51 protein-coding genes and 2 pseudogenes (2 of these 53 only partly in view) are annotated in these 55,061 nt (G+C 73.9%); 22 read left to right on the top strand and 31 right to left on the bottom strand.

The window, feature by feature from the left end; genetic code table 11:
- From NOO62_RS38730 to NOO62_RS38720, 3 genes are all read right to left on the bottom strand, one after another.
- Positions 1–45: the start of an ABC transporter permease gene (locus NOO62_RS38730; RefSeq protein ID WP_268768860.1), read on the bottom strand. The gene continues 732 nt to the left of window position 1, outside the view; the window shows 45 of its 777 coding nt (coding positions 1–45); it begins with the start codon at positions 43–45; its stop codon lies off the left edge, out of view.
- Complete coding sequence (locus NOO62_RS38725) at positions 42–1,001, bottom strand: ATP-binding cassette domain-containing protein (RefSeq protein WP_268768861.1); 960 nt, start codon at positions 999–1,001, stop codon at positions 42–44. Before NOO62_RS38725 ends, NOO62_RS38730 begins: the two co-directional genes overlap by 4 nt.
- Positions 1,002–1,075: 74 nt before the next feature.
- On the bottom strand, positions 1,076–1,744 hold the full coding sequence (locus NOO62_RS38720; protein ID WP_268768862.1) for a DUF4097 family beta strand repeat-containing protein: 669 nt from the start codon (positions 1,742–1,744) through the stop codon (positions 1,076–1,078).
- A 276-nt stretch (positions 1,745–2,020) separates the two neighbouring features.
- Here NOO62_RS38720 and NOO62_RS39385 point away from each other — a divergent pair, with 276 nt between their 5' ends.
- Together NOO62_RS39385 and NOO62_RS38705 are read left to right on the top strand one after the other, a co-directional pair.
- Complete coding sequence (locus NOO62_RS39385) at positions 2,021–2,764, top strand: helix-turn-helix domain-containing protein (protein WP_414930746.1); 744 nt, start codon at positions 2,021–2,023, stop codon at positions 2,762–2,764.
- A 244-nt stretch (positions 2,765–3,008) separates the two neighbouring features.
- Positions 3,009–3,630: pseudogene (locus NOO62_RS38705) on the top strand (DUF6629 family protein).
- A 15-nt stretch (positions 3,631–3,645) separates the two neighbouring features.
- Here the strand turns inward: NOO62_RS38705 and NOO62_RS38700 are convergent.
- Positions 3,646–4,173, bottom strand: a complete 528-nt coding sequence (locus NOO62_RS38700) for a GNAT family N-acetyltransferase (RefSeq protein ID WP_268768863.1) — start codon at positions 4,171–4,173, stop codon at positions 3,646–3,648.
- Between the two features lie 155 nt (positions 4,174–4,328).
- Here NOO62_RS38700 and NOO62_RS38695 point away from each other — a divergent pair, with 155 nt between their 5' ends.
- The 8 genes and pseudogenes from NOO62_RS38695 to NOO62_RS38660 all read left to right on the top strand — a co-directional run bounded on the left by NOO62_RS38695 (position 4,329) and on the right by NOO62_RS38660 (position 10,973).
- The gene (locus NOO62_RS38695) at positions 4,329–4,493 is read left to right on the top strand and encodes a DUF5993 family protein (protein ID WP_268768864.1); all 165 of its coding nucleotides are present in this window, start codon (positions 4,329–4,331) and stop codon (positions 4,491–4,493) included.
- Positions 4,493–5,137 (top strand): disulfide bond formation protein B, encoded by a 645-nt coding sequence (locus NOO62_RS38690; RefSeq protein ID WP_268768865.1) that lies wholly within the window; start codon positions 4,493–4,495, stop codon positions 5,135–5,137. The genes NOO62_RS38695 and NOO62_RS38690 overlap by 1 nt, the downstream gene beginning before the upstream one ends.
- Positions 5,138–5,401: 264 nt before the next feature.
- Positions 5,402–6,346 carry an ANTAR domain-containing protein gene (locus tag NOO62_RS38685; protein ID WP_268768866.1) on the top strand — a complete coding sequence of 315 codons (945 nt, stop codon included), beginning with the start codon at positions 5,402–5,404 and terminating at the stop codon, positions 6,344–6,346.
- A gap of 63 nt (positions 6,347–6,409) precedes the next feature.
- Positions 6,410–6,715, top strand: a pseudogene (locus NOO62_RS38680) (LysR family transcriptional regulator); the annotation flags it as partial.
- Positions 6,716–6,805: 90 nt separating this feature from the next.
- Positions 6,806–7,060: a DUF6332 family protein gene (locus NOO62_RS38675; protein WP_268768867.1), complete on the top strand. Its 255-nt coding sequence runs from the start codon at positions 6,806–6,808 to the stop codon at positions 7,058–7,060.
- A 166-nt stretch (positions 7,061–7,226) separates the two neighbouring features.
- Complete coding sequence (locus NOO62_RS38670; protein ID WP_268768868.1) at positions 7,227–7,790, top strand: (2Fe-2S)-binding protein; 564 nt, start codon at positions 7,227–7,229, stop codon at positions 7,788–7,790.
- Positions 7,787–8,818 (top strand): FAD binding domain-containing protein, encoded by a 1,032-nt coding sequence (locus NOO62_RS38665; protein WP_268768869.1) that lies wholly within the window; start codon positions 7,787–7,789, stop codon positions 8,816–8,818. Before NOO62_RS38670 ends, NOO62_RS38665 begins: the two co-directional genes overlap by 4 nt.
- 58 nt (positions 8,819–8,876) lie before the next feature.
- Positions 8,877–10,973, top strand: a complete 2,097-nt coding sequence (locus NOO62_RS38660) for a xanthine dehydrogenase family protein molybdopterin-binding subunit (protein ID WP_268768870.1) — start codon at positions 8,877–8,879, stop codon at positions 10,971–10,973.
- Positions 10,974–10,984: 11 nt separating this feature from the next.
- On the opposite strand, the gene NOO62_RS38655 is transcribed toward NOO62_RS38660, so the two are convergent.
- The 4 genes from NOO62_RS38655 to NOO62_RS38640 all read right to left on the bottom strand — a co-directional run bounded on the left by NOO62_RS38655 (position 10,985) and on the right by NOO62_RS38640 (position 15,089).
- Positions 10,985–12,016, bottom strand: a complete 1,032-nt coding sequence (locus tag NOO62_RS38655; RefSeq protein WP_268768871.1) for a PHP domain-containing protein — start codon at positions 12,014–12,016, stop codon at positions 10,985–10,987.
- A gap of 85 nt (positions 12,017–12,101) precedes the next feature.
- The gene (locus NOO62_RS38650) at positions 12,102–13,010 is read right to left on the bottom strand and encodes a short-chain dehydrogenase/reductase (RefSeq protein WP_268768872.1); all 909 of its coding nucleotides are present in this window, start codon (positions 13,008–13,010) and stop codon (positions 12,102–12,104) included.
- Positions 13,007–14,632 (bottom strand): phytoene desaturase family protein, encoded by a 1,626-nt coding sequence (locus tag NOO62_RS38645; protein WP_268768873.1) that lies wholly within the window; start codon positions 14,630–14,632, stop codon positions 13,007–13,009. Before NOO62_RS38645 ends, NOO62_RS38650 begins: the two co-directional genes overlap by 4 nt.
- Positions 14,625–15,089, bottom strand: coding sequence for an SRPBCC family protein (locus NOO62_RS38640; RefSeq protein WP_268768874.1), 465 nt, complete (start codon positions 15,087–15,089; stop codon positions 14,625–14,627). Before NOO62_RS38640 ends, NOO62_RS38645 begins: the two co-directional genes overlap by 8 nt.
- A gap of 224 nt (positions 15,090–15,313) precedes the next feature.
- Between NOO62_RS38640 and NOO62_RS38635 the strand changes: the two genes are divergently transcribed.
- From NOO62_RS38635 to NOO62_RS38625, 3 genes are all read left to right on the top strand, one after another.
- Entirely contained in the window at positions 15,314–16,822 is a 1,509-nt protein-coding gene (locus tag NOO62_RS38635; protein ID WP_268768875.1) for an SDR family oxidoreductase, read from the top strand.
- A 564-nt stretch (positions 16,823–17,386) separates the two neighbouring features.
- Positions 17,387–18,283, top strand: coding sequence for an SDR family oxidoreductase (locus NOO62_RS38630; protein ID WP_268768876.1), 897 nt, complete (start codon positions 17,387–17,389; stop codon positions 18,281–18,283).
- 44 nt (positions 18,284–18,327) lie between these two features.
- The gene (locus NOO62_RS38625) at positions 18,328–18,531 is read left to right on the top strand and encodes a hypothetical protein (protein WP_268768877.1); all 204 of its coding nucleotides are present in this window, start codon (positions 18,328–18,330) and stop codon (positions 18,529–18,531) included.
- Positions 18,532–18,540: 9 nt separating this feature from the next.
- On the opposite strand, the gene NOO62_RS38620 is transcribed toward NOO62_RS38625, so the two are convergent.
- Complete coding sequence (locus NOO62_RS38620) at positions 18,541–19,740, bottom strand: PP2C family protein-serine/threonine phosphatase (RefSeq protein ID WP_268768878.1); 1,200 nt, start codon at positions 19,738–19,740, stop codon at positions 18,541–18,543.
- A 243-nt stretch (positions 19,741–19,983) separates the two neighbouring features.
- Between NOO62_RS38620 and NOO62_RS38615 the strand changes: the two genes are divergently transcribed.
- Together NOO62_RS38615 and NOO62_RS38610 are read left to right on the top strand one after the other, a co-directional pair.
- Positions 19,984–20,244 (top strand): hypothetical protein, encoded by a 261-nt coding sequence (locus NOO62_RS38615; protein ID WP_268768879.1) that lies wholly within the window; start codon positions 19,984–19,986, stop codon positions 20,242–20,244.
- 46 nt (positions 20,245–20,290) lie between these two features.
- A complete protein-coding gene (locus NOO62_RS38610) occupies positions 20,291–20,656 on the top strand; it encodes a hypothetical protein (RefSeq protein ID WP_268768880.1) in 366 nt (121 codons plus the stop codon).
- 130 nt (positions 20,657–20,786) lie between these two features.
- On the opposite strand, the gene NOO62_RS38605 is transcribed toward NOO62_RS38610, so the two are convergent.
- Complete coding sequence (locus NOO62_RS38605) at positions 20,787–21,332, bottom strand: ferritin-like domain-containing protein (RefSeq protein WP_268775411.1); 546 nt, start codon at positions 21,330–21,332, stop codon at positions 20,787–20,789.
- An 86-nt stretch (positions 21,333–21,418) separates the two neighbouring features.
- Here NOO62_RS38605 and NOO62_RS38600 point away from each other — a divergent pair, with 86 nt between their 5' ends.
- Both NOO62_RS38600 and NOO62_RS38595 read left to right on the top strand, forming a co-directional pair.
- On the top strand, positions 21,419–21,556 hold the full coding sequence (locus NOO62_RS38600) for a hypothetical protein (protein WP_268768881.1): 138 nt from the start codon (positions 21,419–21,421) through the stop codon (positions 21,554–21,556).
- A 585-nt stretch (positions 21,557–22,141) separates the two neighbouring features.
- A complete protein-coding gene (locus tag NOO62_RS38595) occupies positions 22,142–23,011 on the top strand; it encodes a helix-turn-helix domain-containing protein (protein WP_268768882.1) in 870 nt (289 codons plus the stop codon).
- A gap of 24 nt (positions 23,012–23,035) precedes the next feature.
- Here the strand turns inward: NOO62_RS38595 and NOO62_RS38590 are convergent, their stop codons facing one another.
- Together NOO62_RS38590 and NOO62_RS38585 are read right to left on the bottom strand one after the other, a co-directional pair.
- Complete coding sequence (locus tag NOO62_RS38590; protein WP_268775412.1) at positions 23,036–23,743, bottom strand: lipase family alpha/beta hydrolase; 708 nt, start codon at positions 23,741–23,743, stop codon at positions 23,036–23,038.
- A gap of 147 nt (positions 23,744–23,890) precedes the next feature.
- The gene (locus NOO62_RS38585) at positions 23,891–24,391 is read right to left on the bottom strand and encodes a cupin domain-containing protein (RefSeq protein WP_268768883.1); all 501 of its coding nucleotides are present in this window, start codon (positions 24,389–24,391) and stop codon (positions 23,891–23,893) included.
- A 265-nt stretch (positions 24,392–24,656) separates the two neighbouring features.
- On the opposite strand from NOO62_RS38585, the gene NOO62_RS38580 reads away from it, so the two are divergent.
- On the top strand, positions 24,657–26,108 hold the full coding sequence (locus tag NOO62_RS38580) for a multicopper oxidase family protein (RefSeq protein ID WP_268768884.1): 1,452 nt from the start codon (positions 24,657–24,659) through the stop codon (positions 26,106–26,108).
- An 85-nt stretch (positions 26,109–26,193) separates the two neighbouring features.
- On the opposite strand, the gene NOO62_RS38575 is transcribed toward NOO62_RS38580, so the two are convergent.
- Positions 26,194–26,667, bottom strand: a complete 474-nt coding sequence (locus NOO62_RS38575; RefSeq protein ID WP_268768885.1) for a carboxymuconolactone decarboxylase family protein — start codon at positions 26,665–26,667, stop codon at positions 26,194–26,196.
- A gap of 115 nt (positions 26,668–26,782) precedes the next feature.
- Entirely contained in the window at positions 26,783–27,709 is a 927-nt protein-coding gene (gene sigJ / locus NOO62_RS38570; protein ID WP_268768886.1) for an RNA polymerase sigma factor SigJ, read from the bottom strand.
- 145 nt (positions 27,710–27,854) lie between these two features.
- Here sigJ (NOO62_RS38570) and NOO62_RS38565 point away from each other — a divergent pair, with 145 nt between their 5' ends.
- A complete protein-coding gene (locus NOO62_RS38565) occupies positions 27,855–28,241 on the top strand; it encodes a nuclear transport factor 2 family protein (RefSeq protein WP_268768887.1) in 387 nt (128 codons plus the stop codon).
- Between the two features lie 61 nt (positions 28,242–28,302).
- Here the strand turns inward: NOO62_RS38565 and sigJ (NOO62_RS38560) are convergent, their stop codons facing one another.
- Positions 28,303–29,235, bottom strand: coding sequence for an RNA polymerase sigma factor SigJ (gene sigJ / locus NOO62_RS38560; RefSeq protein ID WP_268768888.1), 933 nt, complete (start codon positions 29,233–29,235; stop codon positions 28,303–28,305).
- 539 nt (positions 29,236–29,774) lie between these two features.
- Here sigJ (NOO62_RS38560) and wrbA point away from each other — a divergent pair.
- On the top strand, positions 29,775–30,386 hold the full coding sequence (gene wrbA, locus NOO62_RS38555; RefSeq protein WP_268768889.1) for an NAD(P)H:quinone oxidoreductase: 612 nt from the start codon (positions 29,775–29,777) through the stop codon (positions 30,384–30,386).
- Between the two features lie 111 nt (positions 30,387–30,497).
- Here wrbA and NOO62_RS38550 read toward each other — a convergent pair whose 3' ends face one another.
- The 13 genes from NOO62_RS38550 to NOO62_RS38490 all read right to left on the bottom strand — a co-directional run bounded on the left by NOO62_RS38550 (position 30,498) and on the right by NOO62_RS38490 (position 46,869).
- Positions 30,498–30,980: a PhzA/PhzB family protein gene (locus NOO62_RS38550; RefSeq protein ID WP_268768890.1), complete on the bottom strand. Its 483-nt coding sequence runs from the start codon at positions 30,978–30,980 to the stop codon at positions 30,498–30,500.
- Positions 30,981–31,002: 22 nt separating this feature from the next.
- Positions 31,003–31,653 carry a phenazine biosynthesis FMN-dependent oxidase PhzG gene (phzG, locus tag NOO62_RS38545; protein WP_268768891.1) on the bottom strand — a complete coding sequence of 217 codons (651 nt, stop codon included), beginning with the start codon at positions 31,651–31,653 and terminating at the stop codon, positions 31,003–31,005.
- Positions 31,654–31,765: 112 nt separating this feature from the next.
- Entirely contained in the window at positions 31,766–33,700 is a 1,935-nt protein-coding gene (locus NOO62_RS38540; RefSeq protein WP_268768892.1) for a chorismate-binding protein, read from the bottom strand.
- Positions 33,697–34,320: an isochorismatase family protein gene (locus NOO62_RS38535; protein WP_268768893.1), complete on the bottom strand. Its 624-nt coding sequence runs from the start codon at positions 34,318–34,320 to the stop codon at positions 33,697–33,699. Before NOO62_RS38535 ends, NOO62_RS38540 begins: the two co-directional genes overlap by 4 nt.
- Before the next feature lie 47 nt (positions 34,321–34,367).
- Positions 34,368–35,543, bottom strand: coding sequence for a 3-deoxy-7-phosphoheptulonate synthase (locus NOO62_RS38530; RefSeq protein ID WP_268768894.1), 1,176 nt, complete (start codon positions 35,541–35,543; stop codon positions 34,368–34,370).
- A 32-nt stretch (positions 35,544–35,575) separates the two neighbouring features.
- Positions 35,576–36,064 carry a PhzA/PhzB family protein gene (locus tag NOO62_RS38525; protein ID WP_268768895.1) on the bottom strand — a complete coding sequence of 163 codons (489 nt, stop codon included), beginning with the start codon at positions 36,062–36,064 and terminating at the stop codon, positions 35,576–35,578.
- Positions 36,065–36,364: 300 nt separating this feature from the next.
- Positions 36,365–37,279 (bottom strand): aromatic prenyltransferase, encoded by a 915-nt coding sequence (locus tag NOO62_RS38520; protein ID WP_268768896.1) that lies wholly within the window; start codon positions 37,277–37,279, stop codon positions 36,365–36,367.
- Between the two features lie 95 nt (positions 37,280–37,374).
- On the bottom strand, positions 37,375–38,445 hold the full coding sequence (locus NOO62_RS38515; protein ID WP_268768897.1) for a methyltransferase: 1,071 nt from the start codon (positions 38,443–38,445) through the stop codon (positions 37,375–37,377).
- 89 nt (positions 38,446–38,534) lie between these two features.
- Positions 38,535–39,437 carry an aromatic prenyltransferase gene (locus NOO62_RS38510; protein ID WP_268768898.1) on the bottom strand — a complete coding sequence of 301 codons (903 nt, stop codon included), beginning with the start codon at positions 39,435–39,437 and terminating at the stop codon, positions 38,535–38,537.
- 589 nt (positions 39,438–40,026) lie between these two features.
- Entirely contained in the window at positions 40,027–41,754 is a 1,728-nt protein-coding gene (locus NOO62_RS38505; protein WP_268768899.1) for a cytochrome b, read from the bottom strand.
- Positions 41,755–42,394: 640 nt separating this feature from the next.
- Positions 42,395–43,081, bottom strand: a complete 687-nt coding sequence (locus NOO62_RS38500) for a hypothetical protein (protein WP_268768900.1) — start codon at positions 43,079–43,081, stop codon at positions 42,395–42,397.
- A gap of 149 nt (positions 43,082–43,230) precedes the next feature.
- Positions 43,231–44,868: an FAD-dependent oxidoreductase gene (locus tag NOO62_RS38495; RefSeq protein WP_268768901.1), complete on the bottom strand. Its 1,638-nt coding sequence runs from the start codon at positions 44,866–44,868 to the stop codon at positions 43,231–43,233.
- A 927-nt stretch (positions 44,869–45,795) separates the two neighbouring features.
- Complete coding sequence (locus NOO62_RS38490) at positions 45,796–46,869, bottom strand: polyprenyl synthetase family protein (protein WP_268768902.1); 1,074 nt, start codon at positions 46,867–46,869, stop codon at positions 45,796–45,798.
- A 739-nt stretch (positions 46,870–47,608) separates the two neighbouring features.
- On the opposite strand from NOO62_RS38490, the gene NOO62_RS38485 reads away from it, so the two are divergent.
- Positions 47,609–48,235, top strand: a complete 627-nt coding sequence (locus NOO62_RS38485; protein WP_268768903.1) for a hypothetical protein — start codon at positions 47,609–47,611, stop codon at positions 48,233–48,235.
- Entirely contained in the window at positions 48,232–48,414 is a 183-nt protein-coding gene (locus NOO62_RS38480) for a hypothetical protein (protein ID WP_150163957.1), read from the top strand. The genes NOO62_RS38485 and NOO62_RS38480 overlap by 4 nt, the downstream gene beginning before the upstream one ends.
- A gap of 160 nt (positions 48,415–48,574) precedes the next feature.
- On the opposite strand, the gene NOO62_RS38475 is transcribed toward NOO62_RS38480, so the two are convergent.
- The 3 genes from NOO62_RS38475 to mvk all read right to left on the bottom strand — a co-directional run.
- Complete coding sequence (locus NOO62_RS38475) at positions 48,575–50,044, bottom strand: lyase family protein (RefSeq protein WP_414930963.1); 1,470 nt, start codon at positions 50,042–50,044, stop codon at positions 48,575–48,577.
- 1,404 nt (positions 50,045–51,448) lie between these two features.
- On the bottom strand, positions 51,449–53,518 hold the full coding sequence (locus tag NOO62_RS38470) for an FAD/NAD(P)-binding protein (RefSeq protein WP_268768904.1): 2,070 nt from the start codon (positions 53,516–53,518) through the stop codon (positions 51,449–51,451).
- Between the two features lie 722 nt (positions 53,519–54,240).
- Positions 54,241–55,061, bottom strand: partial view of a mevalonate kinase gene (mvk, locus tag NOO62_RS38465; RefSeq protein WP_268768905.1) — the 3' portion only. 232 nt of this gene lie beyond the right edge of the window; only the last 821 of its 1,053 coding nucleotides appear in the window; its start codon lies off the right edge, out of view; it ends in the stop codon at positions 54,241–54,243.

Here is a 55,061-nt window from a genome sequence, read left to right as displayed (position 1 = left end):
CAGCATCGTGGAGGAGTCGCGCACGGCGAGGGAGAGGGAGCTCATCGGACGGTCTCCTTGGCGGGGGCGGGCCGGGGGGTGGTGTGGGCGGTGAGGGCGAAGAAGACGTCGTCCAGGTCGGGGGTGTGCACGGTCAGTTCGTCGGCCTCGACGCCGGCCAGGTCGAGGCGGTCAAGCAGGGCGCGCAGGGCGCGCTGGCTGCCGTCGCTGGGGAGTTGGAGGGTGAGGGCCTCCTCGTCGCTGACGGCCTCGGACAGGGACGCGGCGGCGGCGCGGTGGGCGGCCGGGTCGGTGAAGCGCAGGCGCACGTGCCCGCCGGGGACGAGGCGCTTCAGCTCCTGGGCGGTGCCCTCGGCGGCGATCTTCCCGTCGTCGAGTACGGCGATGCGGTCGGCGAGTTCGTCGGCCTCTTCCAGGTACTGGGTGGTGAGGAAGACGCTCACCCCGCCGGTGACCAGTTCGCGGATGATGCCCCACATGGTGTGGCGGGAGCGGGGGTCCAGGCCGGTGGTGGGTTCGTCGAGGAAGATGATCCGGGGGCTGCCGACCAGGGTCATGGCGATGTCCAGGCGGCGTTTCATGCCGCCGGAGTAGGTGGCGGCGGGTTTCTTCGCGGCCGCCACGAGGTCGAAGCGTTCCAGGAGTTCGGCGGCCACCCACCGTCCCTCGCGCCGGGGCAGATGGTGCAGGTCCGCCATGAGGAGCATGTTCTCCTCGCCGGTGATCAGGCCGTCGACGGCGGAGAACTGGCCGGTGACGCCGATCGAGGCGCGGGCGGCCTGGGCCTGGTGGGCGAGGTCGTGGCCGGCGACGTACAGCTCACCGGCGTCGGCGCGGACGAGCGTGGAGAGGATTTTGACGGCGGTGGTCTTGCCGGCGCCGTTGGGGCCCAGCAGGGCGAAGACCGTTCCTTCCGGGACGCTCAGGTCGATGCCGTCCAGGACGGTCTTGTCGCCGTAGGACTTGCGCAGCCCGTGTGCCGCGATGGCCAAGCCGGTCATGAGGTGAGCTCCTTCGTGTCGGGGGCCGCGGAGGGAGAAGAGGGGAAGCCAGAAGGGGGGAAGGGGGCCCGGGGTCAGAGACTGCGGGCGGTGATGTCGCCCTGGGCGACGGTGGCCTTGATGGTCAGGGCGGGCGCGCCGCCGGTGTTGTACAGCGCGTTGTCGATGCGGCCGTAGGAGGTGCCGGCGTCCATGGCGGCGCTGACTCCGCGGGCGGCGGTGACGGTGATGTCGCCCTGCTCGGTGCTCAGTGCGAGCGCGCCGCGCACGGCCTCGGCGATGTGCACGTCGCCGCGCAGGGTGCGGATCTCGCCGCCGTCGTTCAGGCGGCCGACCCAGATGTCCGCGTCGAGGCCGGTCAGGCGGGCGCTGGTGGCCTCGTCCAGCTTGACCGAGCCGTGGCCGCCGTCGAAGGCGACCTCGCCCAGGCGTCCCACGCCGCGGAACTCGGCGGCGGAGGACGTGGCCCGGACGCCGGATCCCGCGGGCAGCTGGACGGTGACCTCGACGGAACCGGTGCTGCCCAGGAGGCGGTTCTTGGCCTCGGGGGCCTGGATGCGCAGGACGCCGTCGGCGTAGGCGACGTGGGTCTGCTCGGCCGCCTGCACGTCGCGGCCGCGGGTGGGGTCGGCGGGCCGGATCTCGACGGTGGTGTCGGTGCGGTCGGCGGCGATGAACTGGATGCGGCCCGCGGGGATGTCCAGGACGGTGCGGACGGCGGCGGGGGTGTCGAACTTCTGCATCGTGTGCTCCTTGGTCCGGTGTCGCGTGCCCCGTGCGGCCCGCGCTTTCCGATGACAGAAACGCTACGTTGCATTCACTGATCTGACAACGAACTTGTTGCGTTGCAACCCCATAATTGCAGGTGGATGCGGGGAAGTTGAAGCAATGGGCTCACGCTTAACGCAACAACCCCCACCCCATTGCATTGCAATGAGATGGGCGTGAACGCTATAGTCGGCGGCGTTCGCCGACCACCGCGGGCCCGACACCGGCCCCGGCCACGAAGGAGACCGCCGATGCCGGGAGGCAGACTCACCCAGCAGGAACGCCGCCAGATCGCCCTGGGGCTTGCCGACAACCTCGCCTACGCCGAGATCGCCCGGCGCCTGGAGCGGCCGACCTCGACGATCACCCGCGAGGTGACGCGCAACGGCGGCCCGGCCGGCTACCGCGCCGACGTCGCCCACCGCGCCACCGAGCACCGTGCCCACCGCCGCACACGGAGCGCGCCCCGCACCCCGCGCACACCCCCGCAGCCGCACGGGCGCGACGCCGGTGAAGTACGCGCCTACGAGGAGGTGTTCACCACCGTCATGATCGGCTCGGGCATGCCCACGATGATGTCCCGGGTGGTGGCCGCCCTCGTCCTCACCGACTCCGGCAGCCTCACCGCGGCCGAGCTCGTCCAGCACCTCCAGGTCAGCCCGGCCGCCGTCTCCAAGGCGATCGCCTTCCTGGAGAGCCAGGGCTTCGTGCGCCGGGAGCGCGGCGAGGGCCGGCGCGAGCGCTACGTCGTCGACGACGACGTCTACTACCAGTCCATGATGGCCACCGCCCGCGCCACCGCCCAGGTCGTGGCCACCGCACGCCAGGGTGTCCCCGTCCTGCGCCCCGGCACGCCCGCCGCCACCCGCCTGGAGAACATCGCCCGGTTCCTGGACTTCGTCTCCGAAAGCACCGCCCGCGCCGCCGAACAGGCCCGCGACATCCTCCACGCCGGACCCGCCCCCGCCGCCCAGACCGGTGCCGGTGAGGTTTGAGGGTACGAAGACTGGTCAGGCGCACCCGAGTTGCAGAGGAAACACGCCGAACAGGAACGTGCCCTGCACACGGGCACCGGCACGCTGATCCTGACGGGTTTCCTCGTGCTGTCCGTCGGCGCCGCGGCCCTCCACAGCCGGCTGGGCTGACACTTCCATCCGTGCACATGACGCACACGGCGCCCACGGCGCACATGACACGCATGACGCGCTCCGGTGCCGGGGCGGCCCTAGCGTTGCTGTCATGTGCTGGAGTGCCACCGCCGATCTCGCGGCGGGAACGGGCATCGCGGCGGTGGGCCTCGTCTCGGTGAGCCTGGCGGCGCACCGCCCCCGCGACCTGCCGCTGGCCGCGCTGCCGCTGCTGCTGGGCGCCCACCAGATCGTCGAGGCCGCAATCTGGCGGCACCGGCCCCGCCACCCTGGCCTGGGCCGTCATCGCACTGCCGGTGCTGGCACTGTGGGTGCCGGTGGCCGTCTGGTGCGCGGCGGCGCCCACGGCCCGGCGCCGCCTGCTCGTCCCACTGGCGGCGGGGACGGCGACGGCGGCGGCCCTCGCGTACGCGCTGGCGACGCGCCCGGTCGGCGCCGAGATCCGCGGGCACACCGTCGGCTACTCGCTGGGACTGCCGCAGGCCGGGCTGCTGGTGGCCGGCTACCTGCTGGCCACCGTCGGCTCCCTGCTCCTGTCCGGCGAGCGGGCCCTGGTCCTGTTCGGCGTGCTGGTCGCGGCGGGCGCGGCGGTGTGCTTCGTGCTGTGGCGCAGCGAGTACGTCTCCACGTGGTGCGCGTTCGCCGCGCTGTGTTCACTGCTGCTGACACGGTGGGCCGCCCGGCGCCGGCCGACCCATGCCGCCACCGCCTGAGGGCCTGAGGGCCTGTCAGCGGTAGTCCTGGGCCAGGAGGCCGAGTACCACCTCGTCCGCGAAGCGGCCCATCACCCAGGCCGAGGAGCGCAGCACGCCCTCGCGCACGAAGCCGTTGCGCTCGGCGCAGCGCAGCATCGCGGTGTTGTCCGCGAGCGTCTCGATCTGCAGCCGCTGCAGGCCGCGTACGACGAAGGCGTAGTGGCACAGCACCGCGACCGCGTCGCCGCCCCGGCCCTGGCCGCGGGCGGCCGGCAGCAGGGCCAGGCCCAGGTGCGCGGTGCGGTTGTGGGTGTCGATGTGCCACAGGCCCGCGGCGCCCAGCAGCGTGCCGCCCTCCCGCTCCACCACGGAGAAGGCGGCGTGGCGCTGCTCGGTGTCGTCCACCGCGAAGTGCGTGTCCCCGGAGCCGGGGACGATCGGCCGCCACGGGCGGGCATCAGCGCGCGCGTGGGTGGCGACGTCGTCGTAGAGACCGGCCTGCAGCAGGGGGATGTCCTGCGGGTGCCGGGCCCGGAGTGCGACCGTGCGGCCCTGGAGCATGCGAGCTTCCTACCCGGCCGGACCGGGCGGCGGCAACCCGATAACGGGCTGCGGGCGCCGCGGGCGGGGGGGGGCTGGTCCGTTGGGAGGTAGAGCACCGGCCGTGCGCGTGGCGGCCGGCCGTGCGGGCGGCGGCTCTTCCTACGATGCGCGCCATGGACACCCTGATCTTCGCCGGGCTCCTCGCCGGGCTGGCCGCCCTGTACCGGGAGCGGTCCCCCGCGGTGGTGCTCGGGGTGTGGTGGGTGGTCCTGGCCGCCACCGCGGTGCTGCTCGCGCACCACATCACCAGCGGCCTCTCGCTCGGGCTGACCTACTGATGGCCACCGCGCGGCAGGCGGAAGGGGCCCGCCGGGGCTGCGGGCCGCCGTGGCTGGGGCAGGCGCAGTTCTGGTTCGCGTGTCTGTTCGCGGCCGGCTGGACGGGCGTGGTCTGCGGCGGCCTGGCCGTGCAGTTCGGCTCCTGGGAGTACCCCTGCCCCCTGTGCATGGTGCAGCGGATGTTCATGCTGCTGGCCGCCCTGGGCGCGCTGCACGTCGTCCGCGCGGGCATGCGCGGAACGATCGGCGGCCGTGACTACATGACGGGCTGGGGCCTTGCCCTGGTGGCCTGCATGGCCGGCGCCTTCACCTCCTGGCGGCAGACGATGCTGCACATCCTGCCGGGCGATGCGGGGTACGGCGCTCCGGTGCTGGGCCTGCACCTGTACGTGTGGGCGTGGATCCTGTTCATGGCGGCGGTGGCGGCCATCGGCATCCTTTTGGCCTTCGCGCCCTGGACGGCCGCGCCCGGCCTGCCCGCCCCGGTGTGCCGGCGCGCGGGACAGCTGGTGTTCGCCTTCGTGGCGCTGGTGACGGCGGTGAACCTGGTCGCGGTGTTCCTGCTGGAGGGCTTCCACTGGTTCCTGCCCGACGACCCCGGCCGCTACCAGTTCTTCTACGATCTCAAGATCCTGAAGAAGTAGCCCCCTGGGGCCTGTGTCGGGAAGTCCCGTCGTCCGCCCGGAGGGCGGGCCCCGCGGCGTCCGGTGCGCCGTCCGGCGTGGGGTCGTCGACGATGCGTGCCAGGGCGGTCATGACACCGCGGAGCGGGCGGGATACGGTCGCCGAAGTGGGTGAGGAGCAGGCGTGCCGGGAGGAACCGGGCGCGCCGGGGCCGGTGGCGCGGCCCGCTGCTCCTTGGCCGATCGGCAAAGGAGGCCGGAGCAGGTGCGGCCAGGGGAGAGAGTTTGACCAGCATTCCGACCGCGTCCTCGTCACCGGAGGACCGGACCTCCTCACCCGAACGGACTTCCTCATCCGACCGGCTCTCGCCGCCCGGTCCGCGCTCCTCGCCCGAGCAGATCTCCTCGCTCCAGCTGGAGGCGGAGCAGCTGCGCGCCACCGCCGGGCGGCTGCGCGAGCAGGTGGCCGAGCTGGAGGTGCGGGCGCGGGCGCGGCCCCGGATCGCGCTGGCCGAGGGCATCCTGGTCGAGCGCTACCGGCTGGCCCACGCCCAGGAGGCGTTCGTGCTGCTGCGCCGGGCCTCGCAGCACGCCAACATCAAGCTGCACCAGCTGGCCGCCGCGGTGGTGCGCACCCCCGGCCCCGCGCCGGGCGCCGAGAGGTGGCTGCCCGAGCGGGCCCCGCACGCCCTGCCCAGCCTGGCCGCGCTGGAGGCCGGCACGCTGGACGTGCGCAACCAGGGCGAGGTGCTCGGCGCCGCGCTGCACCGCGTGCTGAGCGTCACCGGCACGGACATGGGCAACGTGCAGCTGCTCGAGGACGACGTGCTGCGCATGGCCAAACACGCGGGGCACCCCCGGCACTTCACCGACTACTTCGCCTTCGTCGACGGCAACACCTCCTGCTCCCGGGCCGCCGAGGCCGGCAGCCAGGTCACCGTCAAGGAGGTGGCCTCCTCGGCCGGGTTCGACGACGAGACGCGCCGGGTGATCCTCACCTCCGGCAGCCGCGCCTGCCACAGCATCCCGCTCGTCGACGAACACCGGACCGTGCACGGCGTCATCTCCTCCCACCACGCCCGGCCCCTGATCGGCTTCACCCAGGCCCAGCTGCGCGAACTGCACGCCGCCGGCCGCACCATGGGCGAGTGGATCAGGTGGCACCAGGAGACCGTTCTCCTGGACGCCCTGGAGGACCTGCACCAACTCGCCCTGGCCGGGCAGGCCTAGGGCCTGTGTCGGAAGTCCCGCCTGCCCCGCGGCGCCCGGCACGCGCCCTAGGAGGCGGGGCGTGTGGCGCAACGGCGCTGGTTCCGCTTCCCGCCGGGCACCGACCCGCTGTGGCAGGCCTACTGGGGCGGCGGTCACCACCGCGAGGGCCCGGTGGTGCGTGCGGTCGTGGAGTGCCGGCAGGCCGTGCTGTGGAACGGCACCGTGGGCATGACCCTTTTGGACCACCCGCCCTCCCCCGGCCTTGCGGTGGTGCCGCTGAGCGACATGCCGCCCAGCCCGCTGGTGGCCGCGTGGGGTGCGGGCAACACCGATGTGCTGGTCCGCTCGTTCGTGCGGGTCGCGGCCGGCGTCCACGGCGGCGGGTAGCGGTGCGGGGGCGGTCCCGCGGTGCGCCCGGGGGGGGGACTTGGCGGGGTACGGCGGGGCCGGGCGCGGGGCTGGGTAGGCTCTGCGGTCATGGGGACCAGCCGTCGTAGTCAGGCCGAGCGGGACGCGATGACCGTGGAGATCGGTTACGCGCTGCTCAGCGCCTGCTTCCTGGGCGCCGTCGTGTTCGGGGCGATCGCCGGTCCGGCCGCCGTCTGGCAGCTCCCCTCCGGCGCCGAAAGGGTGCTGGTGGTCGCGGGTGCCTGGGCCGGCACCGTGCTCGGGGTGCTGCGGGTGGTGCACGTGCTGTGGCGGTACGTCGGGACCTCCCGCCCCACGGACTGACCCCGCCCCCGCTCCTTCTTCCCCCCCGCCGCCCCCTCTCCCCTCTCCCCTCTCCCGGTCTGCGTCGTCCCGGAGCGGCTCGGCATGCCGGAACGTGTCTCCTGTCCCAGGCTGGAGGGGCTGATACCGGCACCGATCCGCCTCCGGGACGAGGGAGCAGAGCGCCATGGGGACCGATGTGTTCCATTCGCAAGTGCCGCTGCGGGTGAACGGCAGGGCCCACCGCCCGGTCGTCGATCACCGTGCGACGCTGCTGGACGTCCTGCGGGAGCAGCTGGATCTGACCGGCGCCAAGAAGGGCTGTGACCACGGCCAGTGCGGTGCCTGCACCGTCCTGGTGGACGGGCGCCGGGCCAACAGCTGTCTGCTGCTGGCGGTCGCCGTCGAGGGATGTGACATCACCACGGTCGAGGGGCTGCACGCCGCCGACGGCCACCCGCCGCATCCCCTGCAGCGGGCGTTCGTGGAGCGTGATGCCTTCCAGTGCGGGTACTGCACGCCGGGGCAGCTGTGTTCGGCCCTGGGCGTCCTGGCCGAGGCCCGGGCCGGCCATGCCTCGCACGTGACGGATCCGAAGGCGGAGGGCGGTGAGCCGGTGCGGCTGAGCCGGGAGGAGATCCAGGAGCGGCTGAGCGGCAACCTGTGCCGGTGCGGCGCCTATCCGCGCATCGTCGAGGCCGTCCAGGACCTGGCGGCCGCCGAGGACGCCGCGGGGGGTGGGGTGCGGTGAAGTCCTTCAGGTATGTGCGCGCCCACAGCGTGGAGGAGGCCACCGCGGCGCACGCCGGCCGGGCCACCTCCCGCTACCTGGGCGGCGGGACCAACCTCGTGGACCTGATGAAGCTGGGCGTGGAGCGGCCCGAGACGCTGATCGACGTCAGCCGGCTGCCGCTGGACGACGTGGCGGAGCTGGCCGACGGCTCCCTGCGGGTGGGGGCGACGGTGCGCAACAGCGACCTGGCCTCCCATCCGCTCGTCCGCGCCCGCCACCCCGTGCTGTCCCAGGCGCTGCTCGCCGGTGCCTCGGGCCAGCTGCGCAACATGGCCACCACCGGCGGCAACCTGCTCCAGCGCACCCGCTGCCCCTATTTCCAGGACCCGGCCAAGCCGTGCAACAAGCGCGAGCCGGGCTCGGGCTGCGGTGCGCGCGAGGGCGTCCACCGCGACCACGCGGTGCTGGGGCACTCCGCGCAGTGCATCGCCACCCACCCCTCCGACATGGCCGTCGCGCTGGCCGCGCTGGACGCGCAGGTCGAACTGCAGGGGGTGCGCGGGACGCGCACGGTGCCGGCCGCCGGCTTCCACCGGCTGCCGGGCGACCGGCCGCAGAGCGACACCGAGCTCGCCCACGGCGAGCTCATCACCGCCGTGCTGCTCCCGCCGCCGGCACCGGGCACCGTCTCCGCGTACCGCAAGGCGCGCGACCGTGCCTCCTACGCCTTCGCGCTGGCCTCGGTGGCGGTGGTCCTCGACGTGCGGGAGGGGGCCGTGCACGAGGTGCGGATCGCTTTTGGCGGGCTGGCCCACCGGCCCTGGCGGGCCCGGCGCGCCGAGGAGGCGCTGCGGGGTGCCGCGCCCGGCGGCGAGGCGTTCGAGCGGGCGCTGGATGCCGAGCTGGCGGCGGCCGAGCCGTTGCGCGACAACGCCTTCAAGGTGCCGCTGGCCCGCAACCTGGCCTGCGACGTCCTGCGCCGCCTGACCCGCCAGGATCCGGGCCAGGGCCAGGGCCAGGGCCAGGACGGGGGCGCCGGGCCCTGATCCGGCCGGCCGCCGTCTGTCTTTCGTACGTCCGTATCCGCTTGCAGGGAGAAACACCATGCCGCAGACCGCCGACGCGCTGGGGGCCGGCCTCGAGCGCCGGGAGGGCACCGACAAGGTGCTCGGCAGCGCCCGTTACGCCGCCGAGCACACCCCTGAGGGCTGCGCGTACGCGTGGCCGGTCGCGGCCACCGTGGCGCGCGGGCAGGTGCGGGCGGTGGACGAGGGGGCGGCGCTGGCGCTGCCCGGTGTGGTGGCGGTGCTGCACCACCGCAACGCGCCGCGTCTGGCCGAGCCGGACGACGCCACCCTGGCCGTGCTGCAGGACGCCCGCGTCCCGCATTACGGCTGGTACGTGGCGCTGGTGGTCGCCGACACCCTGGAGGCGGCCCGCGAGGGCGCAGCCGCCGTACAGGTCACCTACGCCGCCGAGCCGCACGAGGTGACCCTGCGGGCCGGGCACCCCGACGCCTACGTGCCCGAGGACTCCGACGGGACCTCGGGCGAGCACGTGCGCGGCGAGGCGGAGGCGGCGTTCGCGGCCGCGCCGGTGCGGGTGGACACCGGCTACCGGGTGCCGCCGCTGCACAACCACCCCATGGAGCCGCACGCGGCCACCGCCCACTGGCAGGAGGGGCACTTGAGCGTGTACGACTCCAGCCAGGGCGCCACCACCGTGCGCGATGTGCTGGCCGGCCTGTTCGGGCTGCGCAAGGAGCAGGTGACGGTCGTCTCCGAGCATGTGGGCGGCGGGTTCGGCTCCAAGGGGACGCCGCGCCCGCACGTGGTGCTGGCCGCCATGGCCGCCCGCGCCACGGGCCGGCCGGTCAAACTCGTGCTGCCGCGGCGGCAGTTGCCCTCCGTGGTGGGGCACCGTGCGCCGACCCTGCACCGGGTGCGGCTGGGTGCGGGCACGGACGGCACGCTCACCTCGGTGATCCACGAGGTGACCGCGCACACCTCCCGCGTCAAGGAGTTCATGGAGACCGGGGCGGCCGCCACCCGCGTCATGTATCCCTCGCCGCACGCGCGCACCACGCACCGGGCGGTGCCGCTGGATGTGCCGAGCCCCTCCTGGATGCGGGCCCCGGGCGAGGCGCCGGGCATGTACGCGCTGGAGTCGGCGATGGACGAGCTCGCCCAGGCGCTGGGCATCGACCCCGTCGAGCTGCGGCTGCGCAACGACACCGGGCACGAGCCGGACAGCGGCAAGCCCTTCAGCAGCCGGCATCTGGCCGAGTGCCTGCGCGAGGGGGCGCGGCGCTTTGGCTGGGCCGGGCGCGATCCGCGCCCGCGCACCCGCCGGGAAGGGCCGTGGCTGGTGGGCAGCGGGATGGCGGCGGCCACCTATCCGGTCGTGGTGGGGCCGTCCCGGGCGGGCGTGCAGGCCTGCCCGGACGGCACGTTCGTGGTGCGGATCAACGCCACCGACATCGGGACGGGGGCGCGCACCGTGCTCGCGCAGGTCGCCGCGGACGCGCTGGGCGTGCCGGTGGAGCGGGTGCGCACCGAGATCGGCAGCAGTGATCTGCCCGCGGCGCCGCTGGCCGGCGGCTCCTCGGGCACGGCCTCCTGGGGCTGGGCGGTGCACGAGGCGTGTACGGCGCTGGCCGGGCGCCTGGCCGAGCAGCAGGGCCGGCAGCTGCCGCCGGAGGGGGTCAGTGCCACGGCCGACACGGCGGGGCGGGCCGATGCGGACAGCGACTACGCGCGGCACGCGTTCGGTGCGCACTTCGCCGAGGTCGCGGTGGACACGGTCTCCGGTGAGGTCCGGGTGCGCCGGCTGCTCGGCGTCTACGCCGCCGGGCGCATCCTCAACTCCCGTACCGCCCGCTCGCAGTTCGTCGGCGCGATGACGATGGGGCTGGGGATGGCGCTGATGGAGGGCAGCACGGTGGATGCCGCCTTCGGGGACTTCACCGAGTGCGATCTGGCCTCCTATCACGTGCCGGCGCATGCGGATGTGCCGGACATCGAGGCGCACTGGATCGAGGAGGACGATCCGCATCTCAACCCGATGGGCAGCAAGGGCATCGGCGAGATCGGGATCGTGGGAACGGCCGCGGCGATCGGCAACGCGGTGCACCACGCGACGGGGGTACGGCTGCGGGAACTCCCGCTGACCCCGGACCGGGTGCTGGCCGGCGCCCTGTAGGCGCCGGCGGCTCAGGGGGCGGTGCGGGCGCGGCTTTCGCGGGTCCAGGACAGGATCTCGGGCGCGGTCCAGGTGCTCACCACGCGTTCGGCGGGCACCTTGCACTCCTCGGCGCGCGCGCAGCCGATGATCTGCCAGTCGAGCTGGCCGGGTGCGTGGGCGTCGGTGTCGACGGCGAACAGCGTGCCGGCCCGGACCGCCTGGCGCAGCAGGCGGCGGGGCGGGTCGAGGCGTTCGGGGCGGCTGTTGATCTCCACGGCGGTGCGGGCGGCCGCGCACGCGGCGAAGACCGCTTCCGCGTCGAACTGCGACTCGGGCCGGCCGCGGCCGGTGACCAGGCGGCCGGTGCAGTGTCCGAGCACGTCGGCGCGGGGGTTGCTGACCGCGGTGATGAGGCGGCGTGTCATCGCGGCGGCGTCCATGCGCAGTTTGGAGTGCACGGAGATCACCACGACGTCCAGGCGGTCCAGCAGGTCGGGTTCCTGGTCCAGGGAGCCGTCGTCGAGGATGTCGCACTCGATGCCGGTCAGCAGCCGGAAGGGCGCCCACTGCTCGTTGAGGGCGGCCACCACCTCCAGCTGGTCGCGCAGCCGTTGGGGTGACAGGCCGCGGGCCACCGTCAGGCGGGGCGAGTGGTCGGTGAGTACGGCCCATTCGTGGCCGATCTCGCGGGCGGCGCGGCCCATCGCCTCGATGGGGCTGCCGCCGTCGGACCAGTCGGAGTGCAGATGGCAGTCGCCGCGCAGCAGGGCCCGCAGCCCGCTGCCGGCGCCCTCGGCCAGCGGGGCGCGGGCCTCTTCCTCCAGGCGTTGCAGGTAGCCGGGCATGGTGCCGGCCAGCGCCTCGCGGATCACGGCGGCGGTCTTGGGCCCGATGCCCTTGAGGGATTCCAGGGAGCCGTCCCCGGCGCGGCGCGCCAGCTCGGGGCCGGAGAGGTTTGCGCTCACCTCGGCGGCGGTGCGAAAGGCCCGCACGCGGTAGGTGGGGGCGCGGCCCCGCTCCAGGAGGAAGGCGATGCGTTCCAGTGCCTCCACGGGCTCCATGACACCTCCGGCCGGGCGTGCGTGCGGGGTTCCAGCCTGGCGCAGGCGGCGGGCCGGGGCACGGCGGGCGGCGCGCTGTGGGTGGTCAATGGGGCGGTGGTCGGTTCGGGCGGTGGGCGGCGCGGCCGCCGGCGCCCAGCGGGCCGGTCTGGGCGATGGGCTCCCCCGGCGGGCGGCGGTGGAAGCGGGCCCGGGCCAGGCGGGTGACCAGGGGCGGCAGCAGGCCGCGGCCGGCCTGGGCCAGCCGGGTCCAGGCCGGGATGTAGACGGCGGTGCGGCGCGCTTCGACGGCGTCGGCCAGGCGGGCGGCCACCGGGGCGAGGGGGCGGATGCGGCGGGCGCAGGGCGGCAGCAGGGCGCGCGGTTCGCGCAGCGCGGCGTAGGTGTCCACCTCGTCCAGCATGCCGGTGTCCAGCCAGTTGAGGTAGGCGATGCCCACCGCGACGCCGCGGTGGGCGGTTTCGGCGCGCAGCGCGTGGGTGAAGGCCTCCACGCCGGCCTTGGAGGCGCAGTAGGCGCTCAGCATCGGCACGGCGCCCAGGGCGGCCAGGGAGGCGATCTGCAGGTGGTAGCCGCGGGTGTGCAGCAGGTCGGGCAGGAAGGTTTGGGCGGTCAGGGCGCTGCCGGTCAGGTTCACCTCGATCACCCGGCGCCAGGCGTGCGGGTCGGCGCTTTGCAGGGGGCCGGCCTGGGCGATGCCGGCATTGGCGATGACGACGGAGGGCGGTCCCAGGCGTTCGCGCACCGTGCGGGCGGCGGTGTGCAGGGCGGCGGGGTCGGTGACGTCGACGGGCAGGGCCAGGGCGGGGGCGGGCAGGGCGGCCGCCACCTGTTCCAGCGCGTCCTGCTCCAGGCCCAGCAGAGCGAGGCGGGCGTCGCGGTGCGCCAGCTCCCGTGCGAGTGCGGCGCCCAGGCCGCGGGCGGCGCCGGTCACCACGACGGTGCGGTGGTGCAGGGGGCCGGGGCGCGTGCGGTGCGTGCGCGGGCTCTTCACGGGCGGGGCGGGGTGCCGGTGCGGTCGCGGCGGGTGAGGTGGCGTTGAGTGCGGGTCAGCGGGAGCGGGAGGCGGCGGCGCAGGGCGGCGCGGGCCGCGTTGGCGCCGGGGGCGCCGTGGACGCCGCCGCCGGGGTGGGCGGCGGCCGAGGCCAGGTAGAGGCCCGGCAGGGGGGTTTCGGGGCGCCCGGTGCCCGGCAGGGGGCGGAAGAACAGCTGCTGGTGCAGGGAGGTGGTGCCGCCGTTGAGGGCGCCGGCGTGCAGGTTGCGGTCCAGGGCCTGCAAGGTGGGCGGGGCCAGGATGCGGCGGGCCCGGATCAGGGTGCGAAAGCCCGGGGCGAAGCGTTCGACCTGCTGCTCGATCCGGTCGGCCATCCGCTCCTGCTCCGCGGCCCGCCAGGCGCCGGAGATGTGGTCGTGGCCGGCGTCGGCGCGGATGTCCTGGGGGACGTGGGTGTAGGCCCAGGCGGACTCGGTGCCGGCCGGTGAGCGGGTGGCGTCCGCGGTCGTCATCTGGCCGAAGAGCAGGAAGGGCCGGTCGGGGACCTGGCGCATGGCGAGCTGGGCGGCGAAGCGGGTGAGTTCGTCGACGCCGTCGGCCAGGTGCACGGTGCCCGCGCCGGCCGCCTCCTTGGCCTGCCAGGGCACCGGCCCCTCCAGCGCCCAGTCGACCTTGAAGGTGGCGAAGTCCCACTGGAAGCGGCGCAGGTCCGCAAGGAGCTGGTCGGGCAGGTGCTGGGGGGCGATGAGGCCGCCGTACAGGGCGGGCAGCGACACATCGGCCAGGACGGCGCGCGTGGCGGGCACCGTCTCGCCGTCGGCGGTGCGCACGGCGACCGCGCGCCCGCCGCGCACGATGATCTGCTGGGCGCGGCGGCCGCAGTGCACGGCCGCGCCGCGCGCCTGGAGGCGCCGGGTCAGGGCGGCGGTCAGGGCGCCGGCGCCGCCCACCGGGACGGGGAAGCCGTAGCTCTGGCCGAGCATCGCCATGAGCCAGCCGAAGCCGCCGCTGCCGGCCGCCTCGGGGGCCAGGTCGGCGTGCAGGGCGTTGCCGGCCAGCAGGAGCCGGCCGCCCTCGCCGGTGAACTCCTCCTCGCCCAGGCGGCGCACCGGCAGCAGCAGGGTGCGGGCCATGCGCAGCGCGCCGGCCGTCTTGAGCCGGTAGGCCAGCTTGGCGGTGGCCCGTAGCGGCGGGAAGGGGGTGAACAGGGCGTCCAGCAGGGCGGGGCGGACGTCGTCCCACATCGCGTGCAGGCGCTCCCAGGCCGCGCCGTCGCCCGGCGCGAAGGCGTCCAGGGAGGCGGCGGTGGCCTGCGGGCTGCGGTCCAGGACGGCGCAGCGGCCGTCGCTGAGGGGGTGGGCCACCACGTGCGGGGCGTGGCTCCAGCGCAGGCCGTGTTCGTGCAGGCGCAGCCGCTGCAGGACCGGCGAGGCGGCCGCCAGCGGGTAGAAGGAGCTGCACAGGTCGTTGACGAAGTCGGGGTGTACGCCCCGGTCGTGGCGGACCGCGCCGCCGGGTTCGGGCTGTTCCTCCAGGACGGTGACGCTCCAGCCGGCGTCGGCCAGGAGGTTGGCGGCGACCAGCCCGTTGGGGCCGGCCCCGATGACCACGGCGTCAGGCATGGCCCGCTCCGCCGGCGGGGCGGGCCGCTTCGTTCTCGCACACCCGGGCCAGGCGGGCCAGCATCGCACGGTGGCGGACCTGGACGAGCGCTTCGACCAGGGTGTTGTGCAGGGCGCCTGCCGCGCCGCGCAGCGGATGTTCGTCGACGGTGACCAGGCAGTGCTCGCCCCAGGGCCGCACCTCAAGGGCGATCCGGGCGGTGCCCAGAGGGCCGGCCTTGGCCTCCAGCTCCAGGATGGTGCCCTCCTGGCAGCGGCGTACGACGGTTTCGTTGGTGGCCCGCAGCGGGCCCAGCCGTACCTCGTACTCCAGGGCCGCGCCGACCTGCGGCCAGTGGCCGCGCACCGGCTGGGAGGAGGCGGTGCCCACCACCCATTGGGCGTAGCGGCTGCCGTCGGCCAGCACGCTCCACACCGTCGCCGGGCTCACTGTGATCAGTCGATGACGCCGTGCCATCTGTTGCCTCCCTGACTCGCCGTCATCGCCGGGTGCCCCGATCAGCCGTCCTCAACATCGTGCGGGACACGCGTCGTCTTCGCGCCCCGGGGCAGATGTGCGGGCATGCGGTGGCGGGGTGCGGCGTGTCGCGGCCGGGGCCGTGGCGGGTGAGACTTTCCAGGGCCGCCGGGTGCGGCGCCCGCCCCTCTGGGGGGCTCTTCTTCAAGGAGGCGGCAGCGCACGTGAGCGACGGCAAGGACTCCTCCCCCCGGCGGCTGGTCCTGGTGACCGGGGCCACCGGCTACATCGGGGGCCGGCTGGTGCCCGAACTCCTTGCGTCGGGCTACCGGGTGCGGTGTCTGGCCCGCTCGCCCGAGAAGCTGCGCGACCATCCCTGGGCCGGCCAGGTGGAGGTGGTGCGCGGCGATGTGCGCGACGCGCGTTCGCTGGCCGGCGCGTTCGAGGGGGTGCAGGTGGCGTACTACCTGGTGCACGCGCTGAGCACCGGGGCCGGCTTCGAGGACACCGACCGGCGCTCGGCCCGCGTCTTCGCCGAGCAGGCCGCGGCGGCCGGGGTGGGGCGCATCGTGTATCTGGGCGGGCTGACCCCGGCCGGGGTCAGCGCGCGGGAGCTGTCGCCGCATCTGCGCTCGCGGGCCGAGGTGGGCCGCATCTTCCTGGACGGCCCGGTGCCCGCCGCGGTGCTGCGGGCGGCGGTCATCATCGGGTCGGGCTCGGCGTCCTTTGAGATGCTGCGCTACCTCACCGAGCGCCTGCCGGTCATGGTCACCCCCAGCTGGGTGCGCACCCGCATCCAGCCCATCGCGGTCCGCGACGTGCTGCGCTACCTGGTGGCCTGCGCCGAGCTGCCCGCCGAGGTCAGCCGGGGCTTCGACATCGGCGGCCCGGACGTGATGACCTACCGCGACATGATGCGCACCTACGCCCAGGTGGCGGGCCTGCGTCACCGGCTGATCGTGCCGGTGCCGCTGCTGACCCCCACCCTCTCCAGCCACTGGGTCGGCCTGATCACGCCCGTGCCGCGCGGCATCGCCCGGCCGCTGGCGGAGTCGCTGCGCCACGAAGTGATCTGCCAGGAACACGACATCGCCGACTGGGTCCCCGACGGCCCCGGCCGCCCGCTGCCCTTCACCAAGGCGCTGCGGCTGGCCCTGCAACGCATCCAGGAGGCGCAGGTCAGCACCCGCTGGTCCTCGGCGTCGGTGCCCGGCGCGCCCAGCGACCCGCTGCCCACCGACCCCGACTGGGCCGGCGGCAGCCTCTACACCGACCACCGCACCCTGGTCGTGGACGCCTCGCCGGCGGCACTGTGGCGGGTCATCGAGGGCATCGGCGGCGACAACGGCTGGTACTCCTTCCCGCTGGCCTGGGCGGTACGGGGCTGGCTGGACCGGCTGGCGGGCGGGGTGGGCCTGCGCCGGGGGCGCCGCGACGCGCACCGGCTGCGGGTGGGCGACTCCCTGGATTTCTGGCGGGTGGAGGAGATCGAGCCGGGCCGGCTGCTGCGGCTGCGCGCCGAGATGCGGCTGCCCGGCCTGGCCTGGCTGGAGATGCGGGTGGAGGAGGACACCTCGGGCCGCACCCGCTACCGCCAGCGCGCCCTGTTCCACCCGCGCGGCCTGGCCGGGCACGCCTACTGGTGGGCGGTGGCGCCCTTCCACGCGGTGGTCTTCGGCGGCATGGCCCGCAACATCGCCGAGGCGGCGGGCAAGGAACCCGAACGCCCCTGACCGCTCAGGGGTGCGGCCCCGGCCAGGCGGTTGCGGCCCCGGTCAGAGACCGGCGCAGGTCTCGGTCAGGGCCTGGTCCAGGATGCTCGGGCCCTGGGCGAGCCCGTCGCGGGCGGCGGTCAGCGGCGGCGCGAGGCGCAGGAGGCGGCGGCTGTCGTGCAGCGCGGCGAAGCAGCCGGGCGGCGGTTCGAGGATGCCGCCGGAGCTGAGGATCGGCTCGGCCGGGTGGTCAGCGGCGCTTGTGCGACTTCAGGTACCAGGCGGCGGCGACGGCGAGGACGACGAGGACAAGAAGGATCTTCATGGTCCCCGGTTGTCCCCGATCGGGCGGGACATGCCTGCCGCGCCCCACCCGGCCCCGGCCGGGGGGTGCGTTTTGCCGGTCGGAGGCCAGGGCACCCGGTGGCCGCGGCCGCGCCGGATGCCGCCGGTGCGCCCAGGAGTGCCGGCCCGGCGCTCCGGTGGTGAGGTGCCCGCGTCTTGCGGAAGGTGGGAGAGGCGCCCCCCCCCGGGGCCCGGAGCGCCCGCGCCCGGCCCTACGCCCCCGCAAGAAAGGCAGCCCCCATGACGGACACTCCCGGCCGGCAGGGCCCGCAGGATCCCACCACCAAGGGGCCGCGCCCCGACTTTCCCCAGCAGGACCAGGAGGTGCCGGGGTGGACCGGGCCGATGGACCCGCCGCCCGATCACGGGGAGGACTCCTACCGCGGCTCCGGGCTGCTGCGCGACCGCATCGTGCTGATCACCGGGGGCGATTCGGGGATCGGGCGGGCGGTGGCCATCGCGATGGCCCGCGAGCAGGCCGACGTCGTCTTCACCCATCTGCCCTCCGAGGCCGGTGAGGCACAGGAGACCGCCCGCTGGGTCGAGGAGGCCGGGCGCCGGGCCGTCCCGGTGCCCTGCGACATCCGCGAGGAGGAACAGTGCCGGCGGCTCGTGGAGCGCGCGGTCACCGAGTTCGGGCGGATCGACGTCCTGGTCAACAACGCCGCCTACCAGATGTCGCGGCCCAAGGGCATCACGGACATCCCCACCGAGCAGTTCGACCGGGTGGTGCGCACCAACCTGTACGGCATGTTCTGGCTGTGCAAGATGGCGGTGCCGCACATGCCGCGCGGCGCCTCGATCATCAACACCACCTCGGTGCAGGCCTACAAGCCCAGTCCGCACCTGCTGGACTACGCCATGACCAAGGGCGCCATCGTCACGTTCACCCAGGGGCTCGCGCAGATGCTGGTCGAGGACGGGATCCGCGTCAACGCGGTGGCGCCCGGGCCGGTGTGGACGCCGCTGATCCCCGCGACGCTGCCCGACACCACGGAGTTCGGCAAGCAGGCGCCGCTGGGCCGGCCCGCGCAGCCCGCGGAGATGGCCCCGGCCTATGTCTTCCTCGCCTCGGAGCACGCCGGTTTCCTCACCGCCGAGATCATGAACGCCACCGGCGGCACGCCCCTGCCCTGACCACCTGACCATCCTGAACACCCTGACCACGAAAGGACAGCACCATGCAGCAGCACAGCCACCCCGAGCCGGCGCAGACCGCGGCCCAGGAGGTCCTGGAGGAGGTCGAGGACGCCGAGGAGCGGCCCGTGCCCGACGAGGAGCGCGAGCACACCAAGGACGGCGAGGCCGGCGACACCCTCACGCCCAGCCCCGCCGCCCAGGAGGACATCCACGAGGACATCCACGAGAACGAGAACGGGGGCTGAGCGGGGCGTTCAGCGGTGCGCGGGCCGGGGTTCCCGGCCCGGCGGATGCCACTCGATCAGCAAGATGGTGGCGTCGTCGCGCAGCCGGTCGGTCTGCGCGTCCAGCACGGAGTGGATGAGCCGGCGCAGCGTCTCGGCGGCGACCTCGCCGCCGGTGGAGGCGCGGATGACGGAGTCGGCGAACCGTTCGAGCCCGAATTCGGTGCCGTCGGCCAGCCGCGCCTCGGTCATGCCGTCGGTGTAGAGCAGCACGCGGTCGCCGGGTTCCAGGGTCGTCTCATGGACCTGGCGGTCGGTGCTGCGCAGGAAGGCGGAGAAGCCCATGGGCGGGTCGGCCTCGCGTTCCAGGGCGCCCTCCACCAGCTGGTTGTCGCGGATGAGCAGGGGCGGCGGGTGCCCGCAGTTGCTCCAGCGCAGCACCCCGCTGGCCAGATCCAGGCGCATCAGGACGCCGGTGCAGAACTGGTCGGGCAGCCACAGGCCGATGGCCGCGTCCACGGCCTCCAGGAGTTCGGGCAGCTCCGCCCCGGTGCGCCGGCCGTTGCGGCAGGCGGCCAGGGCGACGGCGGTGGTCAGGCCGGAGAGCAGGTTGTGGCCCATCGCGTCGACGATCGTGGCGTGCAGGGCCGTTGGGGTGAGGCAGTGGTCGAAGGCGTCGCCGCCGATCTCGTAGGCGGGTTCCAGCACGGCGGTGGAGACCACATGGGTGTTGCCGATGGTGCGCGGCGGCAGGAAGGCGCGGAGCATCTCGGCGGGCAGCTGCATGGGCTCGGAGCGGGTGCGCTGGACGACGTTGTCCTTGTAGGCGCGCTTGGAGGTGATCATCATCGCGAGGAGGGCGGCCAGGGCGCGGCCGCGGCGCAGCAGCGCGGGGTCCAGGAAGGGGGTGTGGACGGCGAGCACGCCCAGGCGTTCGGCGCCGTCCAGCAGGGGCAGCCAGGCGGTCATGCCGCCGGCGGGCGACTCCTGTACGCGCAGGGCCAGGGTGCGGTAGGCCCAGCCGGCCAGGGAGTTGTCCACGTCGGCGGCGGCCGCGTCGTCGTTGAGGGGGATCAGGCGGCGCTGCTGGAGGTCGGCGAGGTAGACCACGGCCTGGGGCACGCCCAGCGCGGTGGCGCACCGGGCGACCGCGGTGGCCAGGTCCAGTACGGCGTTGTCCGGGTCGGCAAGGAACTCCTCGAGTCCGCTGGGCGGCTCCGATGCCGGCACGTCCTCTCCCTTCGCCCCGGGGCTGCGCGACACGGCCGGGGTGGTGACACAGGCTCCTCCGAGCAGTCTCACACCGCACCGGCGTGCCTGCCCGGCCGCCGTGTCGCCGATCGGCTGCGGGTGGTCCACGGTGATCAGTACGAGTTGTCCCGCCCTGCGCGGGTACCTGCAACCCCAGCTCCGGAACGAGCCGGCCCGGACCGGCCCGCCGCTTCCGGGGCCCAGCGGCCGAAAGGAGACATCGTGAGCGCGCAGATACCGCCCTCCCCCGGTGCGGACGGCGAGACGCCCGTGCCCAGGGACCCGCCCGACCAGCAGGCCGACGGCGGCCAGGACCCCTGGGAGGCGGCGCAGGAGGCGGCCGAAACCGGCGGCGGGGCTGCCGGGGACGGGGGCGACGACGACGTGCCCGAGACCGACGAGGCCGGCACCGGCCGGCGCGGCAGCGGCGGGCAGACGGGCGCTCCCAGTGAGGATCCGGTGCCGCAGGAGCCCTCCGGGTGAGGGCGCGGCCCGACGAGATGAGCAAGGCGAGGGAAAGGGATTGACGGTGAGTGGTGCGGGAGAAGAGCCGGCGCAGGTCACGGTGGAACTGAGCGGGGCGGCCAAGGACGCCGGGAGCGTCTTCGACGTCCTGACGGCGGTCTACGCCTCGGACCGGGACGGCGGGCCCACGGCGTCGGAGGCGAGCGGGCCCACGGTGTGGAGCGGTGTCTTCGACACCGCCCGTCCGGCGGGCGGCGGGCCGGGCGGCACGCCCACGCTGCAGGGTCCGGTGACCGCCGGCGTGCAGGGCGGCTATGTGGCGGTCGACCAGGTCGTCACGGTCCTCTCGGCGGCCTTCACCGTCACCGAGGAGGGCTCCGCCTCGGGCGATCAGGAAAAGGACGTGTCGCTGCGGCTGGAGAGCCGCTGAGCCGCGCACCCGCCCGGGCGCGCCCGCAGCAGGCCCCGGCCCCGCACGCCCCGTCCCGGGTTCCCGTGCGGGGCCGGGGTGTGCGGGGCCGGGGTGTGCGGTGCCGGGGCCATGACTCCGGTCCGGGCGCTCAGGCCCGGTGGTCGCCGGGGATGCGCTCCAGCAGGCCGCGCAGGTCGTCGGCGTGCTCCTCCTCCTGGGCCAGCAGGTCCTCGAAGACGCGGCGGGTGGTGGGGTCGCCCTCCCCCAGCCACTGGGCGATCTCGGTGTAGGCGGCGACGGCGACACGTTCGGCCACCAGGTCCTCCTTGATCATTTCGATCAGGTCGGTGCTGTCGTCGTACTCCGCGTGGGAGCGGGAGGTGAGCGTGTCGGGGTTGAAGTCCGGCTCGCCGCCCAGCTGGACGATGCGCTGGGCCAGTTTGTCGGCGTGCTCCTGCTCCTCCTGGGCGTGTTCGAGGAACTCGGCGGCCACCGGCTCGGAGTACAGGCCCGAGACCGTGTAGTAGTGCCGCTTGTAGCGCAGGGTGCAGACGATCTCGGTGGCGAGGGCCTCGTTGAGTACGAGGAGTACGCGCTGCAGGTCCGCGCCGTAGGCGTCGGTGACCGGGCCCTTCTCGATCTGGTGGCGGGCCCGCTCGCGGATGGTCTTGATGTCGGTCAGGAACTCGGCCATGGCTGCTGCTCTCTGCTGGGTGGTCGGGGCGTGGTCGGGCAGCGGGCGGACCGTCCGGTGTCCCGCCACCCCCTGACCGTACCCATATGTCCGCATTCATCCCCTGGTGGCCGGGGTCCGGTGTCGGGGCGGCGGCGATCTCCTCGGGGGCGCCCCGGGCGCGACGACGCCCGCAGAACGCGGGCGCGGGCACGGCCGGGTCGGTGCCGCGCTGCCGCCGGTGACCGGCACGGCACGGCAGGGGGCACGGCACGGGGCACGGGTGGCCTCTCCGGGCGTGCCTTTGCAGCCCCGTCTGCGCCCCGACGCCCGGCACGCACTCCCCCAAGCTCTCGGCCCGCGCTCGGACAGGGGGACCCCCATGGCGCACCCGCCGACCGCCGCCGCACCCGCGCTCCGCGCGCACGACGGGGGCTCGAAGTCAGGCTCCTACGGTGTCGGGGTACTCTGCGCCGGGCCGACGGGCCCGGCACGAACAGGGGCGGCCGGTGTGCGCGTTGGGCCGCGCGCACGGCCTTGGGGGAAGGCGGAGAGGACCATGCGGGGCCTGGACCAGGGCATACCGGCGGGGGGCGGGTGCGCCGCCGGAGTGCGCGGCGGGTGCGCGTGCGGCGCGCCGCGCCGCCGTGAACACCCCCCGGCGGCAGCGGAGCGCCGTGCCGGCCGCCGTGCGGCAAGATCCAGGCCGTCATTGTCGGGGGTTCTCGGCGGGCACGGCCAGGAGCGGTTTCTTCCTGTGCACGGATTTCCGGAAATACCCGTGCCGCGCACGGCGGTTGACGCGGGCGCCAGGGGCGGGAGGGCCGGCCGTGGACAATAAGTCCGCCCTGCGGCAGCTGCTGCGCTGGAAGCGGAGCCGGCTGGAGCCGGCCGCGGTGGGCCTGCGCCCGCGCACCGGCCGCGGCCGCCGCGCCCCGGGGCTCTCCCAGGCGCAGGTCGCCCAGCTCCTGTATGTCTCCGAGCGCACCTACGCCCAGCTGGAGCGGGGTGAAATGCCCTCCCCCGCCGCCGACTTCCTCGACCGGGTCTCCGATGTGCTGCACCTGGAGGAGGGCGAGCGCACCGCGCTGTACGCGTATGCGCTGGGGCACGAGCCGCCGAGGCCGCAGGACCCGCTGGCCGGGCAGGACATCCATGGCGCCTGGCACCAGGCGGTGGCCAGTGTGACCCGGCCCTGCTACGTCAATGACGTCGCCTGGAACGTCCTGGCCTGCAACGAGGCGTTCACCGCCATGTTCCCGCGCGCCCCGGGGGACCGGCCCGCGCTGCCGGAGCGCAACTTGATGCGCTACATGCTGCTGCGGGAGACCGCGCGCGAGCACCACTTGCGGGACTGGGAGCGGCAGTGGGCGCGGCCGCTGGCCGCGCAGCTGCGCAAGGCCGTGGCGCTGTATCCGGGCAACAGTGATCTGCGGGAGCTGGACAAGGAGGTGGAGGCCGACCCAGTGGCCGGCCCGATCTACCGCTCGGACCCGGTGACCTACGTCCAGCCCAGCGGGGCGACCCGGCCGGTGCGTTTTCCCTGGCCCGGTCCCGCGGGCCCGCCGGCGGGCGCCGAGCGGTGCTGTGCGCACCATCTGCCCTCCCGGGCCGGGCAGGTGACCATGTGTGCCGCGGTGCCGCTGGGCTCGCCCGGTGCCCGCTTCTTCATCCTGGTCTTCGAGCCCGCACCGGCCTGAACAGGCCACGTGTGGGGCGGGGGTTCACGGGGTGGCGGTCAGGAAGTCCCGTACCCCGCGGGAGACGGCGTCGTCGCCCAGCAGGTCGTTGTGGGCCAGACAGCCGGCTCCCGCGTTGGCCGCCCCGGTCAGCGGGACGCTGGCGTCGGGGTTGATGACCTCGTCGCAGGAGGAGGCCCAGGTCGCGTACGCCACCGGGCCGGGGGTCTCATCGCCCTGGGCGAGCCGGTCGGTGACGTAGGAGCCGGGGGTCATGTCGCGGCAGGCCTGCGACCACAGGGCGCACGCCCAGGCGGTGGTGGTGCCGTGGTTGGGGCCGCCCAGGGAGACCCAGTGGGCGACGGCGGGCGCGCCGCCGCCGAACTTCACATACCAGCGCGTGACCAGGCTGCCGAAGGAGTGGGCGACCAGGTCCACGCGGTCGGCGCCGGTGCGGGCGCGTATCTGGGCGACGTGGGCGGCCAGTTGGCCGGCGAGGTCCTCGTTGACCGAGCGGCTGGTGTCGTAGCCGAAGGAGTACAGGTCGTCCTCGCCGTAGCCGGCGGCTCGGAAGTCCTCGCGCATCGCGCCCCATACGCCGGGGTCGGCGTTGTAGCCGTGCACGAAGACCACGGGCCGGGGGGCGGCCGCGGGCGCCGGGGCCGCGGCGGCGGGGGCCGCCGGCACGATCACGGCGAGCACGCACAGCCAGCCGAGCAGCAGGCGCGCGGCGCGTCGGGCACGCTGGTCCATCGGCACGGGCATCTCCTCACCGCAGGCGGGACACGACACGGCCCCGCACCGCGCCCGCACCGCGCGGACGCACCGGTGAAGTGTGCGGGCGAGCCCGCCGGATGAGAAGAGCCGGGCCCGCACTCACCCGGCCCCGGGCCCGGCTGCTCACCCGGCCCCGGGGGCGTCCTCGGTCTCGGTCAGTGCGTGTCCGCAGTGGGCGCAGAAGCGGTCCTCGCGGGTGGCGGTCAGGTGGCCGCACTCGGGGCAGAGCCGGTCGAGGAGGCAGGCCGGTTCCCCCGCGCCGGTGTCGGCGGGGGCCGGGCGGCGGTGGGCGGTGGTGTAGGTCAGGCCCTGGTCGCCCGCGCGCAGGGCGTGCGCGGTGCGGGCGGGCAGCCAGGCCAGCGCGCCGGGGGCGAGCGGGAAGGCGGCACCGTCCAGGCGCAGTTCGCCCTCGCCGGCCAGCACGGTGAGCAGGAGCCCGTGTCCGGCCCCGGCGTCCTGGCCCAGGTCGGTGCCGGGGGCCAGCCGCACCACGGCGGCGTCCAGATCGCGCCCCCGGCCGCGCAGCGACCACACCAGGTGGACCGGTCCGCGCCCGGGGGCGCGGGTCTGGTGCGGGCCGAGCAGGACCGGGCCCCGCGCGTCACCGGGCTCGCTCACGGGCATCGTGCCGTCCTTTCACCTGCGCTCGGGCCGCTGCGCGGCGGGTCATGCGCAGTGTGCGGCAGCCGGGCGCCGCCGCGCGAGGCCCAAGGGGCTGAAAGCGGGGCGGACCAGGACCATGCGGATCCGAGCGAATCTCAAGGAGCGGCTGGTGAACTACCGCTGGCACCGCACGGCTTGACGCGGCCGCGCTCTTTGTCACCCCGTGCGGCCGGCCCCGCGGTTGCCCCGCTTTTCACTCACGTATTCACGTACTTAGGAGGGCACCATGGTTACCCGACGCCGTCTGCTCGGCACCGGACTCGCCGCCGCGGGCGTAGGGCTCACCGGGGCGTCGTTCACCCCCCTGCTCGGCGTGGACCGCGCCAAGGCCAGCCCGGCCGCGGCCACCTCGGCCATACCCGAGCTGTTCACCGTGCCCATGCCGCAGATGCCGGTACTCAGACCCACCTTCCGCACCACGACCACCGACTACTACGACGTCACCACGCGCCGGGTCCGCAGGGAGATCCTGCCGGGCATCCAGACCGATCTGATCACCTACGACGGGAACTTCCCCGGCGCGACCATCAAGGCGCGCTCGGGACGCACCGTCATCGTGCGCCAGCACAACGAGCTGGACGTGGCCACCTCCTCGCACCTGCACGGCGCCTCGGTCACCCAGGCCAACGACGGCGACCCGATGGACACCCTGGCCCCGGGCGGGTCGCGGGCCTACACCTATCCCAACAAGCAGCCGCACGCCTCGCTGTGGTACCACGACCACGCCCACCACATGGAGTCGGAGAACGTCTACCGCGGGCTGCACGGCAGCTACCTGCTGACCGACACCACCGAGGACCAGCTGCCGCTGCCCAAGGGCGAGTACGACGTGGTGATCGCCATCCGCGACGCGCACTTCGACACCGCGGGTCAGCTCGTGTACGTCATGGACGACCAGCAGCGCTCCACGCTGCTGGTCAACGGCGCGCCCTACCCCTACTTCCAGGTCGCGGCCCGCAAGTACCGGCTGCGCTTCGCCAACATGTCCAACCAGCGTTTCCTGGGGCTGCGGCTGGCGGACGGCAGCGAGATCGTCCAGATCGGCTCGGACGGCGGGCTGCTGCCCAGCCCGCACACCACCAACGCGCTCACCCTCTCCCCGGGCGAGCGCATCGACGCCGTCGTCGACTTCTCCCGCTACCAGGTGGGCGACAAGGTGGTGCTGGAGAACAGCATCATCTTCGCCGGCAGCGCCGAGCAGGTCGGCCAGGTGATGCGGTTCGACGTGGTGCGCACGGCCACCGACAGCAGCTCGGTGCCGCCGGTGCTGCGCTCGCTGCCGGCGCTGCCCACGCCGACCAACGAGCGGACGATCGTGATGAAGATGGAGGAGGGCGTCGCACACCCCAAGGGGTACATGGACGGCAAGATGTACGACCCGGCGCGGGTGGATGCCAGCATCCGGTTCGGGGCCAGTGAGGTGTGGACGGTCACCAACGCCAATCCTCGGGTGCCGCACAACTTCCATATGCACCTGGTGCAGTTCCGGGTCCTGGAGCGGGGCGGCAAGCCGCCGGCGCCCGGCGAGTCGGGGCTGAAGGACACGGTGATCGTCGCGCCGGGTGAGACGGTCAAGCTGCAGGCGACCTTCGACACCTACCGGGGCTCCTACGTCTACCACTGCCACATGCTGGACCACTCGGCCATGGGCATGATGGCGACCATGAAGATCAGCTGAGGTGGCGCCGCCCGCGGCCCGTGCGGGCCGCGGGCGGCCCGCCCCCTCCCCCCCCCGGGCGCTGGGGGCGGTTCAGGTGGGCCGGTCAGGTGAACTGGCCGACCCGGTAGTGCCCGGCGGGCTGCTGGGCCATGATGTTGAGCCGGTTGAAGGCGTTGATCAGGGCGATGGTGGCCAGCAGGGCGGCCAGCTGGTCCTCGTCGTAGTGGCGGGCGGCGTTCGCCCAGGCCGCCTCGCTGACCCCGCCGGCCGCGTCGGCGACGCGGGTGCCCTGCTCGGCCAGCTCCAGGGCGGCGCGTTCGGCCTCGGTGAAGACCGTCGCCTCCCGCCAGGCGGCGACCAGGTTCAGGCGCACGGCGCTCTCCCCGGCGTGCGCGGCCTCCTTGGTGTGCATGTCGATGCAGAAGCCGCAGCCGTTGATCTGGCTGGCGCGCAGCCTGACCAGTTCCTGCGTCGACGCGGGCAGCGCGGAGTTGGCTGCCGCCTTGCCCGCCGCGGCCAGGTACTTCAAGAAGGCGGCCGAGACGGGGTTGTCGAAGAGGTTCAAGCGAGCGTCCATGGTGGGCTCCTCTGCCGTGCTGGTGCGTACACAGCTGAGACCGCACAGCCCGCCCGAATGTGACAGCCGCCCGCGTGACCTGCCCCTCTCCCCCGCCCGCGGGCGGGGGCGGGGGTCAGGCGGTGGTCCAGGGGCGCAGCTTCTCGGGGTTGCGCACCGCCCACAGGTGCTTGATGCGCTCGCCGGCGAAGTCGAAGGCCAGCACCGAGACGGTGACGCCGTTCTGCTGGACGACCAGGCCGGGCTCGCCGTTGACGGTGCGCTCCAGGATCGTCATGGCGGGCGCCTTGGCGGTGATGGTGACCAGGTAGCGGGCGATCTGCTCGCCGCCGCCGGTGGGCGGCGCGGCGTTGACCAGGCCGCCGCCGTCGGCCAGCCCGGTGGCCTCGGGGTCCAGGAGGCTGATCAGGGCGCCGATGTCCTTGGCCTCCCAGGCCTGCTTGAAGTCCCGCACGATGTCGGCGCGCTGGGCGGTGGCGGGGGGCTGCTGGGCGCTGCGGATGCGGCGCCGGGCGGAGGAGGCCAGCTGGCGGCAGGCGGCCGGGCTGCGGCCGACGCTTTCGGCCACTTCGGCGAAGGAGTAGCGAAAGACGTCGTGGAGGATGAACGCGACCCGCTCGGCGGGGGTCATGGACTCCAGGACGACCAGGAAGGCCATGTTGACCGACTCGTCCAGGGTGATGCGGTCGGCCGGGTCGGCGGTGCCCACCGAGCGGCCGCTGATCCACTCGGAGTGGTCGGGCAGCGGCTCGGGGATCCACTCCCCCACATACCGCTCGCGCCGGGCCCTGGCCGAGCCCAGGAGGTCCAGGCAGATGCGGCTGGCCACGGTGGTCAGCCAGCCGCCGGGCGAGGCGACCGCCTCGCGCTGGGCGGGCGTCATGGCATACCAGCGGGCGTAGGCCTCCTGCACGACGTCCTCGGCGTCGGCCAGCGAGCCCAGGAACCGGTAGGCGAGGTTGATCAGCTGACGCCGCTCGCTCAGGACCGTGCTCAGGTCCGCCTCAAGCCGGTCGTCGTCTGGCGCGGTCTGCGTCCTCATCGTCTCGCTTGCTCCCTTGGCCGGAATCTGCCGTCATCGCATACGACGAGACAGCCGGTGGGAATGTGAGGCGGCCCGGCCCGGCGGGCACCCCCTTCTGGCAGGATTCCAGCGCCCTCCTAGTCGTATCAAATAGTCATATGGCATGAGCAAACACAAAGCGATCGTGGAGCGGTACCGCGACGGGGTCCTCAGCGGCGACCACGAGCAGGTCCTGGCCCTGGTGACCGACGACGTGGTGTGGGAGAGCCTGGGCCAGCTGCGGGTGCAGGGCAAGGACGCGCTGCGCGGTGTGGTGCAGAACAAGAACGGGGTCGCGGCGCAGGGCGTCGTGCAGCGGCCGCGGATCACGGTCGACCGGCTCATCGAGGAGGGCGACACCGTGGTGGCCACCGGCCGTGCGGCGCTGCCGCTGCCGGGCGGGGGCAGTGCGGAGTTCCTCTTCAGCGACGTGTTCACCTTCGTCGGGGACGCGATCAGCCACCTGGAGAGCTACAAGGTTCCCCTCGGCCCGCCGCCTGCGCAGGGCTGAGAGCGCCCGCCACGCCCCCGCCCCGGCGCGCGGTCCGGGGCGGGGGCGTGGCCCGGGCGGGTCAGCCGGCGGTCCAGGGGCGCAGCTTCTCGGGGTTGCGCACCGCCCAGATGTGCTTGATGCGCTCGCCCTCGAAGTCGAAGGCGAGCACCGAGACGGTGACGCCGTCCAGCTGGGCCACCAGGCCGGGCTGGCCGTTGACGGTGCGCTCCAGGATCGTCAGGTCCGGGGCGCGGTGGGCGACGTCGGCGAAGACGTGGGCGATCTGCTCGCCGCCGGTGACCGGCTGCAGCTGGGCGCTGACCAGGCCGCCGCCGTCGGCGATGGTGGTGGCGTCGGGGTCGAGCAGGCCGATGAGGGCCTCGATGTCCTTGGCCGCCCAGGCCTGCTTGAAGTCCCGTACCAGATCGGCGCGGTGGGTGGTGGCGGCCGCCGGGGTGCTGCGGGCGGCGGCGATGCGGCGCCGGGCGGAGGAGGCCAGCTGGCGGCAGGCGGCCGGGCTGCGGCCGAGGATCTGGGCGACCTCGGCGAAGGAGTAGTGGAAGACGTCGTGGAGGATGAACGCGACGCGCTCGGCCGGGGTCATCGCGTCGAGGACGACGAGGAAGGCCATGTTGACCGACTCGTCCAGGGTGATGCGGTCGGCCGGGTCGCCGGTGGGGTCGGGGCCGCCGATCCACTCCATGCGGTCGGGCAGCGGCTCGGGGATCCACTCCCCCACATACCGCTCGCGCCGGGCCCTGGCCGAGCCCAGGAGGTCCAGGCAGATGCGGCTGGCCACGGTGGTCAGCCAGCCGCCGGGGGCGGCGACCGCCTCCCGTTGGCGTTCGGACATCGCATACCAGCGGGCGTAGGTCTCCTGCACCACGTCCTCGGCGTCGGCCAGCGAGCCGAGGAACCGGTAGGCGAGGTTGATCAGCTGCCGGCGCTCGCTGAGTACGGCGCGCAGGCCCGGGTCGAGCCGGCTGTCCTCCGGCTCCACATGCTTGCTCATGGTGTCGCCAACTCCCTTGACTGCGCCCCGACTTCACCAGTTCGTTCCGGCGTCGCCCTGAAGGTGGCGCGCGTCACCTCACATTACAACGGGCTGCGTCGTCGTATGGCTGGAGATCGAATTCCTGCCGGGCTCCGTCCCCCGGTCGCCCGGCACCGGAATCCCCGTTCTCCGCCCGCGACTTCGGGCTTTTCCGGGTCGTGCACCGTCTGCGAAGGAGAATTGCCGTGCAGCTGACCTCGATCCGCGGCTCACCAGCGGGGCCGGGTGCCGCCGTGTGCGGCCCCCGCCCGGCAGGCAAGGCCCCGTCCCGGCTGCGGGACGCCCGCGGCTGACCTGGGCCGCACGGCTCCCGTTGGCGGGGGGCCGCCGACAGTGCCACACCGCCGGCGGCGCCCCGCAGGGGCCGCGCGAGGTTTTTCTCGGCTTTTACGCATTGACCGCTGTCGGACGTCTTTTCCACAGGGGTACGGCCGGCTCCCGTCGGGCGGCCCGCTCCTGGCACCACCCGTTAAGCACGCGAAGAAAAGGAAACAGTCGTGGAACCTGTGAACGTTGCAATCATCTATTACAGCGCGACCGGCAACGTGCACACGTTGGCTCAGGCGGTGGCCGAGGGCGCGGAGAAGGCCGGCGCCACCGTGCGGCTGCGCAAGGTCGCCGAGACCGCCCCCGAGGCGGCCGTCCAGGCCAACCCGGCCTGGGTGGAGCACCGGGCGGCCACCACCGACATCGCCGAGGCCACCCACGACGACCTCGCCTGGGCGGACGCGGTCCTGTTCGGCACCCCCAGCCGCTTCGGCAACCCCGCCAGCCAGCTGCGCGCCTTCATCGACACCACCGGCCCCCTCTGGTTCGCCGGGAAGATCGCCGGGAAGGTGTTCTCCGCGTTCACCGCCAGCAACACCGCCCACGGCGGACAGGAATCCACCATCCTGGCCCTGTCGAACACCTTCTACCACTGGGGCGGCATCATCGTGCCCCCCGGCTACACCGACCCCATCCAGTTCCAGTCCGGCAACCCCTACGGCACCTCGCACGTCGCCGGCGACGGCGCACCCGGCGAAGTCGCCCTGCAAGCCGCCCGCCACCAGGCCCGCCGCGTCGTGGACACCGCCGCCGCCCTCAAAGCCGGCCGCAGCGAGATCTGAGGCGCCGCGCGCCGCGCAGGGGTAGGCAGAGGGGGTGGGGGCCGCCGGCCGTCGGGTCGGCGGCCCCCACCCCCTCTCACCGCACGCAAGGGCGGGGCTGGGGACTGGGGTTCAGGAGGGGATCCAGTCGCGCTTGATGTGTGGGGTGTCGATGCTCAGGGCGCGCATGTGCTCGATGGGGTTGGTGTATTCGCGGCTGGCGGCGATCTGTCCGTCGTCCAGGGTGAAGCCGTGGATGAAGTGGTTGCGGTAGCGGCCCTCGGGGTAGCCGGGGAAGCGGATGGTGCCCTCGCCGTCGCACTCCACCCAGATGACCGCCGGGTCCTGGGTCTCGTAGATCCGCACGTCGGACCACTCCCAGTCGGGCAGCACCTGCAGGGAGAGTTCGCCGTGTTTTTGCAGCTTGGCGCGGCCCTTCACCACGATGGGGCGGCCGATGTCGGTGTTGAACAGGGCCGCGGTGCCGTCCTGGGTGTAGAGGGTGTAGCGGCGCAGCCGGGCCTCGGGCCCAGTCTCCATGTACTGCTCCACGGCCCGCCGGTTGCGGGCGCGCAGCTCGAGGTGGTCGGTGAACACCGGGGCAGGGGCAGTCATCACATCTCCGGGTAGGTGGGGGTCAGGGCTGCAGGCGGGTGGTGTCCCAGCCGCTGTCGGTGCGGTCGTAGCGCAGCCGCTCGTGCAGCCGGTCGGTGCCGTTGGCCCAGAACTCCACCGCGGCCGGCTCCAGGACGTAGGCCGCGAACGCCTGCGGGCAGGGCAGCGGCCGGGGCGGCTGGCCCAGTTCCAGGGCGCGGGCGCGGATGTCCTCCAGGTGGTCCAGGTCGCGCAGCGGCTCGCTCTGCAGCGAGACGGTGGACATGGCGTGGGTGAACACCGCGCGCGCCGCCCACAGTTCCTCCGCCTGGGCGCGCGGCAGCCGGCGCACCGGTCCGGCCACGGTGATCTGCTGGCTGGTCTCGCGCCAGTACAGCACCCCCGAGGCCCAGGGGTTGGCGCTCAGCTCGCGGCCCTTCTGGCTGCCGGTGTGGGTGATGAACACGATGCCGGTGTCGGTGACCTGATTGACCGCCAGGATCCGCGAGGAGGTGCGCCCCTGCGCATCGGCGGTGGCCAGGGCCAGCGCGCGCGGCTCGCGCACGCCCTGCTCGGTGGCCGCCTTCAGCCAGGCCGACAACAATCCCAGCGGCTCCGCGGGCGGGGTGCGGAACTCGGCGAACTCCACCTCCACCGAGCCCGTCATCGTCTCGGAACGCCGTACATCAGACATGGATCAATCCTTCAGCGGTGCGGCCCCAGCGGGCTGTGAGGGGCGGAGGGGCAGGGCAGGGGCCGGGCCGGCGCTCGGGGGTGGGCGCCGGCCCGGCGGTCGGTGGGGCGTCTCAGGCCGGGTCGGGGGTGCGGGCCGGGGCCAGCAGGCCGGCCAGGGCGGTGCCGACGATGCGGGGGCCTTCGCGGGTCAGGACGGATTCGGGGTGGAACTGCAGGGAGGCGAAGCCGGGCCCGCGCAGGGCGTGCACCTCGCCGGTGGCCGCGTCCCGGCTGACCTGGACCGGCTGGTGGCCGGTGTGGCCGGGCACGCCGCGGGGGGTGAATTCCTCGTGCTCGCTCAGCAGCGCGAAGGTGTTGTAGTAGCCGACGTGTTCGGGGGCGCCGAACAGGTCGATCTGCTTTTGCACGCCCTGGTTGGGCACGTCCCGGCGGCGCAGGGGCAGGCCCAGTTGCAGGCCCAGGACCTGGTGGCTGAGGCAGACGGCGAGGAAGGGGCGCTGTTCGCGCAGCAGGGTGGCGACCGCGGTGTGCAGGTGGGCCATTTTGGGGTGGGCCACTTCCTGGGGGTCGCCGGGGCCGGGGCCCATGACGACGAGGTCGTGGCCGGTGAAGGTGTAGGCCTCGTCGTAGCGGCGCAGGGTGACGTCCAGGCCCAGGGAGCGCAGCTGCTGGTCGATCATGGAGGTGAAGGTGTCCTCCATGTCGACGACCAGGACGCGGCGGCCGGCCAGTTGGGGCCGGGCGGCGGCGCGGGCGGGGATGTCGGAGAGCCAGAAGCCGGCGATCGAGTCGTTGCGGCCTTCCAGGGCGCGGCGCACGCTGGGGTGGTCGGCGAAGCGCTGGGTGGTTTCGCCGCCGAGGGCGGCGACCAGGCCGGCGGCCTTGGCGCGGGTCTCGGCGGCTTCGGAGGCGGGGTCGGAGTGGCGCACGATGGTGGCGCCGACGCCGATGGCCAGGCGGCCCTGCTCGCTGATGTCGGCGGTGCGGATGAGGATGGCGGAGTCCATGACCCGCTCGCCGTGCTCGTCGCGGCCGATGAGGGCGGCGGCGCCGCTGTAGTAGCCGCGGCCGCCGGGCTCGTACTGGTGGATGATGCGGCAGGCGCTTTCCAGGGGGCTGCCGGTGACGGTGGGGGCGAACATCGTCTCGCGCAGGATGTCGCGCACGTCGCGGTCGGTGCGGCCCTCGATGAAGTACTCGGTGTGGGCCAGGCGGGCCATTTCCTTGAGGTAGGGGCCCACGACGCGGCCGCCGGTGTCGCAGATGCGGGCCATCATCTTCAGTTCCTCGTCGAGGACCATGTAGAGCTCGTCGGTTTCCTTGCGGTCGCCGAGGAACTGAAGGACGCCTTCGAGGGTGGAGCCGGAGGGCGGGTAGCGGTAGGTGCCGCTGATGGGGTTCATGACGGCCGTGCCGTCCTTGAGGCTGACGTGGCGTTCGGGGGAGGCGCCGACCAGGACGCGGTCGCCGGTGTGGATGAGGAAGGTCCAGTGGGCGCCGCTCTCGCTCTCCAGCAGGCGGCGGAAGAGGGCGGGGGCGCTGGCGGGGCCGTAGTCGGTGATGTCGGCGACGAAGGTGCGCTTGATGACGAAGTTGGCGCCCTCGCCGGTGCCGATCATTTCCTTGGCGATGCGGCGCACCACGTCCTCATAGGCCGCGTCGTCGACGTCGAAGTCGCCGCCGGACAGCGGGGTGGGGACGTCCGGGATGCGGGCCAGGGCCTGCTGCAGGGGCAGTTGCTGCTGGTCGGTGACGGTCATGGCGAGCAGCGGGGTGCCGTCGTCGGCGCAGGCGAAGCCGCGTTCGGCCAGCTGCCGGTAGGGCATGAGGACCAGTACTTCGTGGCCCGCTGTGTCCCCGGCGCCGGTGCCGGGCTGCTCGGGCAGGGGGATGTCGGCCAGGGTGGCGGGCCGGGTGACCGAGCCGGTGAGGACTTCCAGGGTGCCGGGGCCGGTGGTGTGGGGCCGGTGCAGCAGGGCGAAGGCCTTGCTGTGGCCGCTCAGGGCGCGGGCCAGCAGGTCGGGGGTGGGGGGTGTCGGTGTCATGTGAGGAGCCCCTTGACGGTGGTGACCCGGGCGCAGCGCTCGGCGGCGTAGGTGAGGGCCGAGCGGTGGTAGTCCTGTGAGAAGTCGGCGGTGGCGTCGGCGACGAGGAAGGGCTGGATGTCGTGGGTGAAGGCGTCGATGGCGGTGGCCAGGACGCCGACGTGGGCGTAGACGCCGCACACGATGAGCTGGTCGCGGCCGGCGGCGCGCATGCGCTGGAGCAGGTCGGTCTTGAAGAAGGCGCTGTAGCGCCATTTGGTGAGCTGCCAGTCCTGCGCGGTGGGGGCGAGGGCGTCGACGACCTGGCGGTCCTCGGGGGCGGGGCGCATGCCCGGGCCCCAGAAGTCCTTGAGCAGGCCGCGCTGTTCGTCGCTCATGCCGCCGGGCTGGGCGGTGTAGGCGACGGGGATGCCCAGGGTGGCGCAGTGGTCGCGCAGCTGGGCGGCGTGGGTGATCAGCTCGTGGCGCAGGGGGTCGGGGAAGGGCTTGAGGAAGTACCGCTGCATGTCGTGGACGAGCAGGACCGCCCGGTCGGCCTCGGCGGTCCAGGACACGGCGGCCGGGGGCAGGTCGCCCTCGGCGGGCAGGGGGTAGGGGCTGATGGGGGGTATGCCGGTCATGGTGGAAGTCCTCGAACGGGTGCGGGGGTGCGGGCGGTCCGGTGGGGTCAGGCGGGCCAGGCGTTGACGGCGGTCTGGGCCTGGGCGGGGTTCAGGCGCGGGTCGCAGCAGGAGGTGTAGCGCTCTCCGACGCGGTCCAGGTCGGCCTCGGTGCTGGCGCACTCGGTGACGTCGTCGGGGGTGGTCTCCAGGTGGAGTCCGCCGGCGGTGCCGCCGGCGCTCTGGACGGCGCGGGCGAAGCCGGTGATCTCGCGGGCGACGGTGTCCACCAGGCGGGTCTTGTAGCCGCCGGGGGCGGTGACGGTGTTGCCGTGCACCGGGTCGCTGAGCCAGATGACGGGGTGGCCGGCCTCGCGGACCGCTTCGACCAGGCGGGGCAGTTTCTCGCCGACGTGGTCGGCGCCCATGCGGGCGATGAGGGTCAGGCGGCCCTCGTCGCGCCAGGGGTCCAGGCGTTCGCACAGGGCCAGGAGGTCGGCGGTGTCCATGCTGGGGCCGACCTTGCAGGCGACGGGGTTGCTGACCTGGGACAGGAGGGCGACGTGGGCGCCTTCGACCTGGCGGGTGCGCTCGCCGATCCAGGGCCAGTGGGTGGAGCCGAGGAAGAGGCGGCCCTTGTCGTCGGTGCGCAGCATGGGTGTTTCGTAGTCCAGGAGCAGCGCTTCGTGGCTGGTCCACACCATCGGTTCGACGACGTCGCGGCCGGCGGCCCGGTCGCGCCAGCCCAGGTGTTCCAGGATGTCGCCGGCGGCCATGTAGCCGGTGAGGATGCGCAGCGGGTCGGGGCGGCGGCTCTCGGCGTCGGGTTCGGGGCCGTTGACCATGTGGCCGCGGAAGACGGGCAGTTCCACCCCGTCGATGATTTCGGTGGGCTTGGAGCGGGGTTTGGCGAACTGGCCGGCGATGCGGCCCACCCGCAGCACCGGCTTGCCGGTGATCAGTCCGAGGGAGCCGGCCAGCACGTCCAGCAGGGCGGCCTTGCGGGCGACGTAGGAGGGGGTGCATTCCTGGGGGTCCTCGGCGCAGTCGCCGGACTGCAGGACCATGGCCTCGCCGCGGGCGACCTTGCCCAGCAGGGTGCGCAGGGTGGCCAGGTCGTCGCCCTGGACGAGCGGGGGGCGGGAGGCGAGGGCCTCGCCCACCCGGTTCAGCTGGGACAGGTCGCTCCATTCGGGTTGCTGCAGTGCCCCGCGGATACGAATCTCCCGTATAACGTCTTCCATGACGTACTCCGATCCAGCGGTGAAGTGATAACTCAGGTGGGAATTCCGGTGCGCTTGATTTCCGGTACTGGAATACCGAGCGCCCGCAGCTGCTGGAAGGGATTCATGAACTCGCGATTGCGCTTGATCTTCCCGTTGTCCAGTTCGAAGGAGTGCAGGAAGTGGTTCTCGTAGTATCCCTCGGGGTAATCGCCGAAGCGGATCTTGCCGCGTCCGTCGCATTCCACCCAGATGTGGTTGGGGTCCTGTGTCTCGAATATCTGGATGTTGTACCACTCCCAGTCGGGGAAGCAGCCGAGGGACCATACGGCGTGCTCGGCGAGCCGGTCGCGGCCGACCGTCTCGACCGGGGAGCCGGTGTCGGTGGTCCACAGTCCGCCGCGGCCGTCCTCGGTGAACAGCTCGTGGCGGCGCAGCCGGTCCTGGCCGCGGGTGTGCATGTACTGCTCGACGGTGGCCCGGTTGGCGCGGCGCAGTTCGGCCGCGTCGGTGAATGGCAGGCCCGGGACGGATTCGGACATGGGTGTCCCCTTCGTGATGAGCGAGTGCGTTTGGCGAATGGTGGGGGGAGGGCGCATCGGGGCGCGTCCGTCCCCCGTTCCGCGGTGCGATCTTGCCCGATTCCACAGAGCAAATCAACACCGTTTTGACCGTACACTCATGACGTTGTGTAATATTCAACTTTAATGTGGGCATGGGGGTGCCCGCACCGGTGGAAACAATGCAGAATGGCCCTTCAGGCAGTCTCGGGCCGGGTGGTGCGAAGAAATGCCTGAGCTGGGCGCAAGCCGGGCTCAGGCATTTCACAAGTGGTTCTGTGTTCAGAGCTTTCCGTTGTGGACCGCGCTGATCACCTGGCGCATCAGCGGGGAGAGCTGGAAGTAGGGGCCGAGGTTGAGGTACTCCCCCTCGGGCGCCCACTTCACGGCCGCAATGACGATGGGCTCGCCGGGGTAGGCGCGCGGGGCGTGGTCCACGAAGTGCGCGACCCGCTCGGGGACGGGCGCCGGCAGCGCGGCCGGCTCCCAGCCGCGGGCGGGCGGCGGGGCGTAGCAGATCCGCTCGATGCCGGCGGAGTCCCAGCTGAGGGTGGTGTAGATGCGGAAGGAGCGGGCGGCGAAGGCCAGCATCGCCTCGCCGGGGGCGGGCAGGCCCAGTTCGCGGTGCAGGGCCAGGATGGTTGCGGGCGCCCGGCACTGCTCGGAGAGCTGGGTGAAGTACAGGTTGACGGTGCGGCGCGGGTAGTCGATGCCGATCATCGCGACGTCGCTCAGGCCGTGCCGGGCCAGCAGCCCCAGGCTCTGGGCCAGGGCGGGCGGCATGGAGGGCAGTTCGGCGAGCCCGGCCACGTCCTGGACGTCCTGCGGGAAGTGCGCGTAGATCTTGTTGAAGCCGCCGGCGACGCCGCCGTCGATGAGGTACTCGCTGATGGTGCACCGGCTCTGGATGTCCGCCAGGAGCGTGTCGAGGGGGTGGCCGGTGGCGGTGAGGAAGCCGTGCGCGAGCGCGGTGGCGTAGGGGTCGCCGCTGCGGGTGGGCACCGTGAGGGTGAAGTCGAGCTCCGCCGGGGTGTCCTGGCGGGTGGAGAGGCTGTAGACGACCCCGGCCTCGTGCAGGCCCTCGGCGAAGGCGCTGACGATGGGCCGCACGCTGTCGGGGCGGGCGGGCACGCCCGCCAGGCGGGCCGCCTCCTCGATGGCCGAGCACACCTCGTTGATCCCCGTGGCTTGGGGCATGACTCCTCCATGGGCCGGTTGGCGCGTGTTCGCAGCGGGGGCCGGGGCGGGGCGCCGCACGGGGGCGGCACCCGCGCCCGGGGGGTGAGGGGGTGTCAGGCGACCTTGGTGGCGCACAGGATGGCCTGGACGGGAATGACGTCGCGGGGCACCTCGGCGGGGTCCTTGGTGATGGCCTTGGTGACCTTGAACCCGCACTCCTCCAGCCAGCTCTGGTACGTGGAGATCTTCTGCGGGCCGCCCTGGCCCATGGTGCAGCCGATGAAGAAGGCCGGGAAGAAGTCGACGTTGTAGTTGTCGGTGTCGCGGATGTCCTCGGGATAGACCGGCACCATGATGTGGACCTGCCCGCCCACCTCCAGGGAGCGGTGCACGCCCTTGAGGATGGTGAACACGTCGTCCTTGTCGAACATGTCCAGGAAGTGCTTGATCAGCACGGTGTCGAAGCCCTGGGGGATCTCGTCGAAGACGTTGCCGCCGATGAAGGAGCAGTGCTCGGCCACCCCGTGCTTCTTGAAGTTCTCCAGGCAGGTGCTCTCCTTCTCCGGCAGGTCGAAGGTGGTCACCGTCAGCCCCGGGGAGGCCTTGTGCTCATAGGTGTGGATGGCGCCCAGGCCGGTGTTGCCGGCCACGTCCAGGACCTTCGCGCCGGCGGGCACGTCGATGTTGGCGAAGAACCAGGGGTCGATGTTGGCGGTGACGTTGTTCATCAGCGTCAGCCAGGCGTCGTTGAGGTCGCTGTGGTCGGCCACCGCGTCGTACAGGGTGCCCTCGCCGGCGCCGTAGAGCTCCTTGAGGCCCACGATCGTGCCGGTGCGCACGCTGTCGGTGAGGTAGAAGAGCTGCCGCAGCGCCACCACCTTGATCATGTTCATGTAGGTGAGGGCGCGCTTGAGGTCGTGCTCGGCGACCTCGGCCAGCGCGTCCAGGCGGTAGCCGCCGTCCTCGTCCTGGGCGACGAAGCCCTCCTTGACCATCAGGAACAACAGCTGCTCCACGGCGTCGGGCTTGGCGCCCACCGCCTCGCCGAGCCGGGCCGCATCCGCGCCGGGCGTGGCGCGCAGCTGGTCGACCAGGCCGAGCTCGAAGACGGACAGCAGGCTCATGAACCGCGAGGGGCCGACCATGTACTCGCGGAACCGGGCGAGGGTGGCTTCAGTAGACATTTGCGGCTGTTCCCTTTCGATAGGGGTGCAGAGGCCGGGGAGAGCCCCGGCGGGCGAGCGGGGGCGGGCGGGTGCGGGGCGGGGGCGGGTCAGGCCGAGCGCCCGCCGACGTAGGAAAGGTTCAGCCGGCTGTCGGTGCGCCACTGGTAGTACGACTGGAGCTTGTAGTACTCCTCGCCGCCGGCGGTGACGGCGGCGTAGACCATCTTGGGGGTGTCGGCCCCGTAGGGGACGCTCTTGAGGAACTGCTCGACCTTGGCGCCCAGGCGGGCGGAGAGCTCCAGCGGGTTCTCGGTCTTGACGCTGTAGGCGATCCGCTCCACGTTCTGTGAGTCCCAGTTCAAGGTGGTGTAGATGCCGAAGGCCTTCTGGCAGAAGTCGAGCATCTGCTCGCTGGGGTCGGGCAGGCCGATCTCGCGGTGCATCGCCAGGACCGTCTCGGGGGCCACCACCTCGGAGGAGGCCGCGAAGTACACGTTCATGGTGCGGCTGGCGTAGTCGATGCCGATCAGGTCCACCTGGTCGGCCAGGCCGTAGCGGGCGAAGAAGTCCTCGGTGGCGGCCAGGCCCGGCGGCATGGAGGCGATCTTGGCCAGGTGCGAGAGCGTCTGGTGGCGGCCGCCGGGGAAGTACACCCAGATCTTCTTGAAACCGCCCTGCACGCCGAAGTCGACGCCGTAGCTGTCCACCGCGCAGTGCTCCTGCACCTCGGCCAGGAGCGAGTCGATGGGATGGCCGCCGGGCACGGTGAGGTTCTGCTCCACGGCCACGGCGTAGGGGTCCAGGTGGCCCGGGACGGTGAAGCGGCAGTCGAACTCGCCCTCGTGGCGCGCGTTGGTGGCCACCCGGAAAGCGATCACGGCGCCCGGCAGGACGTCCTCGTAGGCGGCCAGGATGGGCCACACCTTGTCGCGGTCGCAGGCCACGTCCAGCAGCCCGGCGGATTCCTCGACGGCAGCGTAGACACCGGCCAGATCGGCGGTTCCCGACATCATTCCTCCAGAGATGGATTACGGCGCCGGTGCAAGCGGCGGCGGAGTGCGAAGCGGCGCACCGGGGCCCGGGGACGGCTGCGCCCGGGCCCCGGGCGTGGTGCGGGCGGTGCACGGCGTGCGCGGGGGGCGGGGCGCGCCGGGCCGGGGCGGGCGCGCGGGAAGGCGGCGCCGGGCCGCGGGCCGGGGCGTGCCGCGGCGGCGGCACCGGCCGGTGGTGCGAGGGGGGCTTGGGGGGTGAGGGCCCGTCAGGTACGCGGGGGTACGCGGAGGTTCCCGGGCCCTGCGGCGCAACTCCCCTGCGGCCAAGGGCTCCACGCTCCGCAGGGAGGGGGCACGGCTTTTGGGCAGGGGAGGCGTGCAGAAATAGTGACACGGGCGGGCCCTTACACCAAGAGCCGTTCAAAGTGACGTGGGTCACGTGAAACGGAGGGCGGCGCCCGCCCGGCCGGGGCAACTCGCGCCGCTGGTGGGGCCGTTGGCGCGCGGCGCCGGCGGAAGGGCGCAACGGGGCGGCGCGGGTGACCCGTCCCCTGGTCACCCGCGCCGCTGCTGACTGGGCCCGGCCGGCGGGCCGGGCCGTTGGGGGTCAGTGCACGGGCTGGTCCGGTCCGCGGCCCTCCAGGGCGCCGGTTTGGCCGTTGCTCTGCCCGCCCACCTGCCCGCCGGGGTGGCCGTCGGCATGGCCCCCGGGGCCGTGGTCGAGGTGTTCCAGGGCCTGCTGCATCTCCTGGGGGGTGGGGTTGGCGATCTGCCCGTCGCTCAGCCAGCGGCTGAGCTTGTGGCGCAGCAGCTCGGCGCGGGACTTGGGGTTGGGCACGCCGTCGCGGTCCTCGCGCACCGGGGCGGGCAGTGCGGGGTGCACCTCGCGGGAGAGCAGGGTGTACTCCTGCCCGCGGCCCAGGCGCTCGTGGACCTCGACGAACTCGCCGTGCGGCAGGCGCTTGATGCGGCCGGTCTCGCGGCCGTGCAGCAGCTTGTCGCGGTCGCGCAGCTGCAGGCCGATGCAGATCCGCTTGGTGATGACGTAGGTCAGGGCCGGGATGACGAACACCCCGATGCGCACCGCCCAGGTGATGGCGTTCATGGACAGGTGGAAGCGCTCGGCCAGGATGTCGTTGGCGCCGCCGAAGAACAGCACCAGGTAGAAGGCGGCCAGCGAGCAGACGAAGGCGGTGCGCACGGGCTGCTCGCGCGGGCGGTCCAGCAGGTGGTGCTCGCGCTTGTCCCCGGTGATCCAGGCCTCGATGAAGGGCCACAGGCAGGCGATGGCGATCAGCAGGGTGGGCAGCACCACGGCCGGCACCAGCACGCCCATGTTGACGGTGTAGCCGGCGACGGCGAACTCCCAGGCGGGGAAGGCGCGCAGGGCGCCTTCCAGGAAGCCCATGTACCAGTCGGGCTGGGATCCCTGGGAGATCTGGTCGGGCCGGTAGGGCCCGTACACCCACACGGCGTTGATCTGGGCGATGCCCGCCATCAGCGCCAGCACGCCGGAGACCAGGAAGAAGAAGCCGCCGGCCTTGGCCGCGTAGTGCGGCATCAGGGGCTGGCCGACCACGTTCTGCTGGGAGCGGCCCGGGCCGCGGAACTGGGTGTGCTTTTGGTAGATGACCAGGATCAGGTGGACGGTGACCAGGGCCAGGATGATGCCGGGCAGCAGCAGGATGTGGAAGCTGTAGAAGCGCGGGATGACGTCGGTGGCGGGGAATTCGCCGCCGAACAGGAACATCGTCAGGTAGGTGCCGACCAGCGGGATGGCCAGGGTGACGCCCTCGGCGATGCGCAGGCCGGTGCCCGAGAGGAGGTCGTCGGGCAGCGAGTAGCCCAGGAAGCCCTCCAGGGTGACCAGGATCAGCAGGACCACGCCGATGAGCCAGTTCAGCTCGCGGGGCTTGCGGAAGGATCCGGTCAAGAAGTGCCGCAGGGTGTGCGCCATGGTCGCGGCGATCATGGTCAGTGCGGCCCAGTGGTGCAGCTGGCGGATGAACAGGCCGCCGCGCACCTCGAAGCTGATGCGCAGGGTGGAGGCGTAGGCCTCCGACATCTGCACACCCTGCAGCGGGACGTGCGGTCCCTCGTAGACGGTGTGGGCCATGCTCGGGTTGAAGAACATGGTGAGGTACAGGCCGGTGAGGATCAGGATGATGAAGCTGTAGAGCGCGATCTCGCCGAACATGAAGGACCAGTGCTCGGGAAAGACCTTGCGCATCAGGGTGCGCCACTGGTAGATCCCGAGCCGGCCGTCCGCCCAGTCGGCGATGCGTTCGCCCTGCGGTGCCGTGGTCCGCTGCGGCGCCTTGTCGGTGATGCTCATGCCCGTGCGCCCTCCCCTCGCCGCTGAGTCGTCACAGGCACACCCGGGCCGGCCGGTGAAGGCTCGGTGGCGGGGGCGGCCTGCAGCGGCGCAAACGGGCCCGTGCCGTGAAGCGGGTCGAACGCTATCGACACGGTGAGCGGCCGGACAACCGTGCTCAAGCCGGAACCCGGCCCCAACTCCACCGTTTCTCGAGCGAGTTTCGAGTCGCCCCGCCGCGCAGATGTCATGACCCCGCCCAACTGGGCGGTTTGTGCTGGTGAGTTGGGACGGAGCCGCCGCCCCGGGCCGCCCAAGTAGACCTCAACAGCGGCTAGTTGCTGCGCTCTTGTCATACCCGAAGCCTATGTCGGGGGCATTTGGCGCGTGCGCCCGGCACCCCCCCTTGCGGGCGCGGGGGCGGGGCGCCGGCGGGGGCGTCGGCGGAGTGCCGCGGGGCGGGTCTGGGTTCCTGGGCGGGTCTGGGTTCCTGGGGGGGGCTGGGTCCCTGGCATCTTCGGCGTCTCTGACGTCTCTGTGATCTCTGGCGTCTCTGGCGTCTCTGGCGTCTCTGGCGTCTCTGGCGTCTCCGGCGTCTCTGGCGTCTCTGGCGTCTCCGGCGTCTCTGTGGTCCGCGCGGGCCGGGGGCCCGGCCGGCTGTTCAGGGGCGGTGGCGCTCGCCGGCCGGGGCCTGGGCCGGGGCCGGCCACTGCGCCGAGGAGCCTGCCGGATGCAGCCGGGCGGAACCGGCGGCGACCCCGATGGCGGGCACCGCCGGGGCCGGGGCGCGGCGCCGGCGGGCGTGCGCGCCGTGGGTGATGCTGGGCGGCGCCGGCACCGGCACCGGCGGCGGGGCGGGGGCGCGGCGGCGGTCCCGGGCGCGGGGGCAGGGCACCACGGCGAGCGGCCCGGCGGCCTGCAGACGCGCCAGCAGCCGGGCGGCGGCGTGCGGCTCGGTGACGGCCTCGGCCGCGATCCGGGCGGTGACCCGCCGGGCGAGCCAGGCGCGGGGGCCGCGGGGGCAGTCCTGGACGGGGGCGGCTGCAGGGCTGGGGGTGTCTGCGGGGGCGGCGGCTGTGTATGCGGGGGCGGGGGCGGCTGCCGCGCCTGCGGAGGCGAGGGCGGCTGCTCCGACCGCGGGTCCGGGGGCGGTTGCGGTGCCGGTAGGGCCGGGGGCGGTTGCGTGTGGCTCGGTGACGGCCTCGGCCGCGATACGAGCGTTGCCCCGCCGGGCGAGCCAGGCGCGCAGGCCGCGGGGGCGGCCCTGGGCGGGGGCGGGTCGGGGGGTGCCTGCAGGGCTGGGGGCGGCCTCGGTACCTGCGGCGCTTGCGGCGCCGGGGCCGGGCATGTCCGCAAGGCCGGGGGCGGCTGCAGGGCTGGGCGTGCCGGCGAGGCCGGGGGGACCTGCTGCGCCTGCGGGGCCTATGGGGCGGCCGGGGGCGGCTGCCGTGCTGGCGGGGTCGGGGGCAGCTGCCGCGCCTGGGGTGGCGGGGGCGGCTAGCGCGCCGGGGGCGGCCTCCGGGCCTGCGGTGCTTGCGGTACCGGTGGCGCTCGCCGCGTCTGCGGTGCTTGTCGCGCCAGGAGCGGCTGCCGCGTCGGGGACAGCCTCCGCGCCTGCGGCGCCGGAGCCTGGCGCACGGGCGGGGCCGGGGGGACCCGCTGCGTCTGCGGGGCGGCCGGGGGCGGCCGTCGTATTTGCGGGGCCGGGGGCAACTGCCGCGCCTGGGGTGGCGGGGACAGCACCCGCGCCGGGGGCGGCCTCCGGGCCTGCGGTGCTTGCGGTACCGGTGGCGCTCGCCGCGTCTGCGGCGCTTGCCGCGCCAGGAGTGGCCGCCGCGGCCGGGGGGCCGGGGGTGCTAGCCGCGTCTGTGGGGCCGGGGGCGGCTGCCGTGCTTGCGGAGGCGGGGGGGGCGGGGTTTCGGGGGTGCTCGGCGGGGGCGGCACGGGTGCCGGGCCGGTGGTGTGCAGGTGGCGGGTGCTGGTGTGCCAGGCGGGGGCCAGGCGGTGGGCCAGGGCGCGGCGCAGCCGGTAGGCCAGGCCCACCGTGGTGCCGTGGCCGCTGAGCATGCCGTCCAGGACGAGGGCGCTCTGCACGGCGTGGGTCATGCCCTGGCCGTGGGCGGGGTCGGTGACCGCCAGGGCGTCGCCGACCACGAGGAACTGGTCGGGCCAGCGGCGCAGTTGGTCGTAGTGGCGCCAGCGGTTCTCGGTGCGGGTGCAGGTGTAGACGGGTCCCAGCGGCGTCGCGCTTTCGATGACGTCGCGCAGCAGCGGGTGGCGCAGCAGGCCCGCGGCGTGCAGCAGGCCGGCGTGGTCGGTGGGCGGCGGGGCGCCGTCGGCGAAGGTGAGGGTGAGCGCGAGGCGGCCGCCCTCGATGACGTTGAGGGTGCCCTGGCGGGGGTGGCCGGGCGCGGCCAGGAGCAGCAGGCTCTGCCAGTCGGCGACGTGGCCGATGGGCGGGGCGAAGACGGTGGAGGCGTACGTGGTGCGGGCGGGCACGGCCGTCTCGCGGGGCGGCTCGTAGCCGAGGTCGGCCAGCCAGTGGGGGGCGCGGGAGGTGTGTCCGGAGGCGTCCACCACGAAGTCGGCGGGTATGAGGCGGCGCGGGCCGTGGCCGTGGGGTCCTGGCCGCTCGCGGCGGCGGGTCCACACGCCGGTGACGGTGTCGTTGCGGCCGGGCTGCAGGCCCTGGACCTCGTGGCCGGCCAGGAAGGTGACCTTGGGCTCGGCGTGCAGCCGTGCGCGCAGCACCGCGTCGATCAGGTCGCGGGAGGCGCTGAGCATCGACAGGCCCGCGTCGAAGCGGGGCAGCCAGCCGGCCGGGCCCAGCACCAGGGCGTCCTGGGACAGGCCGATACGGACCGCGCCGGCGCGTGCGAAGTCCGCTCCGATGCCGGGGAAGAGTTCTTCCAGGCCCTGCTGGGCGGTGGTGGTGAGGCTGTGGGCGTGCCGGGCCTGGGGCACACCGCGGCGGCGGGCGGCGCCGTGCGGCAGGCGGTCGCGTTCGATGACGGTGACGTGGTCCATGGAGTTGGCCAGGGCCCGCGCGGCGGTGAGCCCGGCGGGGCCGGCACCGATCACCACGGCGTGGCTGCGGCCCTCGCTCCCGTCGACGCCGCGTGCGTCCTGACTCATCTGGGCCGCCCTTCCGGTGCGTTCGTGGTTGCATCATGCGGCGTGCGCGCGCCCGTACGGCGGGATTTGCCCAACCCCCCACCGCTCCCCCGGCCTTGGGATCCACCCGCCTCCTCCGCCCCCGGCGCCGCCCCCGTCCGGCGCGGCGCGGCGCGATGTCCCTGGTGGGACCCCATCCGCCCGCCCCGCCCGGCGGCACGGGGCGGGGCGTGGGCGCGGTGCGGGACGGGGGCGGCCTTCAAGCGGTTCTCGAGGGGGCTGCGACGGGGGCTGTGGCGGACGTCGAGCGGGTGCCGGGGCGTGGGCGGGAGGGGGCGTGGGTGTGGGTGTGGGAGGGAGGGCGCGGGGCGCCGGGGGTGTGCCCGGTCCGCCACCAGATGCAAGGGGTCACCCGGCCCGGCCCGGGCGGAGCGGGCTTTCGGCGGGGCGCACGGGGGGCTTTGCGGGGGTTCAGGGGGCGTGTCCGGCCGAGGGGGGTGGATTCGCGTACGGGGAGGGCGACTTGGCGCGGGAGCCGCTGGGGCCCCTCCGCCGCACCCTCCGGGCACCCCTCCCCCGCGACTGGACCGCACGGTTCCGGGGGGGGGCGGGTGCGGTCCGGGGCAACTGGGCTTGGCGGGGCGGGGGTTGACCGAAAGTAGCGGCGGCCGGTGAGGCGGGACGGGGCGGGGCGGGGTGGCGGCCAGGTTTCCGCGTACCTCGTGCCGGTACGCACAGACCGGGATGCGCAGACCGGTACGCACAGACCAGTACGCGCAGACCGGTACGCACAGGCCGGTACGCGCAGACCGGTACGCCGAGCAGTGCGACGTAGCCCTCTGACCGCCCCTCCCCCCGCCGCCGGCCGGAGGGCGGCCCGGGCCGCCCGGGGCCGCCCGGGGCCGCTTCCCCGGGAGGCGGGGCGGCGGCTCCGGGCGGGTGGGGTCATCAGGTGGTGCGGTAGGCGACCTGCGTGGCCATCGTGGTCAGTTCGGTGCGCCAGACCGGGTCGATGGGGACCTCGGCGATGGCGTCGCAGCCCTGTTCGACCAGGGCGGCGATGTGTTTTTCGACGTCGTCGGGGACGCCGGTGTCCACCAGGCGCCGGCGCACCTCGTCGGGGGTGTGGCCGGGTCGGGTGATCAGGCTGTGGATGCGTTCGTCGCGCTGCATCGCCCAGCCCAGCAGCAGGGTCATCTTGTGCTGCTGGAAGTCCAGGCCGGCGGGTTTGCCGGTGTGCGCGGAGTCGCCGAAGGCGTCCAGCAGGTCGTCGCGGAGCTGGAAGGCCTCGCCGACCGCTTCGCCGTACTTGGCGAAGGCGGGGGCCAGGTCGGCGCGGCCGGCCGCGCTCGCGCCGACGGCCAGCGGCCGGTGGATGGTGTAGTGGCCGGACTTGGCCAGGGCGATCCAGCGGGACAGGCGCGGGTCGACGGAGAACTCGGCGGCCGCGGTCATGTCCATGTACTGGCCGATCATCAGCTCCGAGCGCAGCTTGTGCCACACCGCGTGCACCGCCGCGGGCGCGGCGCTCATCAACTGTTCGCTGTAGACCAGGGCCAGGTCGCCGACGAGGAGGGCCACTCCCTCGCCGTAGCGGCGGGATTCGCCCTGCCAGGCCCGGGCGGCGTGCAGCGCGGTGTGGTGGGCGTGCACGGTGGGCAGGCCGCGCCGGTGGCTGGAGGCGTCGATGACGTCGTCGTGGATGAGGGCGGAGGCGTGCAGCATCTCCAGGGCGGCGGCGGCCGCCACGACGGCGGGGTCGGCGGGGTCGCCGTCGGCGGCGAGGTAGCCGGCGATGCAGAAGGCGGGGCGGATGCGTTTGCCGCCGGCCGCGATCAGTTCGCTCAGCGCCTCGACGGCGCCGACCGCGCGGTCGTTCACGCGGGCCCATAACTCGTGTTCGGCGGCGAGGAAGGCGCGCAGGTGTCCTTCCATTCTCTCCAGCAGATCGTCGCGGGTGCGGCGCGCAGTCGCGGCCAATTCCTGGTCGGTTCCGTCGGTCTGGATACAGGCCATTTCCATAGCCACAGCTTTTCCCTTGCGTTGAGGTGGAGCAGGGGGCGGTGTCACCGGGGCGGCCGGGTGGGCCGCCGAGGGGGGGCAGGGGTCGGGGCGCGGCGGGGTGTGGGGGGGCTGCCGCGGCCGGGCGCGTGCGGCGGCCGGGGGTGGGCCGCCGGCCGGGGGGGTGCCGCAGGAGGGGGCTGGAAGGAGGGGCTGGGAGGGGCGCGGGCCGGGGGGCGGTAAAGCAGGGTGTCATCCGTCCAAAGCGAAGCCTGAAGAATCCTGGAGTTCTCCTTTAGAAAAGAGGAATCTCAAATTCCCCTTTAGGGCAGATCGATTACGAAATGAAAAATTTACAACCGCTGGATTACCGCTCCCTTCCCGGTGGGACGCACGTTGACACCCCCCGACCGGTCATGGAACTCTCCGAGGGCACCCATAGCCGCGTCTAGGCGGCGGTGGGGCCTGGGGAGGCATCGGGGGGATGGACCGTACATGGCAGCTGTATTCACTGTGCGCATCAGGGCCTACGCCTATCGGGCGGGGCCTGAATTCTTTGCCGGAATTTCCTGAACGGGACCGTTCTGCCACGTGACGATGCGATGTCCGTTCAGCGGCCTGCATCCAAAGGCTCCGGCCACGCCCCCTTCTTCCTTTTCCGAGGGCCATCGATTCAGCAATTCACTGCGGCATCCGGTACGGAAGATGCGTGTCTTCGTCGTGCCGGATGCGGGGCGCGTCAGCTCATGAAGGAGATTCAATGGAGTTTCACTCATGCCCCAGGAACCATGCTCAGCAAGTCCCTGCCGCCGCCGGCTCCGTCCTGTGCACCGGCTGCGTCGAGCAGCTGGAACGTAATCTGCGTGCCCTTCCCGGCCTCCACCAGGAAGGACTGCACCACATTCTGTCGACGTCCCGGCGGCGGAACCCGACAAAGGTGTCGGGCAGCCGCAGGCGGGATCATCTGAACATTTCCGCACTCGATGCCAGGAACAATATTCTCGCCATTCTGGAATCGTGGTCCGGGTTTGTCGTGGAGAAGCGGGGGGCGGCCGTGCCCGGGCGTTCCGTCCCGCATCTGGCCTGCTTTTTGATACTCCATCTGGAGTGGCTTGCCACCCAGCCTCCGGCTGCCGAATTCGCCGATGAAGTCGAGAGCCTCCAGGTGGAATCGCTGCGGGCCATCGACCCGGATTCCGAGGACGAGAAGGCGCCGGTCATCGGGTGTGTCGTGGACGACTGCCCGGGGACGATCAATGCGTCGGCGGGTCATGCGCGGACAGCGGTCCGGGGCAGCGTCAGCTGTTCGTCGGGCCATTCCTGGGAAATGCGCGAATTGCTCACCATCCGGCATCTCATGGACCGGCAACGGAAGGACGCCGCATGAACCGACCGCCGCGCCACCGGCTCGTTCCCACGAATGTGGCCGCACTGGCCACGGGTGTGTCCGAAGCGACCATCCGCAAGTGGGTAAGCCGGGGCAAGATAACCCGCTACGGCACACCAGGACGCTCCCAGTTCGACATAGAAGAGCTCACGGAGATCGCTCTGCAGCGCCAGCGCTGAGCGATCTCCGTGAGCGCCTTCGCCCGGCCCCCCGGGGCCGTCTCGACCGCGGCCGCCCCCGCCACCCCCGCAACGGGGTGCCGGGGGCGGCCGCCACCCTCGCCGTCGCCCTCGCCGCCACCGCCGCCCTCGCCGCCGCCCTCGCCGCCGCCCTCGCCGGTCAGACCGCTCCTGCCGGGGCGGAGGACCCGGGAGGTGCAGGAGGCGCGGGGGGTGCGGGGCGGGTCAGGGCGCGCTCGGTCAGCGCGGCGGCCGCCCCGGTGTAGGCCTGCGGGTCGAACAGGTCGCGGTGGCCGACGCCGCTCAGTGCGGCGGCCGCGCGCGGGTCCTGGCCCAGTACCTCGGCCAGTGGCCGGCCGCTGGCTGCGGCCTGGGCCGATGCGGTATCCAGCAGGTCGCGGGCGGCGGCCTTGCCCAGCAGCGGCGCCAGGACGGCGGCGATCCGCTCGGAGACGATCAGGCCGCCGGTCAGGGTGGTGTTGGCGCGCATCCGTGCGGCATCCACCCGCAGCCGGCCCACCAGCTCGGCGGCCTGGTGGGCCGCTCCCCCGGCCAGCCGCAGCAGGGCGCGCAGCGGCTCCCACTCGGCGTGCCAGGCACCGGCCGAGCGCTCGTCCTCGCTCAGCATGCAGCCCAGCACGCCCGCCGCCAGCGGCGGGGCCTGCAGCGCGGCGGAGCGGATGGCGGTGGCCAGTACGGGGTTCTGCTTGTGCGGCATCGCCGAGGACGCGCCGCGCCCGGCGGGCGCCGGCTCGCGCACCTCGCCGACCTCGGTGCGGGTCAGCGACAGCACATCCACGGCGATCTTGCCCAGGGCGGCGCAGGTGAACGCGGCGCCCTGGGCCAGGTCGGCCACCGGGGTGCGCAGCACGTGCCAGGGCAACAGCGGTGCGCGCAGCCCCACTTCGGCGGCGAAGGCCTCGGTGAGATCACGGGTATAGGCGGCGGGGTCGGTGCCCGGGGCGTGGGCGAGGTAGCCGGCCAGGGTGCCGGCGGCCCCGCCGAGCTGGACGGGTGCCGCCGCGTCCAGGGCGGCGAGCCGGTCGGCGGCATCCAGTACGAGGTGGCGCCAGCCCGCCGCCTTGCAGCCGAAGGTGGTGGGCACCGCGTGCAGGGCCAGGGTGCGCCCGGCCATCAGGGTGTCGCGGTGGGTATGGGCCAGCGCGGCCAGCGCCTGCTCGGTACGGGCCAGATCGGCGCGGATCAGGCGCAGCGCCCGCCGGGCGACGAGCATGGCGGCCGTGTCGAAGATGTCCTGGCTGGTGGAGCCGCGGTGCACGTAGGCGGCCGCGGCCGTGTCGCGGGCGGCCACCAGCGCGGTGAACTCCCGGACCAGGGCCACCACCGGGTTGGCGGACTGGCGGGCCCGGGCCGCCAGCGCCACCACGTCCAGCCGCTCCGCCCGCGCCGTCTCGGTGATCACCCGGGCGGCGGCCTCGGGCACCGTGCCAAGGCGCGCCTGGGCCCGGCTCAGCCCCGCCTCGGCATCGAGCATGGCCTGCAGCCACGCCCCGTCCCCCACCGCCCCCGCCACCGGCACCCCGGCCCACACGGGCGCAAGCAGCCCGGCATCCGGACCTGCCATGTCCGGTCCCGCCGTGTCCGGTCCCGCCATGTCCGGGCCCGCCATGTCCGGGCCCGCCGCGCCGGTTTTGGGCGGAGGCGGCGGGGTGGTGCTCGGCGGATCAGCGCTCATGGGTGGCTCCTTGTTCCTGTTCTGTACGGGGGTCCGGCCTCGGCGCAACTCCCGCGTACTGGGGGGGCTGGTTGCCGCCGGGGTGGAGGGTCGACGGGGCCCCGGGGGGGGCGGGCGTGACGGCCGGACGGCCGGTCGGACGGTCGTGACGGGTCGGGCGGCCGGTCGGACGGACGTGACGGGTCGGGCGGCCGGTCGGACGGTCGGTCGGTCGGACGGTCGGTCGGTCGGACGGGTCAGGCGGACGGCGGAGGCCGTGGCGGGCTCCCCCCGCCCGGCCTCGGGGCGGCTGCGCCCGCTTGCGGCTGGGCGGTTGCCGCCGAGTCGTGGCGCGGCAGGCGGACGGGCAGCGGACTCGCGCCACCCCAGGCCCGGACGGCACGGTCTCAGCTCGCCTCCTGCTCCGGGCGGCCGGCTGTCGCCCCACGGGGCAACGGGGGCAGGCGGACGGGCGGCGAACATGGTGGGCTCCCCCACCCGGCTCCGACTCAACGCCCCCCTGCGGTTGGGGCGTTGCCGCCGCGTCGGGGAGACGGCGCGGCAGGCGGGCGGGTGGACGACGCGCGCTGCTCCCTGTCCGGGCGGCCCCGGGTCCCGGTTCGGCTCCCGCCCCCGGCCGGTCGGCAGGCGAGGTGGCGGCAGGCGCGGGGCGTGGTGGCCCGGGCCAAGAGGGGGCCCCGGTCCGGGGCACCCTCTCCCCGGCGCGTGGCTGATGCCCGGGGGTGGGCGGGCATGGCAGGCCCGGCTCGAGGGCGAGCCCCGTACCGGGAAAACTTCCGCCCACCGACCCATGGTTGGCGCCGGGAGGGAGGCGGGTGCGGTGACGGGCAGGCAGGTAGTCCTGGTCCGGAGAGCCCCGGACCCAGGAGCAAACACCGCCCATCGAACCATGGTTGACGCCGAGAGGGTGCAGGCGCGGTGACGGGCAGGCAGGTAGTCCTGGACCGGTGAACCCCGGACCCAGGAGCAAACACCGCCCACCGACCCATGGTTGACGCCGAGAGGGTGCAGGCGCGGTGACAGGTGGGCAGGTGGGCCTGGACCGGTGAACCCCGGGCCCGGGAGCAAACACCGCCCACCGACCCACGGTTGACGCCGAGAGGGCGCGGGCGCGGTGACGGGCAGGCAGGTAGTCCTGGACCGGTGAGCCCTGGGCCCGGGAGCAAATACCGCCCACCGGCCCATGGTTGGCTCCGGCAGGGGGGGCGGGCGCGGTGACAGGTGGGCAGGTGGTCCTGGACCGGAGAGCCCCGGGCCCAGGAGCAAACCCCGACCACCGACCCATGGTTGACGCCGGGAGGGGGCGGGTGTGGCGGGCGGTGGGTGGCGTGGTGTGGGTCAGGTTTCTGCTCGGTCGGGCAGGGGCGTCCCGGGAGCGGGGTCGGTCGGGTACGGGGCCGGGGCCGGGTGGGGGGTCGGGGTGGTGGTGGGCCGGGAGGTGGCGGGGGTGGTGGTGGGCCGGAGTGTGGCGGGTGCGGGGGTGGGGTGGGGCGGGTGGTGCAGGGCCGCGCGGGCGATCGCGTCCGCGTCGGTGAGGGTCACCGAGTTGACGCCGGGGCGGATGCCCGCGGCCGTCACCCAGTGCACCGCTTCGGTGGGCACCCCGAAGGCGTAGCGGTGCGGGTGCGGGCGGCCCGCCGCGTCGATCAGGCGGAAGGGGCGCGGTGTGACGGCCAGCCCGTCGCTGTCGAAGGGCTGTACGCCGCGGGTGCGGATGCGGTGGGCGGTGCACTGGCCGGTGGCCAGCAGGTGGCGCAGCAGCCGGTCCTCGGTGCGGCGCAGCGTGATCGCGGGCAGCCGGGCCTCGACGACCGCGTCCACCTCCCGCGCCGAGTCGGGCACCAGCGGGGAGGCGGCGGTGCAGCGGCCGTGCTCCACCTGCACGCGCAGGCCGGGGCCGATCACGTCCAGCACCCCGGCCTCGATCAGCGCGGTCATCTCCTCCACCCGGCGGGCCGGCGGGCCGATCGACAGGTGCGCGTTGAGCGGCGTGTACCAGCCGTCCAGGTCGGTGCGGTGGGAGTCGCCGTCCAGGCCGCCGTGGTCGACGGCCAGGCGGATCTCGTTGCGCAGGTCCCGCAGTACGTCCAGGGCCGCCTTGAGGGGCCCGCTGACGTTGCCCGCCCGCGCCTCGGCCACGTCCTGGCGCAGCTGGTCCAGGAGCCAGCCGGTGAAGTCGTGCGGGCCGGTGAACTCCCGGTCGCGCCAGGGGCGGGCCAGCAGCTCCCAGTCCAGGCGGTCCTTCTCGCCGATGCCGTACTCCTCCAGCACCGCCCGCAGGTGCCGCTCCCCCGGCGGGGCGGCCAGGCAGGCGGCCTCCAGCTGCCGGGCCGGCAGCGCCTCGCCGCGCGAGCGCAGCAAGGTGGCGTAGTAGACGGCCTCCGCCTCCCGGGCGATCAGCGGCCACACATCGCGCCGGAAGTCCAGGCCGCCCACGGCGTGTTCGCGGCGCAGCACGGCGATGCGCCCGGCGGTGAGCAGGCGCGGCTCGTGGCGGCCGTGCGGGCCCTTCTCGTTCTCGCCGCGCGCCTGGTAGGGAACGCCGCGCCGCGATCCCGCGTACAGCTGCGGCTCGCGGCCCGAGGCCTGGTAGTACAGCCGGCCACCGCGGCGGGTGAAGGTGCCGCCGCGGCCGGCGGTGAGCCGGGCCAGGTAGTCGAAGAAGTTCAGGCCCAGGCCGCGCAGCAGCACCCGCATGCCCGGCGCCAGCGCGCGCAGGTCCACATCGGCGGGGTTGGCCGGCGCCAGGTGGGGCAGCCCCGCGGCGCGGGCGCGGCCGGCGAAGGCCCGCTCCCCCGCGTCCGCGCCGGCCGGCAGGTGGCCCTGGCACAGGATGACCGCGTCCAGTCCGCCGAGCACCGTGCCGTCCGCCAGCCGCACCCGCTGCCGCCCGCCACCGGACGGCCCCGTACCTGTGGGGGGTTCGTCGTCCAGCGCGACGGCCAGGCCGCGGTGGAAGGTGACACGCACCCGGGCGGGCGCGCCGCGCACCACGCGCCGGCACACCCAGCGCAGGTAGTGGCCGTAAAAGGCGCGGGTGGGATACGTGTCGGGGCCCAGCGCGCGGGCCTGGGCCACCACCTCCTGCGGGTAGGCGTCGCCGAGCTGCCCGGCGGCCAGCGCGAGGGCCCACTCGTGCAGGCTGGGCCCCGGCTCCAGCGGCCCCGCAAGGTCGACGCTGGCATCGGTGAACACCGAGATCTGGCCGGCCACGGTGTTCATGAGCAGGTGCGGGGACTGGTCGGTGCGCCACACCCGGCCGGGGCCGGGCGGGCAGGGGTCGATCACATGGATGCGGAGGGGGCCGTCCTGCGGCCGCAGGCGGGCGTTGGCGCACAGGCGCTCGAGTACGGACAGGCCGCGCGGTCCGGCACCTACCACGCACACCGTGCGGGGGCTCGCTGTCATGTCTACCGTTTCTGCTGGTCACGCAACGGGGCGAGGACCACGGGACACCGCGCGGGCCGCCGCCCCTGAAGCGGGGTGGCAGGACTGCGGGGCCGGGTCCGGGCCTGGCGCCGAGCCGGGCTCGGCGGCAGGCGTGCGCACGCCCCGCCGGCCCGGGCAGACCTCACCCCTGGGCGGCGGACCACACCCGGCACGCCGGATGGGCGGCGGGAGGGTGTGGGCGTACGGCGGCGCGTGCGGGAGGGGAAGACGGGCGGCGGGGGCGGCGGCGGGCGGTGTGCCGCGCCGCGGGTGCTCCCCGCGCGTCCCTCCTGCGCCGGCCGTCAGCCGCTGTCGCGGGGCGGACGGTAGCCGTTCACCATGCGCGCCGGGTCGGCCCCGCGGCCGCACGGCCGCCTCCCCCGCGCGTCAGCAGAAACAGAACCGGATCATCGCCGAAGGGGCGGGGGCCGGTGCAAGGGCGGGCGGACACAGCGGAGCCGGGACCGGTGCCGGTCCCGGTGCCGGTCCCGGTGCCGGGGGCAGTGCCGGGGCCAAGGGCGTACACGGTGCTGGCGGTGTTCATGTGCCTGCTCCTCTCGCCTGTCCGTACACGGATACGTGGATGGTGCCGGGATACGTGGATGGTGCGGGGATGGTGCCGGGATACGTGGATGGTGCCGCCGGGTACCGCCGGGTGACGCCGGGGGTGGATGCCGGGGGTCAGGAAGCGGTGCGGGGGGTCAGGAGGTGGCGCGGGGGCCGCCGGTGCGGCGGGCCGTCAGCGGCAGGACCCAGGTCTGCTGCGCGCCGGCCGCGTGGAGGCGGCGGGTGACGGCGCCGGCCTGGTCGCAGGGGACCAGCGCGATCATGCAGCCGCCGAGCCCGCCCCCGGTGATCTTGGCGCCGAGGCTGCCCGCGGCCAGCGCCGCCTCGACCAGCGCGTCGATGCGCTCGGTGCTCAGCCGGGCCTCGCGCAGCAGGTGGTGATAGGCCGTCAGGTAGGGGCCGAGGTCGTCGGGGGTGTCCTGGGCCAGGGCGTGGCGGGCCCGGTCGGTCAGCAGGGCGGCGCGGCGCAGGAAGTGGTGCCGGCTGCCGGGGTGGCGGGTGAAGCCGTCACGCAGCCGGGTCACCGCGTCCTTGGTACGGCCCACCTCGCCGCTGTCGGCCACGATGAACAGCCCTTCGCAGCCCACCTCCAGGTCCTGGGCGGCTCCCTGCTGGAACAGCAGCGGGCCGGGCGCGCCCACGGCGGTGGCATCGACGCCGCTGGCCCGGCCGTGGGCCACGTTCTCGGCGCTCTGCACCAGGTCGAAGACCGTGCGCGCATCGACCTCGCGGCCAAAGAGGTCGGCCAGGGCCAGGACCACGGCGCGGGCGCACGCGGCGCTGGAGCCCAGGCCGCGGCCGGGCGGGATCGCGCAGTCCAGGATCACCTCCAGGTGCACGTCCGCGGCCACGTCCATGGCGGTACGGAACTCCGCGGCCAGCTGCCGCAGCCCGTCGGAGGCCTCGGTGGCCACCGGCCGGGAGGGGGAGCCGGTCATCGTCAGGGACACCCCGC

Origin of the sequence: Streptomyces sp. Je 1-369 (assembly GCF_026810505.1) — a bacterium.
Taxonomy (GTDB): domain Bacteria; phylum Actinomycetota; class Actinomycetes; order Streptomycetales; family Streptomycetaceae; genus Streptomyces.
Note: the sequence above shows the minus strand (reverse complement) of the source record. Positions and strands in the feature narration are given on the sequence as shown.

What these genes read in the sequence shown, in the direction of transcription:
- NOO62_RS38605 (WP_268775411.1), bottom strand. Translation starts at nt 21,332, where the DNA reads ATGGCCGAGTTCCTGACCGACATCAAGACCATCCGCGAGCGGGCCCGC.
- NOO62_RS38540 (WP_268768892.1), bottom strand. Translation starts at nt 33,700, where the DNA reads ATGACACCGACACCCCCCACCCCCGACCTGCTGGCCCGCGCCCTGAGC.
- NOO62_RS38695 (WP_268768864.1), top strand. Translation starts at nt 4,329, where the DNA reads ATGGACACCCTGATCTTCGCCGGGCTCCTCGCCGGGCTGGCCGCCCTG.
- NOO62_RS38700 (WP_268768863.1), bottom strand. Translation starts at nt 4,173, where the DNA reads ATGCTCCAGGGCCGCACGGTCGCACTCCGGGCCCGGCACCCGCAGGAC.
- NOO62_RS38565 (WP_268768887.1), top strand. Translation starts at nt 27,855, where the DNA reads ATGAGCAAACACAAAGCGATCGTGGAGCGGTACCGCGACGGGGTCCTC.
- NOO62_RS38690 (WP_268768865.1), top strand. Translation starts at nt 4,493, where the DNA reads ATGGCCACCGCGCGGCAGGCGGAAGGGGCCCGCCGGGGCTGCGGGCCG.
- NOO62_RS38505 (WP_268768899.1), bottom strand. Translation starts at nt 41,754, where the DNA reads ATGAGCATCACCGACAAGGCGCCGCAGCGGACCACGGCACCGCAGGGC.
- phzG (WP_268768891.1), bottom strand. Translation starts at nt 31,653, where the DNA reads ATGTCTGATGTACGGCGTTCCGAGACGATGACGGGCTCGGTGGAGGTG.
- NOO62_RS38475 (WP_414930963.1), bottom strand. Translation starts at nt 50,044, where the DNA reads ATGGCGGGCCCGGACATGGCGGGACCGGACACGGCGGGACCGGACATG.
- NOO62_RS38675 (WP_268768867.1), top strand. Translation starts at nt 6,806, where the DNA reads ATGGGGACCAGCCGTCGTAGTCAGGCCGAGCGGGACGCGATGACCGTG.
- NOO62_RS38655 (WP_268768871.1), bottom strand. Translation starts at nt 12,016, where the DNA reads ATGGAGCCCGTGGAGGCACTGGAACGCATCGCCTTCCTCCTGGAGCGG.
- NOO62_RS38580 (WP_268768884.1), top strand. Translation starts at nt 24,657, where the DNA reads ATGGTTACCCGACGCCGTCTGCTCGGCACCGGACTCGCCGCCGCGGGC.
- NOO62_RS39385 (WP_414930746.1), top strand. Translation starts at nt 2,021, where the DNA reads ATGCCGGGAGGCAGACTCACCCAGCAGGAACGCCGCCAGATCGCCCTG.
- NOO62_RS38600 (WP_268768881.1), top strand. Translation starts at nt 21,419, where the DNA reads ATGTCCGCATTCATCCCCTGGTGGCCGGGGTCCGGTGTCGGGGCGGCG.
- NOO62_RS38550 (WP_268768890.1), bottom strand. Translation starts at nt 30,980, where the DNA reads ATGACTGCCCCTGCCCCGGTGTTCACCGACCACCTCGAGCTGCGCGCC.
- NOO62_RS38625 (WP_268768877.1), top strand. Translation starts at nt 18,328, where the DNA reads ATGCAGCAGCACAGCCACCCCGAGCCGGCGCAGACCGCGGCCCAGGAG.
- NOO62_RS38725 (WP_268768861.1), bottom strand. Translation starts at nt 1,001, where the DNA reads ATGACCGGCTTGGCCATCGCGGCACACGGGCTGCGCAAGTCCTACGGC.
- NOO62_RS38720 (WP_268768862.1), bottom strand. Translation starts at nt 1,744, where the DNA reads ATGCAGAAGTTCGACACCCCCGCCGCCGTCCGCACCGTCCTGGACATC.
- NOO62_RS38500 (WP_268768900.1), bottom strand. Translation starts at nt 43,081, where the DNA reads ATGCCCGGCCCCGGCGCCGCAAGCGCCGCAGGTACCGAGGCCGCCCCC.
- NOO62_RS38520 (WP_268768896.1), bottom strand. Translation starts at nt 37,279, where the DNA reads ATGCCCCAAGCCACGGGGATCAACGAGGTGTGCTCGGCCATCGAGGAG.
- NOO62_RS38535 (WP_268768893.1), bottom strand. Translation starts at nt 34,320, where the DNA reads ATGACCGGCATACCCCCCATCAGCCCCTACCCCCTGCCCGCCGAGGGC.
- NOO62_RS38585 (WP_268768883.1), bottom strand. Translation starts at nt 24,391, where the DNA reads ATGCCCGTGAGCGAGCCCGGTGACGCGCGGGGCCCGGTCCTGCTCGGC.
- NOO62_RS38590 (WP_268775412.1), bottom strand. Translation starts at nt 23,743, where the DNA reads ATGGACCAGCGTGCCCGACGCGCCGCGCGCCTGCTGCTCGGCTGGCTG.
- NOO62_RS38525 (WP_268768895.1), bottom strand. Translation starts at nt 36,064, where the DNA reads ATGTCCGAATCCGTCCCGGGCCTGCCATTCACCGACGCGGCCGAACTG.
- NOO62_RS38485 (WP_268768903.1), top strand. Translation starts at nt 47,609, where the DNA reads ATGGAGTTTCACTCATGCCCCAGGAACCATGCTCAGCAAGTCCCTGCC.
- NOO62_RS38480 (WP_150163957.1), top strand. Translation starts at nt 48,232, where the DNA reads ATGAACCGACCGCCGCGCCACCGGCTCGTTCCCACGAATGTGGCCGCA.
- NOO62_RS38490 (WP_268768902.1), bottom strand. Translation starts at nt 46,869, where the DNA reads ATGGAAATGGCCTGTATCCAGACCGACGGAACCGACCAGGAATTGGCC.
- NOO62_RS38575 (WP_268768885.1), bottom strand. Translation starts at nt 26,667, where the DNA reads ATGGACGCTCGCTTGAACCTCTTCGACAACCCCGTCTCGGCCGCCTTC.
- NOO62_RS38670 (WP_268768868.1), top strand. Translation starts at nt 7,227, where the DNA reads ATGGGGACCGATGTGTTCCATTCGCAAGTGCCGCTGCGGGTGAACGGC.
- NOO62_RS38495 (WP_268768901.1), bottom strand. Translation starts at nt 44,868, where the DNA reads ATGAGTCAGGACGCACGCGGCGTCGACGGGAGCGAGGGCCGCAGCCAC.
- NOO62_RS38510 (WP_268768898.1), bottom strand. Translation starts at nt 39,437, where the DNA reads ATGTCGGGAACCGCCGATCTGGCCGGTGTCTACGCTGCCGTCGAGGAA.
- NOO62_RS38470 (WP_268768904.1), bottom strand. Translation starts at nt 53,518, where the DNA reads ATGACAGCGAGCCCCCGCACGGTGTGCGTGGTAGGTGCCGGACCGCGC.
- NOO62_RS38660 (WP_268768870.1), top strand. Translation starts at nt 8,877, where the DNA reads ATGCCGCAGACCGCCGACGCGCTGGGGGCCGGCCTCGAGCGCCGGGAG.
- NOO62_RS38630 (WP_268768876.1), top strand. Translation starts at nt 17,387, where the DNA reads ATGACGGACACTCCCGGCCGGCAGGGCCCGCAGGATCCCACCACCAAG.
- NOO62_RS38530 (WP_268768894.1), bottom strand. Translation starts at nt 35,543, where the DNA reads ATGGAAGACGTTATACGGGAGATTCGTATCCGCGGGGCACTGCAGCAA.
- NOO62_RS38515 (WP_268768897.1), bottom strand. Translation starts at nt 38,445, where the DNA reads ATGTCTACTGAAGCCACCCTCGCCCGGTTCCGCGAGTACATGGTCGGC.
- NOO62_RS38645 (WP_268768873.1), bottom strand. Translation starts at nt 14,632, where the DNA reads ATGCCTGACGCCGTGGTCATCGGGGCCGGCCCCAACGGGCTGGTCGCC.
- sigJ (WP_268768888.1), bottom strand. Translation starts at nt 29,235, where the DNA reads ATGAGCAAGCATGTGGAGCCGGAGGACAGCCGGCTCGACCCGGGCCTG.
- NOO62_RS38640 (WP_268768874.1), bottom strand. Translation starts at nt 15,089, where the DNA reads ATGGCACGGCGTCATCGACTGATCACAGTGAGCCCGGCGACGGTGTGG.
- sigJ (WP_268768886.1), bottom strand. Translation starts at nt 27,709, where the DNA reads ATGAGGACGCAGACCGCGCCAGACGACGACCGGCTTGAGGCGGACCTG.